We start from the raw sequence: 56,941 nt of genomic DNA, 5'->3' as shown, positions 1-56,941 counted from the left end.
CGCGGCACCGATGCCCGCTTCGACCGCGCTACACACCGCCTCGTTTGACGGAAGCTCTAGCGTGCTTTCCAGATCCTCCAGCCCCAAACCCTGCCGCCCGAGCCACTGCAGAAAACTGTCGCGCGTGCCTGAGCCTGCTTCACGCAGGATCCAAGGAGTGTGCCGCAAGCGTTCGGGCGAAAGATCGCCCCCCGCGGCACCGCTTGGGAACACCAGCCGCAGCGTATCCCCCGCCACCGCCTTAGCGCGGAGTGTGGTGAGCTGGCAGTCCCCCTCGATAATGCCGATGTCAGCTTGCAACGTCTCGACCGCGCGCGCGGCGTCGTCGCTGTTGCCGATCCGCACCGTCAGCGCGATCTCGGGGTGCGCCCCACGGAACCGCGCGATCACCGCGGGCAGCCAGTAGTTCGCGACCGTCTGGCTTGCCGCAAGCCGCAACCTGCCGCGTTTCACCCCCGCCAGATCATCCAGCCGCTGGCTGGCGATGGCGGCGCGGGCCAGAACGGCACGGGCTTCGCCCAGAAAATCGCGCCCCGCATCGGTCAGCACAATCCGCCGCCCGATACGATCAAAAAGGCGCAGGTTATGACGCTCTTCCAGCGCGGCGATGGCAGCGCTGGTCGCACTTTGGGTCTGGTTCAATGCTTCGGCGGCGCGGGTCATGTGTTCACGCTCTGCCACGGCAACGAATATGCGCAACTGGTCCAGTGTCATCAGGCGGCCCCCGTCAGGATGATCAGCGCAAGGCTGACCCCCATGATAAAGACCCAAGCCGCCGCCCCCAGCAAGGCCGGACGCCCCCCCGCCGCGGCAAGTTTGCGCAGATCGGTCTCAAGCCCCATCGCCGCAAGCGCCATCGCCAGCAGGAATTGCGTCACAGCGGTCGCGGGGTCCAGCACCGCCTGCGGTACCCATCCGGTCGAGGCCACGCCGACCATCGCAATGAAACCGAAAACAAACCACGGGATCGGGGCCTTGCCGCCACCGCCTTGCCCCTGACGCCGCCGCGCAGCAAACGCGCCCAGACACAGGATCATCGGGGCAAGCATCATCACCCGCGTGAGCTTGGCAATCGTGCCGAACTGGCCGGCCTCCTCTCCGCGCTGGAAGGCGGCGGCGACGACCTGGGCGACCTCGTGGATCGACGCACCGGTCCAAAGGCCAAAGCCGCGCGGGCCAAGGGTCAACCAGTTTTCGGCCAAGGGCAGCAGGATCATGGAGAGCGAGCCAAAAATCGTCACGCAGGCCACCGCATAGGCGACGTCTTCGTCGCGGCCACGGGTTACGGTATTGGTTGCGATCACGGCAGAGGCCCCGCAGATCGACGTGCCCGCCGCGATCAACTGCGTCAGCTTGGCATCCACCCCCAGCACGCGGCCCAGCCATGTGGTGAACCCGAAGGTCAGCACCAGCGACAGCGCGATCACCGCGACCCCCACCCAGCCGACAGCCGCAACCTGCCCCAGTGTCAGCTGCAACCCCATCAGGATAATCCCCGCCCGCAACACCGGTCGCATGCTGATCGCAAGCCCTGCCTTCGCCACCTCGGGCGTGCCAAGGGTGTTGCGCAGCGCCATGCCCAGAAGGATCGCGAGGATCAACGGGCTCAGCATCCCCACCCCCGGCAGATACCGCAGCGCAAAGGCCAGCGCGGCGATCATGGCGGCGAGCGCCAGACCCGGCCAGATCGATGGCGTGGGTGTATCAGCGTGGACAAGGTCAGAGAGGGTCGTATCAGTCATAGCGTGCCTAAGTATCGTCGTGTCCCCTGCACTATCGGCCATTCCGATACATCAATCCAACGGATTATAATTATCCAAACGATCGCAAAATGTGATTGATTGGATAGGCCGTGGCAGTCGCTTGATGCAGCGTCTCTCTTTACGCTTGGGGTTCTGCGCCCCTATCGTTAAGGGACTGCCGAAACCGGCATCGCTGCGCAGAAAGGGAAACCCATGGTCCCGATCATCTTTGGCCCCCTGCGGACCCGTGAAACGCCGCGCCAGTCGCGTGCGGTGATCCGCGTGCATGTCATCCTGAACGCCACGGCCGCGCTGCTGGCCGAAAACCGGTTGCAAAACCTGACCACCACCGCCATCGCGACCCGTGCCGAGGTGCCTGTCAGCTCTATCTATCGGTATTTTCCCACGCTTGATGACGTGCTGCTTGAGCTCTATTCGCAGACCGCCAATGAATTACGCGCCAAGCTTTTTGCCAGCCTTGATGATGTTCACGCCCATACGACATGGCGGGACCGGTTGCGTGCCGTGCTGGATGTGCAGCGCAGCTATCTGGCGCGGCATCCCTACTACCGCCCGCTGCTGCTGCATTTCGCGACGAAACGCGGGCCGCTCGCGATCGAGGATGACGACCACGATGATCTGGTCCGCTTTCTATGCAACAGATGGGAAAGCGGTGCCGACGGGTTTCAGGGCGGCGATCCCGTGGTGGTGGCCAAAACCACGATCCAGATCTCCCTTGCGATGGAAGATCTGGTCGCGGCGCAGGCGGATCGGCGCAGCTCTCGCCCCTATTCGCAAGAGCTGACCAAAGTGCTTGAGCATTATCTGGCGCAATACCTGTCGGATTAGCGCCTGCGGGTCAGGCGATCGTATCCGCCCGCCCCGCCTGCCGCCCCGAAAAGATGCAGCCGCCCAGAAACGTCCCCTCAAGCGCGTTATACCCGTGATACCCACCGCCGCCAAAACCGGCGACCTCGCCTGCCGCGAACAGCCCCGGGATCGGCGTGCCAGAGGCATCCAGCATCTGGCTGTCAAGATTGGTCTGCAACCCGCCCAGAGTTTTGCGCGTGATGATGTTCAGCTTGACCCCGATCAACGGGCCGTTTTCAGGGTCGAGGATCTTGTGCAGTTTGGCCGTGCGTTGCAGCTTGTCGCCGCGATAGTTCCGCGCCGCATGGATCGCCATGATCTGCGCGTCTTTGGTGAAGTTGTTGTCGACCTGCATGTCGCGGGCCCTGATCTCGGCCTCGATCTTGTCAAGCGACAACAGATCATTCCCCTCCATCCCGTTCATCTTGGCGATGAGCTCGGGCAATGTTTGGGCGACGACGAAATTCTCGCCATGCTCCTTAAAGGCCTCGACGGCGGGGGTCGCGGCCTTGTTCAGGATACGCTGCTGCAAGACTTTGACCCAGCTTTTGTCGGCGAAATCGGGGTTCTGCTCTGACCCTGACAGGGCAAATTCCTTTTTCACGATCTTCTGCGTCGTGATGAACCACGAATAATCAAAGCCCGTATCAAGGATCATCTTCAAAGACCCCAGACTGTCGAACCCCGGCAGCGACGGCGCGGGAAAGCGGTTGCCCTTTGCATCGAACCACATCGACGACGGGCCGGGCAGGATACGGATACCGTGGTTGGGCCAGATCGGGTCCCAGTTCTTCACGCCCTCGGTATAGTGCCACATGCGGTCATTGTTGATCAGCTGGCCGCCCGCCGCCTCGCTGATGGCGATCATGCGACCATCGACGTGGGCGGGTACGCCGGCGATCATCTCTTTCGGGGCGGGCCCAAGACGTGCCGTCGGCCATGACTTGCGCACAAGCTCGAAATCTCCGCCGATCCCGCCAGAGGTAACAACGACAGAGGGCGCGCGCAGTTCGAAATCGCCCACGATATCACGGTTGGTCTTTTGCCCGCGCGATGCCCCGTCCGTCGCCAGCACCTCGCCCGAGACACCGACCGCGGCACCGTTTTCCATGATGATATGCGAACAGCGATGGCGGAATTTAAGCGTGATGCGACCGGCCTGCTGATGTTCCCGCACGCGGCGTTCGAATGGTTCCATTGTTCCGGGCCCAACACCCCAAGTCAGGTGGAAGCGCGGCACCGAATTGCCGTGACCCGACCCAAAGCTGCCCCCGCGTTCGGCCCATCCCACGACGGGAAACCACCGCATTCCCATATCGTACAACCAGCTGCGCATCGGGCCTGCGGCGAAATCGACATAGGCCTCGGCCCATTTGCGCGGCCATGCGTCTTCGGGTCGGTCGAACTGCGCCGATCCCATCCAGTCTTGCAGCGCAAGTTCGCGGCTGTCCTTGATGCCCATCCGGCGCTGTTCGGGGCTGTCGATCAGCATCAGCCCGCCAAGGGACCAGAAGGCCTGCCCGCCCAGAAAGGCTTCGGGTTCCTGATCGATGAGAGTGACCTGTTTACCACGATCAGCCAGTTCGGCTGCGGCGACCAGTCCGGCCAGACCGCCGCCCACGATAATAACGTCAGAGGTGTTCATGCAAAGCTCCTTACGCTGTGCCGATGCGGCGGTATTTCAAAACGACGGGCAGGATGATCAGATACATCAGGATACCGTAAACAGCCGACGGCAGCGCATAGGCGGTGAACCCACCCTCGCCGCCGACAATGATCGCGGCAACGGCGATCCCCAGGGTACTGTTCTGCACCCCCGTCTCGACCGAGATGGTCTTGGCCTCGGTCACCGACCGGCCAAGCAGACGCGGCACGACAAAGCCGATGGTGGTCAGCGCGGCCAGCAAGACCAGCAGCGCGGGCCCGATCACCACGATATTTTCCACAAACAGCGCCCAATTCGCCGCCAGCGCCGCCAGCACGATCACCGCAAACAGGATCGTCGCCACCGCGCTCAGTTTAGGCTCGGCCCGGGTCATCGCGGCAGGGGCCATCGCCCGCGCCCCCAAGCCAAGCGTGACCGGCACCACCGTCAGGGCAAACATGGTGACCGCGGTTTTAGTGATGTCGATCGCGGGCGCCGCATCGCCCATGAAATATCCCATCGACAGGCCCAAAATCAGCGGCACGGTCACCACGCTGGCAAGGCTGATCACCGCCGTCAGCGACACCGACAGCGCCACATCCCCTTTCGCCAGCTTCGAGATCACATTGCTGGTCACCCCACCGGGGCAGGCCGCCAAGATCATGAACCCCACAGCCATTTCCGCGCGGATGCCGAAGCCCAGCACACAGATAAAGGTCACGAGCGGCAGCAGGATGCTTTGGTTCAGCGCCCCGATGAAAAACGCGAGCGGCCGCTGCCCGACACGCGCGAAATCCGCAGGTGTCAGCCCGACACCCAAGGTAAACATGATAAACGCCAAGCCAAGCGGCAAGACGACCGAAATCAGTACATCCACGATTATCCCTCCCAAGACATCTGTGAAAAACAGAATATATTTCCGGTATAGCCGTCAAGTGCCGATTCACCTAAGAGAAATCCGCTCTGCCGTAACGTCGCGCACGGGCCCCCGATGGACCCTTCCCCAAAGTAAGGTTACCTTAGCGTAAGGGAACGAAACAACCTGCGCGCCCGAAGGTGGCGGGCGGGCATTGGCACGATGGGAGTACATCTAATGTCGGATACGGTGATTGCGGATTTTGATCGCAAGCTTGCACGAGAGGCGTTTGAACAGCGCGCGGCGCAGGGCGCTGCGGCGTTGACGCGTCTGGGGGCGGGGGCGGATGTGCCTGTGGCGCTGATCATGCGCAACGATCTTACCCAGCTCGAAGTCATGCGCGCTGCGGCCATGGCCGGCACGGTCATCGTGGCGCAGAACTGGCACGCTGCGGCAGAAGAGGCCGGCGCCATCTGTGACGACAGCGGCGCGCAGTTCGTGATCATCCACCGTGACCTGATCGACGCGCTGCGCCCCGCCCTTGAAGGGCGCACGGTCATCGCGGTCACCCCTGATACCGCGCTGCGTCAAGCTTATGGCATTGATGACGCCGCCGCAAAAACCGACCCCGAGACACCGGAATGGTCCGCGCTGGTAGATGCCGCCGACCCCATCACCCCGCGCGAGATGATGCGCCCGCTGATGCGCTATACCTCGGGCTCGACCGGCAAGCCGAAGGGCGTGCGGCGTTTGGGGGGCGGGCCCAAGCGCGACTTTGAAGAGGTGCTCTCGCGCGTAGGCACCGAGATGTTGCAGCTCAAACCCGGCTCGCGGTTCTTTACGGCAGCGCCCATCTATCACTCGGCACCATCAACGCTGACCTCTGCCGCGCTGGTCACCCCGGGCGTGTCGACCTTTGTCGCGCCCAAGTTCGACCCCGAAAGCTTCCTCGCCACGATCGAGGCTCAGCGCATTACCCATATCTATCTGGTCCCCACCATGATGAGCCGGATGCTAAAGCTCCCCCAAGAGGTGAAGGCGAAATACGACCTGTCCTCGGTGGAATTCTGCGTCTCGACGGGGTCACCGTGGCCACATGACCTGAAAGTAGCGATGATCGACTGGTGGGGGCCTGTGTTCTGGGAAAGCTACGGCGCGACAGAGATCGGGTTCATGACGATGGTATCCTCGGCAGACGCTTTGGCACGGCCCGGCACCGCAGGGCGGATGCAGATGGGCGGCACGTTGATGATCCTTGACCCCGAAGGGAACGAGCTGCCCGCCGGTCAGGTGGGCGAGATTTATGCCCGCATGGATGCCTTCGGCGGGTTCGACTATTCCAACGATCCCGAAAGCCGCGCCTCGGCTGAAAAGCACGGGCATTTCTCTGTCGGGGATCTGGGATCGGTGGATGAGGACGGGTTCCTGTTCATCACGGATCGCAAGAAAGACATGATCATCTCGGGCGGGGCCAATATCTTTCCCGCCGAAATCGAGGCGGTGCTGATGCGCGCGCCTTTCATCCGCGATGTCGCCGTCTTTGGCGCGCCTGACCCCGAATTTGGCGAACAGATCGTCGCGGCGGTTGAACTGGCCGACGGGCATAGCGCCGACAAACAGAAGGTGCTTGATTTCCTTGACGGCAAACTGGCCCGATTCAAAGCGCCACGGATCGTCGATTTCCACGAGGCCCTGCCCCGCGAAGACAGCGGCAAGATCTTCAAACCCCGCCTGCGTGCGCCCTACTGGGACGGGGCGGGCCGGTCGATCTGACCCTGACCTGACGCCCCAACACCAACAGGGACCGGTGCAAAGTGCGCCGGTCTCCTTGTGTTGGGGCGCGGGGATTCCTACATCGCGCCGGTACACACGCCGCCCCGAGGCGGCCAAAAACAGGATGATCACGATGACCAGCACCCTACTAGAGCAGCTGAACTGGCGCTATGCGACCAAGAAGATGGACCCGTCCAAGAAAGTCCCTCAGGAAAAAGTCGACACCATCGTCGAAGCCATCCGCATGACCCCCACCTCAAGCGGCACCCAGCCCTTCGAGCTGCTGGTCGTGACCAACCCCGACAAGCTGGCGCAGATCCAGAAAGCCGCCAGCGACCAGACGCAGATCACCGAAGGGTCACATCTGCTGGTGTTCGCGGCGTGGGATAACTACACCAAAGACCGCATCGACGCGGTCACCGATCTGAATGTCGAAGCCCGTGGCGACCTGCCCTTGCTCAGCGCCTATTACGAGAACCTGAAAAACAACTACCTGCCCCGCGATGCCGAGGTAAACTACGCCCATGCCGCGCGTCAGGCGTATATCGCGCTTGGGGTGGCACTGGTTGCCGCCGCTGAACAAGAGGTCGACAGCACCCCGATGGAGGGTTTCGACCCAGCGAAGGTAGACGAGATTCTGGGCCTTAAAGAGCGCGGCCTGCGGTCGGTGATCCTGCTGCCTCTGGGCTACCGCGATGCGGAATCCGACTGGCTGGCCCCGATGAAAAAGGTACGCAAATCCGCGGAAACGCTGGTCACCCATATCGACTGATTGTTGCGGGGCGAAGGGGCGAACACCCGTCTCGCACCGTCAGAAGCATACCAACGCGGGGCCGGTTCTTTGCGACCGGCCCCGCGGTTTTCGTCAGACCGCCGCCTCGCGGGTCAGACGTTTTGACGCCATCCCCGGCTCTGCCCCCCAAACCGCCACATAGCGGTAGAAGACCGGCGTGAGGAACAGGGTGAAGACGGTAGCAAACCCAAGCCCGCCCACGATCACCCAGCCCACGGCGATGCGCGCTTCGGCCCCCGCGCCCGAGGTCAGGATCAACGGCAAGCCGCCAAAGACGGTCGATACCATCGTCATCATCACCGGGCGGATCCGCAGACGCAGCGCGTCACGGATGGCGCTATCGATATCCTGCCCCGCCTCGCGCAACTGGTTGGCAAACTCGACGATCAGGATACCGTTCTTCGCCATCACCCCGATCAACATCACCAGCCCGATCTGACTGTAGTAGTTCAACGATCCACCGCTGAGCGAGATCGCGAAAAGCGCCGCCGCCAAACCAAAGGGCACGGTCAGCATGATCACGACAGCGCTGGCGATGCTTTCGAACTGCGCGGCCAGCACAAGGAACACCACCACCAACGCGACGCCGAACACCATATACATCTCTGCCTGGCTGTCGCTCAGCGTCGCCGCCTCGCCGGTAAAGATGATCCCCATCCCGTCGGGCAGCACGCTATCGGCAATCGCCGTCAGACGGGTCATCGCGACGCTAAGATCGATACCGTCGTTCAGGTTCGCCTGCGCCGATACCGCCAGCGACCCGCCCTGCCGTTCGAGCGTGGACTGGCTGACCACGGGCACCAGCTCTGCCGCCGCGGACAGGGGCACATAGGCACCGCCCGGCAACTGCAACTGGATGTTATCAAGATCAGACGGGTCATCGATCGGCGGGCCACCGGGCACGACATTCACATCCGTCTCGATCTCGTCCGCAAAGACGGTGACGGCGACCTTGCCTTGGGTCATTGCGCCGATGGTCTGGGTGATCTCGGCCTCTGTCAGGCCAAAGACGCTCGCCATTTCGGGATCAACGCGGACCTCGTATTGCGCCTGCACCGCGTCGTTGGAAAGTTGCGGGTTCAAAAACGCCTCATCCTGCGCCATCGCCGCGACCAAAGCCTCGGTTGCCGTGGTCATGGCCGCGATGTCCTTGCCTGTCACCGCGAATTGCAAGCCCTGCCCGCCGCCGCGGATATTGAGGCTGTTGGTCCCCCGCGCAGAGGCCTGAACGCCGGGCACTCGCGCCAACTTGCCGCTGATCTCGGCGACCAGTGCGGATTGGCTGCGGTCACGATTGCTCCAGTCATCGAGCCGCACGATGATAAAGGCGCTGGTGCCACCGCCGACGCCAACGATGCTTTGAACCGAGGTAACCTCGCCGCTTTCCTGATAGGGGGTCAGGATCTCTTCGATCTGATCAACCTGGGTATCAAGGTAGTCGATCGTGGTATCGGACGCGCCGCGCGCCTGTACCAGAAAGAACCCGCGATCCTCGTCGGGCGTGATGGCAGAGGGCAAAGTGCCCGCCGCCCCCGCCGCCACGATCACAAAGGCCCCCGCCGCCCCCAGCACCACCAACGGCATGCGGATGGCTTTATCCATCACCGTGTCAAACATCCGCCCGGCCCAGCCTTGCGGCTTCGCCGTTGCCTCAAGCGCGGATTTCCCCGGATCAAGAAAGGCCGCCAGAACCGGTGCCAGCGTCAGCGCGGTGATGGACGACAGCGTGACAGCAAAGGCCAGCACAAAGCCGAACTCGCTGAACACCCCACCGGCCTGACCGGGGAGGAAAGAGATCGGGATAAACACCGCCGCCAGCGTCGCGGTGGTAGAGATGACGGCAAAGAACACCTCGTTCGTGCCCGCCGCAGCGGCAGCAAAAGCCCCCATCCCCTGTTTGCGCTTGCGCACGATATTCTCGATCACGACAATCGCGTCATCCACCACCATCCCCGTCGCCAGCACCAGTGCCAGCAGGCTGATGGTATTGACCGAAAACCCCGTCAGCCAGATCGCGGCGACTGTGCCCACCAGCGACACCGGAATGGTCACCGCCGGGATCATCACCGCACGGGGGGAGCGTAGAAAGGCAAAGATCACCACAACCACAATCCCCGTCGCCAAAGCGATGGATTTCATCACCTCGGTCAAGGATCCCCTGATGAATGTCCCGTCGTCAGAGGTCACGAAAAGCCGAACGCCGTCGGGCAGCGCCGATTGCAGATCAGCCACCGCAACGGCCACATCTTCCGAGATCGACAGCGTGTTGCCCACGGATTGCCGCGTGATGTCCATGCCGACGGCGGTCTGCCCGTTCACGCGGGTCAGCACGGCGTCCTCTTCCGGCAGCAGCCGCACGAACGCCACGTCAGAAACGCGCGTATTCGCATCAATCGGGATCTGGCCCACGGTATCAACGGTGACATTCGCGTTGCCGACCCGCAGCGCCAAGGTTTGCGCATCTGAATCCAGCGATCCCAGCGGCGTGTCATCGCGCAGCGCTGCCAGCGCGTCAGAGACATCGAACAGGGTCATCCCCCGACTAAGCAGCGCGGGCATATCCAGCGTCACGCGGAACTCGTTAGGTTGCTCGCCGCGCAGGGTGACCTCTGCAATGCCGTCGATGGTGGACAGTCGGTCATAGACGACGCCCTCGGCCAGCTCGGTCAACGCATCAAGGCTCGCGTCGCCCATCAGCGCCAGCCGAATAATCGCATCCGCGTTGCTGTCGCTTTTGGTCACGGTCGGATCATCCTCGATATCATCGGGCAGGTCGCGCAACGTCGATGAAACGATCTCGCGCGCCTCATTTGCCGCGACATCGACATCGGTGCCTTCGGACAGGTCAATGGTGATCCGACTCGACCCCGTGGTCGAGGTGGATTCCATATAAGATAACCCCTCAAGCGCGCTCAGGGCATCCTCAAGGACCTGCGTCACCTCACGGTCGACGGTTGCGGGCACCGCGCCTTCATAGGTGGTCCGCACGGATAGAACCGGCTGGTCAACGTCGGGCATTTCCCGCACGTCCACAACCACAAGCGCCGCCAGACCTGCGATCAGGATCAGCAGATTGATGACGATCCCGAAAATCGGCCGCGAGACGAATAGATCGGCGAGCCCGCCACGGGGCTTTGCAGGGGTATCGCTCATGACGGTGCCTTTTCAGTCTCGGCACCGACCGCGGTGATTTTCGCCCCGTCCCGCAGTTTTTGCGCGCCTTCGGTTACAACCATCGCGCCATCGGCGATATCGGCCTCGACCCAGACGAATTCGTTTTTACGGTAAAGAATCGTGATCGGCACCCGCACCGCGGTCCCACCGTCATCGACCCAGACCGCAGCACCCATGCGCGACCACGTCACCGCGGTCGATGGCAAGACCGGCAGCGGTTCGCTTTCATGCAGCAGGCGCACCGCAAAGGTCATGCCCGGCCAGAGGATGCGTTCCGCATTGTCGATCTTGGCCTTCACCGTGACCGAGCGCGTGACCGCATCGATCCGGCTGTCGAAAGAAAGGATCTCTCCGGTGATCGACCGACCGACAAAGGCAGAGGTAGAGACCAGCACCTCATGCGCCTGCCCTAGGACACCGATAGCGCGTTCGGGCAGTTCGAATTCGACCACCAGTGTTTCGGTCTGGTCAATCGTTGCAATCACGTCATTCGCGCCAAGGATATCGCCGACCTCAACCTCACTAAGCCCCAGACGCCCCGAGATGGGCGCGCGGATGGTGCGGTCTTCCAGCGCGACTTCGGCCAGACCCACTTCGGCATCGGCCAGTTGCTGCGCCACGCGCGCCTCTGACTGTGCGACATCGGTAATGGTAGAGTTGCCACCGGCCCGCAGCCGGTCATAGCGGTCGACCGTATCGGTCGCCTGCTGCAGATTGGCGCGCGCGATTTCAAGGTTCAGCTCTTGGGTCCGCGCATCCAACCGCACAAGGACCTCGCCCTGTTCAACGTCGCGGTTCGCGGTCAGCCGGGTTTCGACCACTGTACCGGCGGTTTCAGTCACCACATCCGCACTGCGCAAAGAGGATGCTGTGCCCGTCGCGTATAAAGTCACCTCGTAGGGGCGTTGTTCCAGCGCGGTCGTCACCACCGAAGTCGCCCCCCGTGCACGCCCGCCCCCAGGGGGGCCACCTGCAGGGCGCCCGCCCGCCGCGGACTGAGGCTGCGCAGCCTCGCTTGTGGCATCCGTGCCGGGCAGGCCAAAGGTGATGGCATAAGCCCCGAACAAAAGCCCGACGGCCACCAGCAAACTCACAAATTTCCGCATTATTCCAACTATCCAGATCAGGTCATTAAGCCATTTAACGTGGGCCCTGAAAATTCCGTCGCTGAAAACGCGACTAAATGCAGAAAAAATTCCAACGGTCCCGCGGCAGCCTAGTTTTCAGGCTTCACGCTCAGGGTGACCACGCGCCAGGCGTCATCCTCGCCGACCAGCTCTTTGGCGCGCGTCGCATCGGGCAGCAATTCGTCGTCGTCGCCGATCACAACGTGCAGATAGCGTCCGGCCTCGCGCAGCTTGACGACGGGCGCGCCGTCCATGCCTTTCTGAACACGATCCGCCAGATTTTGACGCTCGGCAGAGCCAAGCTTGCGCGGCGCACCGTCCAACAGCTCCGCGACCGAGATACGCAGATTGCGCCCACCGTCTTTCAGCACGTCCAACCCGATCAACCCCGCAGCCACGGCATCGGCCCACCAGAACCCCATCGAGATACCGATGATGCCCAGAATACCCGCAACGCCGGTCTTCCAGTCTGCGGCGTTCATGTCAGCATCCGCATGCAACACCTTGTCCTGAATGTCGGGCGCGATGGCCAGCTTCTTGCGGCCCAAGATCACCGGCGGGATGATCGAATAGACCAATGCCGCCACCATCAACCAGCCCATCCAGACCTCGGTGCCAAACAGTTCGATGCTGCCGATGGTGGGATGTTCCTGCCGCACCAACGTGACCACCGCGTCATACACCAGATAGCCGCCCATCAAGGTCAGCGCCGCCGCCGAGAGGGCAAAGGCCAGGGTGCCGATGCGGTGCAGGCCAAAGGGGTACTTCGGGCTTGGAGGCATCCGTTCAAGCCGCGCGGCGATCAGGAACAGGATCGGCGGCAACAGCGATAGCGTGTCTTCGATCCATGCCGCCTGCATCGCCTGACTTGATCCCATGACCATGAACATCACGAAAATGATCGTGACCAGCCAGAACAGCGTCCACCATTCCAGCCGACGGGCTTTCGCGATTTTGTCGGCGATCTCTTGCGGCAGCGGGGGGTAGCGGTTCATTCCTGCGCCTCCCGCGTCAGCGGACGCAGCGCCATATTGGACCGCATGAGAAACCGGTTCTCGCCGCGCCGCAACAGCAAGACCCGTTCGGGACGGTCGGCCCCGACGGTCACATATCCGATGGGGTTGGTCATGCCCGTATGCTCTGTCAGCGGTGAATCTTTCGGTATCCCGCCCGCCAGCAGATGCAGATCACCCCCCTCAAGCGCGTCAAGCATCTGGTGCGGGTTCTCGCGATGCCATTCGATTTGCGCATCAAGTGCCGCGGCGATCATTGTCACCGCCTGCAGGTCTTGATCCGGCAAAGGATCTTGCAACGCGCCGACTTTCAGCACGGCACCTTGCACGGTATCAGTGGTGTTTTCGGGATCTTTCGGCAACTGGCAGGCAGCCAGAACGACCAAAAGAGTAGCGGCGATGAGGTGGCGGTACATGATCAAAACCCTTCAGGGCGACAACTGCACAGATCATGATTTCGTTCCCGCGGGACCGACACCCGCAGGAACCAGAGGGGGTCACAGCCCCCTTCGACAACAGATCACCCGTTAAATCGGGGCGCCCGTTTTTCGAGGAACGCGGCCACGCCCTCTTTGAAGTCGGGGGTATTCCCCGCTTCTTTCTGCCACTTGCGCTCGTTCGCCAATGCGGTGTCAAAATCAGTGTCGGCAGCGCTCCACGCGGCTTTGCGGATCAAGGCAAGGCTGCGCACCGGCCCGTTCGCCAGTTTGATCGCGATCTCAAGCGCGGTGGCGTCAACCGCGTCATTCTCGACCAGCCGCGTCGCCAGCCCCCAGTCAAACGCCGTCGGCGCGGGAATTTTCTCGGCCAGCAGCATCATCTCCATCGCGCGCACGCGGCCCACGGCGCGTGTCAGCAACCACGTCGCCCCGCCATCGGGGATCAGCCCGATCCGCGCAAAGGCCTCAAGGAAATAGGCATCACGACCGGCGACAATCACATCACAGGCCAGCGCAATCGACGCGCCCACACCCGCGACCGCCCCCTGCACGGCAGAGACCACGGGCACCGGCAGATCGCGAAGCGTCATCATCAACGGGTTATAGGCATTTTCAAGCGCGGCACCCGCGTCGAGCTCTTTGCCGCTTTCGATCGTCCCCTGCTTGAGGTTCGCCCCCGCCGAGAACGCGCGCGGCGACCCCGCCAAGACAATCGCCCGCGCTGTCTGTGCTTCCTGTTGCAGCAGGTCACGCAGCTCTAGCGCCATGGCAGAGGTCAGCGCGTTCATCGTCTCGGCATCATCAAGCCGCAGCACTGTCACCGGCCCGTGCCGTTCGACCTTGATCTTATCCGTCATCCTGCTCTCCTCCCACGCATTCTACGGTCTGTGTCGGGGTATCCCACCACGGGAACAGGGCATGGTAAAGGCGCCATCACCGGAACCCGCAGCGTCGAAGGCTCACTGATCAGGTATCGCCAAACGTCGTGGCGACCCACTCCGGCAAGGTCACCCGCTGCTCGAACACTGTCGATTTCGCCCGCAGCACGTTTTCTTTGGTGTCGCGCACCGGATCCGCGCTGATCGTGGCATAGGCGTGATCGCGCGCGACCTCCCATGTCTCGTCGCGAAATCCCGCCAATCGGGCATAGAACCGTGCCGCCGTCTGTTCCGCCTCTTTCCACGCGGCACCGGGCAAGCCACGCCCCGGCATGTTCCCAACGTCGGTCCGATGCTGGTTTGCCGTCTCTAACGCGTCGATATTGGCGTATTTCAGGTGCATCAAGTAGACACCGCGCGGCAGGTCAAACACCGCCGTTTCAATGCGCTTGGGCCCGACCCATATGCCGTGGCGCCATAGCCCCGTGCCGCGTTTGGTCACCCATGCCTTGCTGTAGTGCCCCGAGAACACCGCCGTGCGCCGATGGCCAAGAGCCATTTGCCCCGCCGCGAGCACATCATCCTCCAAGGTCTCTGCCACATTAAGACCAAGCGCGAACATCGACTTTGCCGATGCCGTCTCTAACACCGCGTGCAGAGACGTATAAAGTGCGGGATCATAGCAGATCAGCTCGTCCGCATCGGTGCGGATCACCCAGTCGAAAGACACAGCCAGCCCATCGGCAAAACTGTTCAGCACTTGCCCGCGTCGCCGGTCGAACCCTTCCAGCGTTTCGCGGGGCACGGTGATCACGGTCGCACGCGGGCAAAGGCTGGCGACCTTGGCGTCGGCCCCGTGGGCGACAATATAGAGGTTATCAAACCCCAGCATGCGCCCATAATGCGCGTACCACTGGGACAGCGCCCAGTAGTCTTTGTAAACCATTGTGATCGCGCAAATATTCATGGTCTCCTTTTACGCGCTTTGCGATTTTCCGAACAGGGTATTTTGTCACGCACCGGCCTGACGCCTCCAAATTCCCTTACGCAAAAGGGTGAACGCCTTGTTCCAGCCATATTTTATGTTGCTTTTTGGCGACACCGTTGCCATTATGTTGCCTAGGCCGGGGGGCGAACATGTCATTGGAAAAGCTGATTGATTTGGCAGGTGCCGCGAAAGCGGGCACGGGCGATGTTGCGTTTTGGGACAGCTGCACCCAAACCTTCGCCGATCTGGGCGTCACCGGCATCGGCTATGGCATCATCCCTTACGCCAGTGATGCGACCGTGCGCGGGTTTACCCAAGCCGGTTTCTTTCGCCACACCTACCCCCAAGACTGGGTCACCGCGGTCGAGGAACAGGCGCTGGTGGATGACGACATCTCGGTCGAGTTGATCGCCAATGGCACGAAAGAGGTGCTGTGGAATGACGCCAGCCTGTTGGACGATGCGACCGAGCCGCAACAGATGCAATCCGAGCTTGAGAATGACATCGGGATGCAGTTCGGTGCGTCTTTCGCGCTGAACCGCACGCCTGCGGGTCAGGCCATCTCCGGCATCGGTCTTTGGGTGAGCGAGACACGCACCGACCGCGAATTCGATGTTTACTGGCAACAGCATCGCAGCGCGTTACGACGTTTGTCCTTTGCGATGGATGAAGGCATCCGCCGCGATCACATGAGCGTGCTGGTCAACCTCACCCCGCGCGAGCGTGACTGCCTCAGCTATCTTGCCATCGGTCTGCGCCCGGCCGAGATCTGCTGGACCCTCAAGATCAGCGAAAAAACCTTCGAGAAACACATCAAGGGCGCGAAAGAAAAGCTGCGGGCCAGCACACGCGATCATGCGGTCGCCAAATCACTGGTTTTAGGGCTAATCCAACCGTAGATGGGGGTTTTCCCCCGCTTGATCTACCCTTGGGTTACTGGCAGGTAGAGCGCATAGAACGGCATCACGATTTTCTCCAAGCAGGCCGGTGAGATAGGGCATATTCACGCTGCCTTTTCTCGTCATACTGGCATTGCTTCGCAAGTAATTCTTAGACCAAAGCGCGGGGTGGCAGTAATGCCGCCCCCATTTTGTATTCACTAGTCGTAAAACGTGAACCATCGCCCCATCCACAACTGACGCGAGAAGGCCGCTACGTCAACTTATCACAAAGCCGTCAAATCCGTTGCCAGATGCGCATACAGCGATAAAAAGACCGCTAGTTTTTTCACGATTTGCGAAACCTTTGCCGACTTCGGACCGTGGTTTCTTGCAGAAATCACGCGGAGCAGACGACAATGGCAGCGATCAACGGCACGACGGGGACAGATACCCTTCAAGGTACAGCAGAAGACGACCGGATCGATGCAGGTGCCGGCAACGACCGCGTGTCCGGCGAAGGCGGCGACGACCGGATCGACGGTGGCGCGGGCGATGACCTGCTATATGGCGACGCAGGCGTCGGAACAGCACCGGGCAACGACGCGTCTCCGATCACGCTGTCTTATGCCAGCCGCCTTTTCAACACGGGCAACTCTGCCGACGAAGGCGACAGCGTCTTTTATGACAACGTGGCAACGTTGGACAATGGCGGCGGCGTTTTCGCGCGGCTGGTGCTGGTCGACACCTCGAATGACGACATGCCCATCGACCTTACCGGTGGCACCGGCTTCGAGATCCTGCTGAACTCCGGTGATGGAAGCAGGAGCAGGTATGCCGGTGAAACCGCGACCTTCCGGCTCGAATTCTACGACCGTCAGCACTACATCGATACGGGCGAGTTCAAGCCGATCGCGCTGAATTCCACCGCGACCTTCAACGATCTGGATCGCAACAACCCCGGCGATCAGGAATCCGTGACGCTGGACACCAACAGCTTCACCTCCTTCGCGACCAGCGATGACACGTCGTTGAATGTCACCAATGCCGATGGCACCGTGACCGCAGCGGGGACCGAGGCGAACTCCCCCGACGATCAGGATGCCTGGTTCTCGGGCCAGTTCGAGAACCGCGAGTTTATCGAATTCACGCTCGAAACCCGTTCCACGCAGTCGGGCTTCACCCTGTCTGGCGACCTGATTGACGACGCCGTTGTGACCCCGATCGAAGCGGGCAATGATACCATTCTGGGCGGCGAGGGCGACGACACGATCTTTGGTCAGGGCGGGAACGACAGCCTGGACGGTGGCGAAGGCGACGATCAGATCGAAGGCGGCGACGGGCAGGATACAATCACCTCGGGTGGCGGCAACGATCGCGCCGAAGGGGGCCAAGGCTCCGACCTGTTCAACTTTACCTCGGGCGGCAATCACACCATCGTGGGTGGCGAAGATGCGGACGGCACAGATGTCGACGTTCTGAACCTCAGCGGGCTGGATCGGTCGCAGTACACGCTGACCAAAACGGGCCCTGAATCCGGCACCATCGAATTCCGCGATGCCGACGGCAACGTGACCGGCACCACAACCTATTCCGAGATCGAAGAGGTCGTGATCTGCTTTACCCCCGGCACCACCATTGCCACGCGACGCGGCGAGATTCCGGTGCAGCAGATCAAGGTCGGCGATCTGGTCGTCACCCGTGACAACGGCCTGCAGCCGGTCCGCTGGGTGGGTCGCCGCAATCTGGGGCGCGACAACCTGCTGCGCACCCCCGGCTTCAACCCCGTTCGGATCAAGGCCGGTGCCTTTGGTGAAGGCGTGCCGCAGCGCGATATGATGGTCAGCCCGAACCACCGCATGCTTGTCGCCTCCGAGACGGCCGAGGTGATGTTCAGCGAACGCGAAGTTCTGGTCGCGGCGAAACATCTGGTCGGGCTCGATGGGGTCGAAACCATCACGCCGGACAAGGTCAGCTACATCCACATGCTGTTTGACAACCACGAAGTCGTGTTTGCGGACGGCACATGGGCCGAAAGCTTCCAGCCGGGGGCACATTCGATGGCCGGCATCCAGTCCGAACAGCGCAGCGAAATCCTGTCGCTGTTCCCCGAACTCGATGCGGCTGACGGCATGTCCAACTTTGTCGCCGCGCGCCGGTCTTTGCGCGCGCATGAGGCGCAACTGCTGGTATCCGCCAGCGCCGCGTAAGGCGCGCCATCCGGTGCTAGTATCGAAAAGGCAGCCCTTTCATGGGCTGCCTTTTTTGTCTCAATAACAGCGCGTTACCAGAAGGCCGAGATATAAGACCGCTCCGCCGCGCCGCCGTGCTCTTTCCACGTCTTGCGCACCTGCGTCGCCATCGCCTTTTGCCCCGCGAACCATAAAAACCCGTCCGCCGCAGATGAAACCGCGTCGCAGGCCGCCTGCCCCATCGTGGGACGCTCGGCTTCGCTGGCGATAACGACCTCCAGACCTGTGTGCTTTGGCAGCGGATAATGCGCGGCATCTACATGCGATGGATACAGCATGATGCGCCCGGTCAGATCGGGGTTCGCCTCCATGATACGGGCAATGGCCGGAAAGGCGGTATCATCGGCAAATCCGAACACCGGCCCCGTGATCGTACAGCCGCCACCGCCCGGTCCGGTGACAAGGATCTGCGTCCCCAGTTCAACGCTGCGCGCCCAATCGGTGGTGCGCCCGCCTTCGTGGATAAAGAGGTCAAACACCAGCAGCCCGTTTTCCCGATCCACCCGCCGCGCGGTATAGACCGGCAGATGCAGCTTGTGTTCACCCTTGGGCCAGACCGTCGCCCCGTTCTCTCCGATGCGGGGCCATTGGGGGGTCTTGCCCGGTTGCGCGATGCCAAGGCGGAAATGGATCGCACTGTCAGAGAACCGCGCCACATCGCCCGCCAGCGTGACCCGCATAAACCCGCAGTCCAACATCTCGCGGTGCTGCACCGTCATCAACCGTGCGTTATCGGGCAACGCACCCTGACGTACCCCATCCGACCAGCGGATCGCCTGCGCCGCATCGGGCATGACGCTGCCGATCTGATCCACCAGACTGTCCTTTAACGTCTGCAGAAAATCGGCGCGCGCGGTCGATATCTCGGCCTTGCAATGGGCACCCGACGGGGCAAAGGCGATCCGCCCGTAATAGGTGCCCAGGACAATGCCCTGTGCGCCATCCTGTTCGACGTGCAGATCATGCTCTGCCGCTTCGGCCAAGGTGGCCTGACGCAGGGCGGCGAAGTTAACGCCGGGCAATTCGGTTTGTGCAGTGTGATCAGACATGGGCCACCCCCTGTTGCGGTGCGCGCTGCCCCGAGACCCGCCAGATCAGCGGCAATGCCGCAAGCGAGACGGCACAGGCCACACCAAAAAAGAAACCGTAACCAAGATGCTCGGCGATAACCCCGGCGACCATGCCCGAAACCATGCTCACCGCCGCATCCATACATTGGAACAAGGTAAAATCGACGCCGCCCTGCCGCGGGTCGGACCAGTTCATGAACTGCCCGTAAAGGGCGACGAAACCAAAGGCCATGACGGCCGCGCTGCTGACCATCGCAATCGGGGCCACCGTCGCCGCGGCGAAAACGCCACCCGCCGCCGACAGACCAACCACCCCGAGGATCAGCGCCTGAAGCGCCACCGCGCCGGCCAGCACCACGCGGGTGCCAAAACGGCGCACCACTGCACCGCCGGTCATCGCCCCCGCAAAGCCCAAGGTCAGGCTGCCGACCCCGCTGAGCAGTCCAAGCTGACCCAGATCATAGCCCGCATCGATAAAGTAAGGCCCGAACATCCCCATCGCGGTTTTCTGCGCCACGACATAAAGCGCCGCGACCAGCAAACCCTGACGCACCTCGGCGCGGGCCAAGGCGGTTCTAAGCCGCGGTTGATGCGGTCGCGCCTGCGCGGTTTTCGCCCGCGCGATGATCGCAAAGGGGACGCAGAGCACAGCAATTACCGCCGCCATCCCCCATGCGCCCGCCAGCCATCCGGCGCGGTCCACGAGGATCAGGAACACGCCCCCGCCGATCGCAGCCCCCAGATAGGCACCGCCCACCTGCGCCGCATTGCCCCAGCCGTATTGCGTGTCCTTCAACGCCGCCACGGCATAGCCGTCGCAGGCAATATCCACCGTGGCCGTCGCAAAGGCTGCCACCATCAGCACCGCCAAAACAGGCAGCACCGGCGACGGGCCGATCAGCCCCACCACGAAAAGCGCCGCGATCACCACCGCAGCGCCGAGTGTTACAATCGTGACCGACCGGTCCCGCCCGCCATCCGGCAGCCGGAACCGTTCAACCCTCGGTGCCCAAAGGAACTTGAGCGCCCAAGGCAGCACCAGCACCGAAATCAACCCGATCTGGTCCAGGGGCAGCTTCTGCGCGCGCAACACCCCCGGCAGCCCCGACCATGTGACGCCCGCAATCACGCTTTGCGCAATATAGATGCCGCCGATCGCGCCGACGACACCCAAAGTTCCCCCGGACCGCGCCATCAGAAGCGGTAGCTGACGCTGGCCGTCGCGGTGCGCCCTTCGTAGCGATAGCAATAGTCCGCGCTGCAGGTCTGGTCGGTGTTGTCAAAGACGTTCTTGACGTTGATCTGCGCGCTCAGCCCGTCATAGCCGACTTCGCCAAAGTCATAGGACATCGACAGGTCGGCAAAGACCTCGGCATCGTTCTTGTAGGTATTTGCATCGTCGCCATAGCTTTCGCCGACATAGCGCAGACCCGCCCCGAAGCCAAAGCCCTTGAACGCCCCGCTTTGCGGCTCGTAGAAGCCCCAGATCGATGCGGTGTGATGCGGTGTGGCCGACAGCTGGTTGCCCACGGTGCCGGTGGACCCTGCCTCGATCTCCATATCCAGATAGGTATAGGCGCTGGTCACGCGCAAACCATTGGCAAAGTTGAACTGGCCTTCAATCTCCAGCCCGCGCGACCGCAGGTCATAGGGCACCTGCACCTGGTTCAAACCATTGAACGTCGCTGGGTCAACCGTCTGGAAGACAACTCCGTCCTCTTGACGGATGTCAAACAGTGACGCGGTGATCAGGCTTTCCGTGCCCGGCAGCTGGTACTTGACGCCCACTTCCTTTTGCAGCCCGCGGGTCGGCTCTGCCGAACGGCCGCTGTTGGGGTCGGTGCTGTCGTCATAGACCAGCCCCGTGGTCGGCACGAAAGAGCTCGACACATTGGCATAGACAGACAGGTCGGTGTTGAACGCATAGCTCAGACCGACGCGGCCCGAGAAACCGTTGTGCGATGTGTCGGTGCCGTTCTGATTGGCATCAAAGGTGGTCATGTCGACCCAGTCGTAGCGACCGCTCAGGAACATCGTCCAAGGGCCGGAGCTCAGCTGGTCGTGCACATAGACGCCATACTGGTACATCTCCTGACCGTTGGAATAGGGCTGATCCACCGCATCCGTGTCGGCGGCAGAGACATAGCCGACACCGCCATAATAGGCGTCATAGGACGACTGGGTATAATCGAAACCGGCCACAACCGTGTGGTCAAACGCACCGGTAGAGAAATGCCCCTCGGCATAGGTATCGACCGAGAAATTCTCGGAGTTCTCGAGGTAATGGCCCCAGTAGCGCCCGAACCCCGTGCCCGCCGCATAGATGCCGCTGAACTCAAGATCCGCATCCACTTCGGAATACCGCAGGTTTTGGCGCAGGGTCACGCCATTGTCCATTTCGTGCTCAAGCTCGTAGCCGACGCGCCATTGTTCGTTCACAAAGTCATTATAATCAGGATCGCCGACATAGATATCAGACGCTTCGCCCTGCGACGGGTTGTAGTAAGACGCCGTACCGCCGCGGGTTGATTCAGAATATTCTGTCAGCACGGTGATCTTGGTCCGGTCCGTCAACTGATAGGTGAAGGACGGGGCCAGCAGCGCCAGATCATCGCTATAGCCCGGCAGCGGCGTATCCGCATCCCGCGCCACACCGGTCAGACGATAGCTGAGCCGTCCGTCGGTGCCGACGGGGCCGGTGAAATCGAACGCCAGCTCTTTGCGGCTGTCGGTGCCAAAGGTCAGCTTCAGCTCGTTATAGGCGTCGTCCTTGGGGCGTTTGGAAATGATATTCACCAGACCGCCTGCGCCGCTGACGCCATACATCGACGACGATGGCCCCTTCAGCACGGAAACCCCTTCGAACGTGTAGGGGTGGTTCTGGAACCACGCCGACGGCCCGTTCACCTGACGCAGGCCATCGCGGAACAACCCGTCATAATAGGCCGAGAAACCGCGCAGATAGACCGCGTCATAGCGCGAGTCGAAACCGAAGTTTGTGACATTCGTCCCCGAGGTATAGCCCAAGGCGTCCAGCAGCGTGCGCGGCTCCTGATCTTCGATCTGGTCCTGCCCGACGGTGCTGATCGCTTGGGGGATGTCACGGATGGGGGTGTCTACGCGCGTGGCCTGACGCCCCGATTCGGCCACATACCCGTTTTGCAGCAGCGTCGCATCGCTTTCCGCCTCAAGCGTGAGCGTCCCCAGATCAAGCGTATCCGCCTCCTGCGCATAGGCGGGGTGTGATGCGGCCAGCGCGGCCACCAAGGCAATCCTTGAAATTTGCATGGAATTCTGTCCCTTACTGTTTTAGTCGGAAATGAACCGCCGCGCAGCTATTGTCAAACTGAAATAGTAAGGTATTCACTTGCCCGAGATCTAAGCAGGTCAGCGCGCCGGGGCAAGCCGCTGCGTCACAAACTTGGCCGCCACAAGCGGCATCCTGCCTACATCCATGTATTTACATAATATTTCCAAATACCCCACTAAAACACTCCCCCTTGTCGGGGCGATACTTATACCCTATAAATAAAGTAAGATATTCAACCGGACAGGCCCGAACCCTGCCCCATGTATGGACTTCTCTTGATATGGCATCTTTGGCGACTCTTCCGATCCTCGACCGCGACGACGCTCCGGCACAGGCTCCCGCCCCCCGTATCACCCCCGAACAACGCGCCGCGCTGACCCATTTGCGGATGTCGGCGATGGCCTGTCGCGTCGCCGCGCGCACGGATCTTTACGAAGCCTGCGCCCTGCTCAGCCTTGATGGCGAGGACGCGAAACGCACATTTGTGGATACGCTGATCAAATGTCTGCCGAATGCGGTGCAGCGCAAGGTCGTCTGGTTCGCGCCGGGCACAGACACGCTATCGTTCGACGAAGCATGGATCCTGCGCTGCCTGACCAGCATCCGCGAGGACGATCCCGCCAGTCTCAATTTCCTGATCAAATCGCGCGTGGCCCCTGCGGACCGACGCTATATCGGCTATCTACTCGGCCAGATTTCCGAGCAGTTTTCTCAAGTTTAGAATAATTCCAAAAAGACCTTGGCAAACCGTTTTTGGTGTCTATGTTGAATGGACAGCAAGCTAGTACCGTGCCAGCCAGTCAGAATTTTAATCACTTGGGGACGAGAAAATGAACCAGACAGCAGCTGCTTTGACAACCGATGCAAAAACAGCAATCGCCGATGCATTGAACCAATGCGTTGCGGAAACCGCCGTGACGACAATGCTGGCGCAAAACTTTCACTGGAACGTAAAAGGCATGGGTTTCGGCCCGCTGCACGACCTGTTCCAGAAGATCTACGAAGACCACTTTGTCGCGCAGGATGATCTGGCAGAGCGTATTCGCGCCCTTGATGTCCATGCCGAAGGGATGCTTGCAGGCATGCTGAAGCGGTCCAAGATCAACGAACATGATGGTCACGCCAACGACAAGGAAATGATCCGCATCATGATGGAAGCGCAGGAAACGCTGGCCTCCACCATCGCGGGCGCGGGCCAATTGGCCGCCGACCACGGCGACACGCTGACAGAAGATCTGTGCATCGCACGCGGGACAGAGCACGAGAAATTCGCGTGGTTCCTGCGCGCACACCTCGCAGGCTAACCAGCCCGCCCGCTGATCCCGTCAGCACCCAAATCAAATCGCGGCTAGAGAAGCTTCTCGGCCGCGATTTTGCGTTTTGCCAGCTTCTTGCGATAGGCCAGATCCCAATGGCTGTATTTGCCCAGACGTTCCTGTTGCGCGGTCAGCATCTGGACAAAGCCCACGCGGTGGCTTTCTTTTTTCAGCGATTTGAACATGGATTTCTGCGCCTTGGTCATCGAACACCCGATGCAATGGCCTTCGCGTTTGAACTTGCACACGTCGATGCAGGGGCTGGGTGTTTTTACCATGGGAAACCTTGCTGATTGATCCGGCGGTTTGCCCCCTGTCCGTGCAGGGTGCCAGCGGTAGCCTATGCCAGCAAAAGCAAGGCCGCGCCAGTGGGGGCGCGGCCTTGGTCGTTCAAATCATCGTTTGCCGAAGGGGGATCAGGCGGGATCAGTACCAAAGACACCGCAGGCAATCCGGTCGCCCGCATCGCCTGAAGGTTGCGAGCTGTAATCATCCTGCCCGCCGTGGATCACAAAGGCAGCGCCGTCGTCATCCATCAGATGCTCTTCGACATTCAGGAACGGCAAGAACACTTCCTGCTCTACCGTGCCATCACTGCCCACCGTGACATTCGGCATATCACCGGGGTGTGGGCCACCGGCGGTCAAAACGCCATGCTCGCGGTCCCCCGCGATATGCCCGCCAGCGGATTTGAACCCGTCGCCGGAACAATCACCGGTTTCATGCAAATGCACCGCGATGCCCCCTGCGGGCAGGTTGGACAGCGACAGTTTTGCCAGCGCCACGCCGGACTCGGTATCCTGGACCGTCACGGTTCCGACCTCTGCCCCTTCGGCATCCATAACCGGCGCAGTCGTCTCGGCGGCGAAAGCGGCGCTTGTCATCAGCCCGCAGGCCACGGCGGTGGTGAGTGCGAATTTCATTGGAATCTCCCTTTTCATGCTTGGGTTTGAACCGGCCAGCTGTGGTCGATTGGTCAAAGACCAACCCGCCGCATTTACCCAAAGTTCCAAGCCCTCTCGTCCGCACGGCCAAACAACACCCATCGGCAGAACTTAGCCGCCCGCCGAAGGACGCGGAACCGCCGCGCCGCCTCTATCGTTTCAACTACAGGTAACCACAACACAGGAGAGTTTCGACATGACTGCGACATCACATTCTAGCCTCGTATCTTCCTCTGACGTGAATGGTACGACTGTTTACAGCCGCGACGGCACGCATATCGGGTCCATTGATCACCTGATGATCGACAAGCAATCCGGCAAGGTCGCCTATGCCGTGATGGGCTTTGGCGGGTTTCTGGGCCTGGGCGAGGATCACCACCCCGTGCCGTGGGGCAAGCTTGAATACGACACCACCAAAGAAGGCTTCGTGACCGACATCACTGAAGAGCAGGTTAAAGGCGCACCAACCCGCAGCGACGGTTGGGTGACAGACCGCGAATGGGAACGCCGGACCCACGAACACTATATGGTGCCGAACTACTGGATCTGATCCACAGAAGTTAACAACCGCAGGCCGTCCCCACATCGGGGGCGGTCTTTTACTGTCACTGCCCTACATCCAGACCAATAGCTTTCAAGATACCGGATTGCCCCCATGCCCAGTTCCACCCCCTGCCCCCCTCTCCCGCACCCGTCTTGCGCGCAGGAGACACGCTGATGTGGGAAGATTTGCTGAACGAATTCTCCCTCGCCCCCAGCCTGCCCCTGTCGGTCGTTGTGGCTCGCACCCTTGCGACGGTGGTATTCTGCGGTCTGATCGGGCTTGAACGCGAAACCTCCAAACGGCCCGCGGGTCTGCGCACGCATATGCTGATCGGCCTCGCGTCGTGCATCTACTGTCTGCTGACCCTCGCCCTGCTCGCCCGCAGCGCCGAATTCGGCGATACCATCCGGATGGACCCCCTGCGTATCATCGAGGCGGTGACCAGCGGAGTCGCTTTCCTTGCCGCGGGGCTGATCGTCTTTTCCCAAGGCAAGGTGCGCGGCCTGACCACGGGGGCCAGCATGTGGGTCGCCGCCGCCGTTGGCGTGGCTTGCGGCTTGGGCGAATGGACGATCGCGGGCATGACCGTGATCCTCGCGCTGATCATCATCGCGCTGGTGCGCAAGCTTGAAAAACGCGCAGGCACCTATGAAGAGCACGACTAGTCGCGGCCATCGGCAGCAATGCAACAGTTTGTGACCCAGAAACACGCGCCCTTGTTTTACAACCTCGGCGAAATACCCTAGCTGCATAGCAAATTCATATGAGGAATATCACGATGAGCGTTCGGGTTTGGATTGCAGGCTGTGCCGTATTGGCGCTGGCTGCTTGTGCGGATGTGCAGACCACCACTGACAAGATGACAACGGACGACGGGTTCTTCAAGGAACTGCCCGAAGGGGTGCGCATGGTGGCTGCCAAGAACCAGGATCTGACCGCGGTTAAGATCGACCCCAGCAACGGGTGCTACGTCTATCGCTACCGCGGGCCAGTCGAAACAACCTTCCTGCCCCTGCGCGCCGACAATGGCCGTCCGATCTGCACCCAAACGATCGCGGCTGCTGCGGCGGGCTAATCGCGCCCCGCGTCGTGACGTAAAAAGGCCGCCCGAAGCATCTCGCTTCGGGCGGCCTTTTCATGTGTACAAAGGTCCGGACTTAGGTCGCAGCCGTCACCAGCTCTTCCGGCGGGTACAGGACCGCGCGCGATCCGGTGTTTACGTTCTCGTACAGATCGTTGATATGCGCCATGATCATCCGCACACAGCCAGAGCTTGCACGCCCCCCGATCGATTGCGGGTTAGGCGACCCGTGGATGCGCAAATAGGTGTCGCGGTTGCCGACGAAAAGATACAGCGCGCGTGACCCCAAGGGGTTCTGCGGGCCTGCGTCCATCCCATCGGCGTGTTGTTCATAAAGCTCTGGATCGCGGCGGATCATGTTCTGCGTCGGCGTCCAGGTTGGCCATTTCGCCTTGCGCTTGATCGAATAGGTGCCGGGCTCGTACAGGTCACCCCGCGCAATCGCCACGCCATAGCGCATGGCGGTGCCATTGTCCTGAATGTGATACAGATACCGCGCGACCGCATCGACGTGGATATCGCCCGGCGTCAAACCGGGGTTCGCCTCTACCAGTCGGGGCAGAAAGCGGGGCGCGACGCCCCAAGGGTTCGTCGTTGCAGGATCGTAGCCCGCAGGCGTTACCTGCGCATCCCATGCGTCCCACATCGACTTGTCTGTTGTCGCAGCGGCGGCGAGACTGGGGGCCAGAGGGGCAGAAAACAACGCGGCAGCGGAGCTGGTGATAAAATGGCGTTTGGTCAGCATGCGTGCACGCTCCTATTTAGTTAGTGCTTGACGATGTAACCCCCAATAGCGCGACCCTGTTCCCAAGAACCAGTCACATGGCTGTGTGAGTTTGTTTCGGCCAGCGCAAACTAGACCGCCCCCGGCAGAAACGCCACGACTAGTTTCGCCAAAATTTTTTGCAAAACGGCGGAACAACTCGTTCACGCGGGCGTTATTTAGACAAATGACCAATCATTTGGGTTTCGTATGCCAACGTATTCCAGACGATCAGTTCTATTCGGCTTCGGTGCCGCAGTCGGCCTTGCGTCCCTGCCGCGCCATGCCTTTGCCGCTCTTGATGGCACCCCGTTCACCTTCCTGACCGATTCCGAGGCCCGAAGCCTCGCACTGCTGTGTGACACGCTGATCCCGCAGGATGATTTCCCCTCGGCCAGTCAGGCCGGCGTGGTCGATTTCATCGACCTGCAACTTGCGGGCGGATACGGGCGCGGGGAACACCTGTATATGGACGGGCCCCACCCCCAAGGCACGCCCGAGCAAGGCTACCAATCCCCCCTACGCCCAGCCGAGCTCTGGCGCGAGGGGCTGGCAGCAATGCAGACCGTCATCGGCCCGCTTGAAGGGCAACCGCAATCCGCGCTCGACCAGCTGATGACCGACCTGTCCAAGGATAGGCCCGCGCTCGCCGGTCGTGTCGGGGCCAAAACATTCTTTACCGAACTCCACGCCCTGACGAACCAGGGCTATTTTGCCGACCCGATCTATGGCGGCAACAAGGGCTATGCCGGTTGGCATATGGTCGGCTTCCCCGGAGCCTTCGGCTATTTCACCGACACGGTCGATGCCCACAATCGCCCCTACCGGCAGCCCCCTATGGGCATCGGGCATCAACCGGGCACAAGCGACTTCAACTGGGAAAGGTAGATCATGGCACGGCGGCTGGCGAAAACAGATGTGGTCATCATCGGGGCCGGTTGGACGGGTCTGACAGCTGCATATGAACTTGCCCATGCTGGCAAACGCTGTGTGGTGCTGGAACGCGGATCATACCGCCACGACGCCGATGATTTCGCCGCCCCCAAGGAACATGACGAACTAAAATATGCGGTGCACCACGCGCATATGATCAACACCCGCAAAGAGACCCTGACTTTCCGCAACAACGCCAGCCAGCAGGCGCTGCCGATGCGCAGGCTCGGGTCATTCCTGCCCGGTGTCGGGCTTGGCGGTGCGGGCATCCACTGGAACGGCCAGCTTTGGCGGCCCCTGCCGTCCGACCTCGAAATGCGCAGCCATTACGAAAACCGCTATGGTGCCGACTTCATTCCCGATGACCTGAATGTGCAGGATTGGGGCGTCACCTATGACGAGCTTGAACCCCATTTCGATTTCTACGAGAGAATCTGCGGTACCTCTGGCACAGCAGGCCAGATGGCAGACGGCCCGCGTGAAGGCGGCAACCCCTTCGAAGGGCCGCGCAGCGCCGATTATCCCAACCCGCCCATGCGCCAGCCCATCGGCCCCACCAAATTCGGCGAGGCGGCGCAAAAGCTCGGCTACCACCCTTTCCCCCTGCCCGCCGCCAACGCCACCAAGGAATACACCAACCCCTACGGAGCCAAGCTGCATCCCTGCACCTATTGCGGCTTTTGCGAACGCTTCGGCTGCGGCTACTACGCCAAGGCCGACCCGATCATCTGCGTTTATGACCAGATCAAATCCCACGAGAATTTCGAGATCCGCTATCAGGCGCAGGTCTTGCGGGTCGAGAAGTCGGAGGACGGCAAGACCGCCACCGGCGTCACCTATCTGACCGACGCGGGCGAAGAGGTGTTCCAGCCCGCCGACATCGTTTGCATGAACGCCTATGGCCTGTGGAACGTGCATCTGATGCTGGTCTCCGGTCTGGGCAAACCCTACGACCCGAAAACCCGCACAGGCACCGTGGGCCGGAACTATGCCTATCAGACGCTGGCAGGCGTGAACGTGTTCTTTGAGGATCAGGTGGTGACCAACCCCTTTATGGGGGCGGGGGCGCTTGGCACGGTGATCGACGACTTCAACGGTGACAACTTTGATCACAGCGATCTGGGGTTTCTGGGCGGCGGCTATATCGCCTGCACGCAGACCAATGGCCGCCCGATCAACTACCAGCCCACGCCCGAAGGCACGCCCGCATGGGGCGCCGACTGGAAACGTGCCGTGCGCGAGAATTACCTGCACCACGCCAGCCTGACCGTCCACGGGTCATCTATGGCGACGCCCGATAACTACCTTGACCTCGATCCAACATGGAAAGACGCGTATGGCCGCCCGCTGCTGCGAATGACCTTCAACTTCCCCGAAAACGACCGGCGCATGGCAGACTATGTGATGGGCAAGGCGCATGAGATCGCGCGCAATATGGAGAACGTGACATCCACCTCCGCCAGCAACCGCGCGGCAGAGGGAAGTGATTATTCCATCGTGCCCTATCAGACCACCCATAACACCGGCGGCACGGTGATGGGCACGGACCCGACCACCAGCGTCGTGAACCGTTTTGGCCAGATGTGGGATCATCACAACGTCTTTGTCTTTGGCGCAGGGCTGTTTCCGCAAAACCTTGGCTACAACCCCACGGGGCCGCTGATGGGCGTCGCCTATTGGACGCTCGATCACATGAAGAACGACTATATCGCCAACCCGCGCCCGCTGATGGACGCCTAAAGCAGAGGAGCCCCCATGAACATCCCGCATCGCCCCCTGCTCTGCCTCGCCCTCGCAGCCCTTTTGCCCGCGCTGGCCACCGCGCAGGCGATCCCTGCGGATCAGCCCTATGGTACGGCGCGCGATCTGTTCAACATGACGGTCGATACGCCGCCCGACGCCGACACGCTGACACGGGGGCAGGCCATCGCCCTGCAGGGCGCGGGCGATGTGCAATCCTGCGTGACCTGCCACAGCGTTGATGGTCAGGGGGACGGGTCGGGCAGCTTCCCACGGCTTACCGGACAACCGGCGTGGTATCTTGACAAGCAGCTGGATGACTATGCCAGCGACGCGCGGCCCGACGACCTGATGACGCCCGTCGCGCAATCCCTCTCTCAAGACGACCGCGCCGCGGTCAGCGCCTATTACGCCTCTCTCGCCGCGCCGCTGCGGGTGGCGCGCGGGCAGGTCTCGGTACAAGATATCCAGAAAGGTGCCGCCATCGCGCGGGCCGGATCGCCTGACAAGGGCCTGCCCGCCTGCACCAACTGCCACGGGCCAGACGGCACGGGCAACCCGCCCTCGGTGCCCTATCTTGCCGGTCAATACGCCAACTACATGGTGCTGCAACTGGACCGCTGGAAACGCGGCCAGCGGGACAATGACGTTGGCGGCATGATGTCCGCCATCGCCCGCAAAATGACCGCCGAGGATATGCGCGCCATCAGTGAATACTACGAGCGTGTGGCCAACCCGCTGACGACGAAAGACCCTGAATGACCCTCAACGCCCCCTCCCCCGCAACGCTACAGAACCGGAGTCCCCATGTTTGACTGGATCACCGGCCTGCTGGATGCCGCAGGCTATCTGGGCGTCGCGTTTCTGATGTTCGCGGAAAACGTCTTTCCACCCATCCCGTCCGAGCTGATCATGCCGCTGGCGGGGTTTCTGGCCTATCAGGACCAGATGAACTTTATCGGCGTGGTGATCGCGGGCAGCATCGGGTCGCTGGCGGGCACCTACCTCTACTACATCATCGCGCGCAAGATCGGGCACGACCGCGTGCGGCACCTTCTGGAAAAGCATGGCCGCTGGCTCACCATGTCCCCCGAGGATCTTGACCGCGCGTCGGACTGGTTCGACCGCCACGGCAATCTGGCCGTGCTCATGGGGCGCATGGTGCCCGCGATCCGCACATTGATCTCGGTGCCCGCGGGGCTGACGCCGATGCATCACCTGCCATTTCTGGCCTTCTCGCTGGCGGGCACGGTGATCTGGAACACATTGCTGACCGGCCTCGGCTACGCGCTCGGGTCGCAATACGATCTGGTCGCGGACTACATGAACCCCGTGTCCAACGTTGTCATCGGCGCCTTGGTGCTGACCTACATCTACCGCGTGATCCGCAAGAAAGGCGGCAGCGCACAAGACGCCACGGGCTAGCCGTCGCTACGGGCGTGAACTGGTGACGGCTGTGATGTCGGGGCCACGCCCCCGGCAAGGGGGGAAGGGAGTGTCCCATGACCAAGGATGTTTCAGCAACGCCGGATCAAGACGGCGAGAAAACCGAACTTAAACGCGTGATGGGGCCCGGCTTGCTGCTGCTGTTCGTGGTGGGCGATGTCTTGGGCACAGGGATCTACGCGCTCACAGGCGAAGTCGCGGCAAAGGTCGGCGGCATCGTCTGGCTGCCGTTCCTCGTGGCCTTTGTCTTGGCCACCGTGACCGCCTGCAGCTACCTTGAACTTGTCACCAAATACCCCAAGGCCGCCGGTGCCGCGCTTTATACGCAAAAGGCCTTTGGCGTGCATTTCCTCACCTTCCTCGTGGCCTTCGCTGTGATGTCCAGCGGGATCACCTCGGCCTCGACCGCCTCGCAGGCTTTTGCCGAGAATTTCGGGAAAAGTTTCGGTCTGGGCGACGGGGCCTTCCTGATCACCGCCATTAGCATCGGCTTTATGGTGCTGCTGGGGCTGATCAACCTGCGCGGTGTCGGCGAAAGCGTGAAGGCAAATGTGGTGCTCACCTGCATCGAACTGACCGGCCTGCTCATCATCATCATGATCGGGGCCGCCGCGCTCATGGGCGGGCAAGGCGATTTCGGGCGCGCGTTCGATTTCAGCAGCGCCGGAGAGCAGGGCCTGTTCTGGCCCGTGATCGCCGCAACCACGCTGGCCTTCTTCGCGATGGTCGGCTTCGAGGATTCCGTGAACATGGCCGAAGAGGCCAAGAACCCCTCGCGCATCTTCCCCAAAGTCCTGCTGGGCGGGCTGCTGATCACCGGCGTGATCTATCTGCTGGTGTCGATCACCGCCATTGCCCTTGTCGACGCAAAGGCCTTGGGCGAAGGGGCCACACCCCTGCTCAAGGTCGTCGAAGCCGGCGCGCCCTGGTTCCCGCTCAGCGTCTTCGGCATCATCACCATGTGCGCCGTGGCAAACTCCGCGCTGATCAACATGCTGATGGCCAGCCGTCTGCTGTATGGGATGGCGCAGGAAAAAGTGCTGCCCACCATTCTGGGCAAGGTGCTGCCCAAGCGGCGCACGCCCTATACGGCCATCGTCTTTACCACCGGGCTGGCGATCGCGCTGATCACCTTTGTCGGCGCGGTGCCTGATCTGGGGGGCACCACGGCGCTGCTGCTGCTTGCGGTGTTCACGCTGGTCAATATCGCCGTGCTGGTGCTGCGCAGCGATACGGTGGATCACGACCATTTCACCAGCCCCCTCGGCCTGCCCTATATCGGCGCGATATCTTGCGCCTTTTTCGTCGGCCCGTGGACCGGGCGCGACAGCGTGCAATACCTGATCGCCGCGGTGCTGATCGGCTTGGGTGTCGTGCTCTGGGGGGCGACCGTGTTCTACATGAAATCAAAGGGGCAAGACCCGCTTGCCTCGGACATGGACAAATTGTCAGAGTGAAAGGAGCCCCCTTGCAACACCCTTGGCGCATCTGTGCAATCGCCCCGGCCGCCCTGCTTCTGGCGGGCTGCGAGGGGCGTCAATCCGTGCTGGCCCCCGCCGGTCAGGACGCGTCGGATGTGCTGAACCTCTTTTGGGTGATGCTGGTCGGCGCGGTGATCCTGTGGGGGCTTGTCGCGCTGCTGTTTGTCTATGTCACACGCATCAACCCCGGTGCCATGCGCCGCCGCACCGCCGAGATGCTGATCGTCGGCGGGGGTATCCTCTTTCCCGTGGTCCTGCTGGGGGGGCTGCTGATGTATTCTCTGCCGCTGATGGGACCGACCCGCGCCGAAGGGGACGGGCTGGTCGTGCGGGTCACCGCGGAACAATGGTGGTGGCGCGTCGAATACCAACAGCAGGGGGAGACCAGAACAGTCGTCTCGGCGAATGAACTCCGCCTGCCCGCCGGTGCCCGGACCGAGCTTGTGCTGAACGCGCATCGGGTGATCCACTCCTTCTGGGTGCCGGCCCTTGGCGGCAAGACCGATATGTTCCCGGGGCGCGAAACCCGCATGACCCTCGCGCCCACCGATCCCGGCATCTACCGTGGCCAATGCGCCGAATTCTGCGGGGCCTCCCATGCGTTGATGGCCTTTGAAACCGTGGTGATGCCCCCCGATGAATTCGACCAATGGCTGAGCGCAGAGGCGCGCGATGCCAAGCCACCCCAAGGCGCGCTGGCCCAAGCCGGCGCGTCCTTGTTCCTTGAGGAAGGCTGCGGCGCCTGCCACAGCATTCGTGGCACCAAAGCCATCGGCAAGACCGGCCCCGACCTGACCCATCTGGCAAATCGCCACTCGCTTGCCGCAGGCACCCTTCCCTTGAACGCGCAGGCCATCGCCACATGGATCGGCCACACCGACACGATCAAACCCGAGGTCAATATGCCCACTTATGACTTCCTGTCCGACGACGATCTCGCGGCGCTCGCCGCCTATCTGGGGGGGCTGGAATGACCCGCAGATACCCCGATGTGCTGCAACCCGAAGGCACCTACCCCCCGACCGAGGATATGCTCGCCGAACCCGTCCCGCAGGAGGTTCAGGAGGCGCAGAAAAAACGCCTGCGTGCAGCTTGGAAAACGCCGCAGGGCTGGCGCTACTGGTCGGCGGTGAACAACACCGAGGTCGGCATCTGGTACACGATGACCGCGTTCTTTTTCATGCTCTGTGCCGGTATTCTGGCGGTGCTCATGCGCACCCAGCTTGCCGTGCCCGAGAATGATTTCCTCGACGCCGACCGCTATAACCAGTTCTTCACCATGCACGGCTCGGCGATGATGTTCCTCTTTGCCGTGCCCATGTTCGAGGCAATCTCGATCCTGCTGCTGCCCGGTATGCTGGGCGCGCGCGACATGCCGTTCCCGCGGCTCAGTGCCTATGGCTACTGGTGTTTCCTGATCGGCGGCATCTTTGTCTTCGGGTCTATCCTGTTCGATTCCGGCCCCAAGGCGGGCTGGTTCATGTACCCCCCGCTCGCCACCAAGGAAGAAGGCATCGGCCCCGATGTCTGGCTTTTGGGCCTCTCGTTTATCGAGGTCGCCTCCATCGCCGCGGCGGTCGAGCTCATCGTCGGCGCGCTCAAATGCCGCCCGCCGGGGATGCGCGTCAACATCATGCCGCTTTACGCTTGGTATGTGATGGTCGTGGGCGGCATGATCCTCTTCGCCTTCCCGCCGCTGATCGCGGGGGATTTCCTGTTCGAACTCGAACGGTCCTTCGATTGGCCGTTCTTCGATCCCGTCCGGGGCGGCGACCCGATGCTCTGGCAGCATCTGTTCTGGATTTTCGGCCATCCAGAGGTCTACATCATCTTCCTGCCCTCTATCGCCATCGCCGCGATGATCGTGCCCACTGTCGCACGCACGCCCATCGTGGGCTATTCGTGGATCGTGCTCAGCGCGGTCGGCACGGGGTTCTTGTCCTTCGGGCTGTGGGTACATCACATGTTCACCACCGGCCTGCCCCAGATCAGTCTGGGGTTCTTCTCTGCCGCGTCCGAGGCCGTGGTGATCCCCACCGGCATCCAGCTTTTCGCCTTTGTCGCGACGCTGATGGTGGGGCGGGTCAAGATGACCCTGCCAATGCTCTGGATCGCGGGGGCGCTGGCGATCTTTGTGGCGGGCGGTCTGACAGGGGTGATGCTGGCCATCGTGCCCTTCAACTGGCAGGCCCATGACAGCTACTTCGTCGTGGCCCACCTGCATTACACGCTGTTTGGCGGCATGGTCTTTCCGGTCATGGCGGGGGTCTATTATTTCTTCCCCTTCTTCCGCAAAAAGCTACTGTCCGAAACCCTTGGCCGTTGGGCCTTCTGGCTGATCTTTGTGGGCTTCAACGTCACCTTCCTGCCGATGCATCTGACGGGGCTCAAGGGGATGCCGCGCCGGATTTTCACCTATCCGGGCAGCGCGGGCTGGGACTGGCTCAATATGATGTCCACCGTCGGGGCCTATATCACCGCCGCAGGCTTTGCCGTCTTCGTCTACGATCTGCTGCGCCCCAAAGCGTACCAAGGCCAGATCAAGCGCAACCCTTGGGGCGGCGGCACGCTGGAATGGGCCCATGACGTGCCCGAAGAGGCATGGGGCAACCGTTCGGTGCCGTATATCACCTCGCGCTATCCGCTGTGGGACCAGCCCAAACTGGTCGAGCGTATGGACGCGGGCCGCTACTATCTGCCCGACGCCCCCGAGGGCAAACGCGAGACGCTGATCACCTCGGTCATCGACGCGAAACCGCTGATGGTGCAGCGCGTCACCGGCCCCGCGTGGATCACCATGCTCGCCGCGTTCTTTACCGGCGGTGCGTTCATCTTCCCCACCTTCCACATCTACGAACCCGCCATCGTCTGCGGTGCCTTCGCCATTGTCTGCGTGCTCTACTGGCTCTGGACCAGCACGGCACAGGTGCCGGATCAGGAGCGTAAGCACGTGGGTCTTGGCCTCAGCCTGCCGACCTACGCCTCGGGGCCGACCTCTGTCGGGTGGTGGGCGGTCTGGATCACGATGCTGGGCGACAGCACCGCCTTCGCCAGCCTCGTCTTCGGGTTCTTCTTCTACTGGACCGCGCGCCCGGACTTTATCACCATCGGAGCGGACCACGCCACGGGCGCCGCCGTCGCGCTCGGGGTTACGCTATTTGTCGTCTCATGGGCCGCGACCGTGCTCGCGCGCGAGGTCAATAAACGCAGCCATATCACGCTGGCACGCCTTGCATTAGCACTGGCCGCAACCTGCACCGTCGGCGGGGCGGGGCTGTTCATCCTGTCGGTCCTCCACCTTGAGCCCACAACCCATGTCTACCCCGCGACCATGTGGGCGCTGATGGTCTGGCTGGTGGCCCATTCGCTGCTGGGGGTCATCATGCAGCTTTACGCGCTGGCAGGGTCGATCTTTGGCAAGGTGACCCCGCAATATGACGCGGACCTGTGCAACGTCACGCTATTTTGGCACTTCATGGTGCTGACCGCGCTGGTCACCGGCTTTATTCTGGGCATGGCCCCAAGGTTGCTGGCATGAACCAGATCTCCACCGAAGAAGAGCAAGAGGAATTCCACGAGGAACAAGACAGCCTTTGGCGGCTCGCCCTCAGCCCCACGCTTTGGGCACTGCATTTCGTGATCTGCTACGGTACCACAACCGTATTCTGCGCCGATCATATCCTCGGCGTGGATTACCTCAGCACGCTGCGCCTTGGCATCGGGCTGCTGACCATAGGCGTTCTGGCGGCGATCGTCTGGCTGGGCTGGGGCGCGTGGCGGCAATGGGATGTGGTGCGTGACCGCGAATGGGAAAACGACGCGGGCAACAACGAGGACCGCCACCAGTTCATGGGCCACGCGGCGTTCCTGCTGTCGCTGATCTCGGCGGTCGGGGTGATCTATGTCTCGCTCCCCGTGCTCCTGATCGCCAGCTGCGCATGACCCGCGCCGCGACATATCTGGGGTTTGCCCTGCTTGCCCTGCTCTGGCTGGTGCCGCTGGAAAGGCTGACCGGCGCCGCCTTCCCCGTCCATATGCTGCGCCATATGGGGCTGGTCGCCGTGGTCGCACCGCTGCTCGCCTTCGGATTGGGCGACCGGCTGCGCTGGCTGATGATCTCTCCGCTGATCGCGACGGTGCTTGAATTCATGGTGGTCTGGGCATGGCACCTGCCGCAGCTGCACGGGATGGCCTATCTGCTGCCCGCGGGCTTTGCGCTGGAACAGGGCAGCTTCCTGATCGTCGGGCTGCTGGTCTGGGTCAGCGCCCTGCGCGCGCACAACGGGCTGGCAGGGGCCGGATCGCTGCTGCTGACCTCGATGCATATGACCCTACTGGGGGCGCTGCTGATCCTCGCCCCCCGCGATGTCTTTGCCGAGATTTGCGGCCGCGCCGCCGACCTTGGCGGGCAACAACTGGGCGGGCTGCTGATGCTGGGCATCGGCACACCGGTCTATCTGATCGCCGGATTGTGGCTGGTGGGCCGTGACCTGCGCAGCACCGACCCCGCACCCCAAACGTAACGGAGCAAACGCAATGAGAACTGTGATCAAAACCCTGATCGTTCTGGCCCTGCTGGGGGCTGTCGGCGCGGTGACCATCGTGGGGCTGGGGCTGTTCAACGTCTCTGCCCGCGCGGGCCATATTCCGGGCGTGTCCTGGGTGCTGCACACCGCCTATCGCCAGTCGGTCAAACTCCGCGCCCCTGACGCCGAACAGGTGCCCGACCTGTCCGACCACGATCTCGTCGCCCTCGGCGCGGGGCATTTCGACAGCGCCTGCAGCTTTTGCCACGCCGCCCCCGACCGGATCCACTCCGCCACCGCCGACGCCATGTCGCCAGAACCGCCCCATATCACCGACGCCGTCGCCGACTGGCAGCCGCAACATCTGTTCACCATCGTCAAGGATGGCGTCAAGATGAGCGGCATGCCCTACTGGCCCGCCGAAAACCGCGAGGACGAGATCTGGGCCATGGTCGCCTTTCTCACCCATGTCCGCGAGATGGAAGGCGCGGGCTTTGACGCGCTGCTGGCGTCAGACGCACCAGCCGACGACACCGCGCTGACCTATTGCGCGTCCTGCCACGGCGCGACGGGCGACAGCAAAGGCAACGACCATATCCCCCGCCTCGATATCCTCGACGAAGGGTACATGCAGGGCGCGATCACCGCCTATCGCACCGGCGCGCGGGACAGCGGCTTTATGGCCCATGCAGCAACGCAGCTTCCCCCCGATGACCTGACCCGCGTGATCCGCCACTATGCCGCATCCGCGCCCGATGGCCCGAGCCCGACAGCCCCCCTACCCCCGGCAGAGCTCGAGCTGATGGAGCAAGGGGCCGGCGTCGCCGCCATCGGCAATATCGACGCGCCGTCTTGCGCGTCCTGCCACGGCCCCGGTCTGGAGCAGACCAAACCCGGCTTCCCGCGCATCAGCGGCCAGCCGCGCCCCTATCTGGCGCAACAGCTGAAGCTTTGGCGCGATGGCACACGCGGCGGCGGCCCCGGCAAAGAACTGATGGAAAAAGCCGCCCGCAATCTGTCAGATGCCGAGATCGACGCGCTGGCGCTCTATTATTCCCAGCTTCCGGCGGAGTAGGCAGAGAGGGTAACCCTAGTCGAGCGCGTCGTAATCGTTGCGCAGAAACATCTTTTTGCGCCGCGACCAATGCAGCCCGACATCGCGGGCCGTCCGCTCCATCCCGCGGTGCAGGGCACGGTGCCGCAGATAGGGCACCCAGCTGCGCAGCTTGATCACATTCGGGTCGCCAAACCCGTCCACGATCAGCGGTTGCCACTTACCCTCCTGCTGTCCCCAGACGATGCTGCGGGAGTTCAACCCCGGGGCCACCACTCCAAGCGCAAAGACCGCACGCGAAAAATCGTTCAACGCCTTCAGCGCCGCCGTATCCAGCAGATCCCGCGCGACGAATTCGTCCAGCGTCATCCCCAGACCGCCGCTTTCCGGCCCGACCCGCTGCATCAACAGCCCCAGCCCCATATCCGTCCGCATCACCCCGTTGGTGAATGCAATCGGCGACGCGATACCCGCGTCATGGCTGCGAATCCGCACTTCGATGTCATGGGTCAACTGGCGCAACAGCATGCGGTGTCGCGTCGTCGGGAAATGTTTGTAAAGAAACGGTCTGACCCGCCCCGTGTCCGCCGCCCGCAGCGCTTTCATCGGTACTTTCACAACAAGATCATCGGGCGCTTTCACAGCAAAGACCGCCCGGCCCTGCTCTTGTTTAAGCAACGTACTGGTTTCCATGTGAAGCAATTCGGCTGACTGTGTCATCTACACTATTTATCTTTAACTGTTGGTACTTACTAAGCAGAGCGTGTCACAGCGCATGCGTAACCTAAAGTTGCGAACACTGTCAAAAATTATCTTAAAAAGGGCGGTCGAACGCCGCAGATGCGCAATATTTCGCACAGCGAAATGCTGAGACCCCGCTTGACATTCCCCTGCGGCACTTTGATTGACATGCGTTAAGAACGATAGAAACCATAGAAAAGGGTGGAATGTGCGTTTTCTCGCTGGAGTAGCATCCCTCATCTGCGCTGTTAATCTGATTATCGGAAAAGTCTTTTCCTGGCTCGCGCTGGCCATTGTCGTCGTCTGCTTTACCGTAGTGGTACAAAGATACCTCTTTGCCACCAGCTACGTCTGGATGCAGGATCTCTATATCTGGCTGAACGGGGCGATGTTCACCGCGGTGGCAGGCTTTGCCCTACTGCGCGACGATCACGTGCGCGTCGATATCTTTTACCGTCCCGCCAAACTGCGCACCCGCGCCATCACCGACCTGATCGGGGTGTTCGTCTTTCTGCTGCCCTTCACATGGATCGTCTACATCTATTCGATGCCCTTCGTGCAGCGCGCATGGGGGTATCACGAAGGCTCTGCCAATGTGGGCGGGATGCCGGGGCTTTATATCCTCAAATCCTTTATCATCGTCTTTGCGGCCCTGATTGCGGCGCAAGGCATTGCCATGGCGATCCGGTCCATTCTGGTGCTTGGCGGCAGGGCTGATCTTGTGCCCGCCGCGATGCAATACAGCCCGGACGCCATCAAACCCGCCACCACCGAGGGAGCCGCCTGATGGACCCGATCATGATTGGCGAGATGCTCGCCGCGCTGATGTTCTTTGGGGTCATCGGCTTTTTGCTTCTGGGCTTCCCCGTGGCCTTCACCCTTGCCGGGACTTCGTTACTATTCTGCGGTGTAGGCATGGCTTTGGGCGTGTTCGACCCGTCCAACTTCGGGTCTTTGCCCAACCGCTATATCGGCTTTATGACGAACGAAGTGCTCGTCGCCGTGCCGCTGTTCATCTTCATGGGCGTGATGCTGGAACGCAGCCAGATCGCGGAACAACTGTTGCTCACCATGGGCAAGATGTTCGGCAATATGCGCGGCGGGCTCGGGATCTCTGTGGTGCTGGTCGGGGCCATGCTCGCGGCCTCTACCGGTGTGGTGGGCGCGACCGTAGTGACGATGGGGCTGATCTCGCTGCCCGCGATGCTACGGGCGGGCTATGACCCGAAACTGGCCACCGGCGTGATCTGCGCCAGCGGCACTTTGGGCCAGATCATCCCCCCCTCTACCGTGTTGATTTTCATGGGCGATATGCTGTCGGGCATCAACTCGCAGGTGCAGATGGCCAAGGGCAACTTTGCCCCCACGCCTGTTTCTGTCGGGGATCTTTTTGCCGGGGCCCTGCTGCCCGGGCTGCTGCTCGTGTCGCTCTACCTCGGGTATGTGCTGTTCAAAGCCGCAACAGACCCTAAATCCTGCCCTGCCACCCCCGTTCCAGCGGATGAGAAATCAAAGCTGCTGCGCGAGGTCTTTGTGGCGCTTGTCCCGCCTCTGGCGCTGATTTTGGCCGTGTTAGGGTCTATTCTGGGCGGCATCGCCACCCCGACGGAGGCCGCATCCGTCGGGGCCGTCGGGGCCATGGTCCTCGCCGCATTGCGCTGGCGTCTGTCCTTTGGCGTGCTTAAGGAAACGATGGTTTCGACGGCAACAATCACCAGCATGGTCTTTGTGATCCTGCTCGGGGCGTCGGTCTTTTCGGTCGTATTCCGCATGATGGGCGGCGACAATCTGGTGCATGAATTCCTCAGCAATCTGCCGGGCGGTACGCTCGCTGCCGTCGCAGTGGTGATGATCATCATGTTCTTCCTGGGCTTCATCCTCGACACCTTCGAGATCATCTTTATCGTGATCCCGATCACCGCACCGGTGCTGCTGATGCTGGATGTCGATCCGATCTGGCTGGGGGTGCTTGTTGGGGTGAACCTGCAAACGTCCTTCCTGACCCCGCCCTTCGGCTTTGCGCTGTTCTACCTGCGCGGCGTCGCCCCGGCGGACCTGCCCACCAGCGCGATCTACAAGGGCATCCTGCCCTTCGTGATGCTGCAAGTGGTGGCGATTGCGATCTTGTTCATGTTCCCGCAGATCGTGACCTGGTTGCCCAAACTGATCGCAGGCTAAGGGGATCGCCCTCCCTGGGGGGCGATCCGCAGATTCAAAAGTGGCAACCCCGGTGCATCAACCGCTGACCGATGCAGATGGCGCGACGTCGCAAAATCGCCCTCCGGGGGGAGGGAGGGCGATGCCCGGTGGCACACCGGGCGGGACGGGGACAAGGCCCCTGCCCCAGCACGAGAAAAGGCCCGGTGTTTCCACCGGGCCTTTTCTGTATCCGACGGGCGGAGCTTAGTATTTCAGGAAGCTCTGACGCGCCTGAATGTAGGGGCTGTCGATCTTCTCTGTCCGGGTGCGGACAAGGTTCAGCGCTTCGACAAAGCTGTCGGCGGTTTTCTTGACCAGCGGGTCGTCGCTGCTGCGCAGTTCCTCGACCACCTCGACCGAGGCTTTTGCACCGGCTTCCATGATGTCGTCGGGGAAGTTGCGGACGGTCACGCCGTGCTCTTCCACCAGCGTTTTCAGCGCGCGTGGATCGTTGGCATAGAAGTCGGCCGCGACCTGATCGTATTCCGCCTGGCTCACATCACGAATGATCGCCTGCAGGTCTTCGGGCAGTTCCTGATACTTCTTCTTGTCGACGACAAGCTCGGTCGCGAGGCCGGATTCAACGAAGGACGGCATGTAGTAATTCTTGGCAACCTGGTGGAAGCCGAGCGCCAGATCGTTGTAGGGGCCGACGAATTCGGCCGCGTCCAGCGTGCCCGATTGTAGCGCCTGAAAGATCTCGCCCGCGGCCATGTTGGTGACCGTGGCGCCCAGTTTCTCCCATACGCGACCACCCAGGCCGGGGGTCCGGAAGCGCACGCCTTTGACATCGTCAAGGCTGGTCAGTTCGTCACGGAACCAACCGCCAGTCTGCGTGCCGGTGTTGCCCGACAGGAAGCCCTGAACGCCGAACTGGTCATAGATCTCGTCCCAGATTTCCTGACCGCCCATATAGCGCATCCAGGCTGTCAGCTCTGGCGTGGTCATGCCGTAGGGCACGCCGGTAAAGAACGACAGCGCGGGCGATTTGTTCTGCCAATAATAGGCGGCACCGTGGCTCATCTCGGCGGAGCCGTCGATCACGGCGTCCAGCGATTGTAGCGGCGGCACCAGCTCACCAGCGGAGTAGACCTGCACGGTCAGACGGCCACCGGAGGCCGCTGTGATACGGTCGGCCAGACGCTGCGCGCCGACACCCAGACCGGGGAAGTTTTTCGGCCAAGTGGTGACCATGCGCCAGGTAATGTTGCCTTGGGCGACGGCGGGTGCGGCCAGCGATGAAGCAACGGCCCCTGCCCCCGCAACGCCTGCGCCACGAATAAATGAACGACGATCCATGATGTTTCTCCCGAGATCAAAAATATGTCGATAAGGTCTTTCTGACATCTGCCAGCCCTCCCCTATGGGCGCACGTTAATCCCGCGTTTCAGGGGATGTCCATGGGTCAACGTCGGGTTCTAGTGCCGATATGGCGGAATCACGGTGAAATCTGCATCTTTCAGCCGCAAAGCTGTTTTGAATCAACGCGTTAAGCCGATATTCGCGCCGAAAACCCCTTGTTTTATTGGGAAATGCGGCAATTGCGCTCTCCGCCCCGTCAACGCACAAAAAAGGGGACGCTTCTGCGCCCCCTTCCCCGCTACCCCCCTCATTTACCCTTGCCGGTTACCCATGGGTAACCCGATGCGCGGTGGTTACCCATGGGTAACCGGGTGGGCAGTGGTTACCCATGGGTAACCGTTTACCGGATGCGCGGCCCGTTGCTGAGCACCTCTTCAAAGGCGCGCACGGCTTCTTCCAATTGCTTCTTGGGCATGGTGGCAAAGTCGATATCGCTCATCAAACGGCATTCGCCGTGGCGGGCGGTGACCTTGGTTTGGCCGACGTAGAACTCGAACTTCTGCTTCGGCTCTGCCTTGGAGGCGGGCTTCTCTGTCGGTTCGTTCGAGGTGGTCAGAAAATCCTTGAGGATTTTATTCTGCTCGTCCGGTGTCGACGCATCCAAGAGTTTTTCCTGCAAGACGCTCGCTTGATCAGGTGTGCGCAGCGCGCGCGCAACATCGACGCCCAGATTGCGCGGCACGGCCTTGGGCCACTGCAAGCTCCCCTCCAAAGCAGAGAGAAGGAAGACGAAGCTTTTGATGTAAGACCGCTTGGTCTTGTGCAGCGCGCTGTAAAGACGGGTCACCAGCTCTGCCGGGTCGATTTCTTCTACCGCGTCGTCCTTGGCGGCGGTGATCGCCACCTGTGCCATCTCGGCAAAGGACAGGTCTTCGCGCACGACGTTCTCTTCGACCATATCCACATAGCGCGAAATGCGGTCATCCTCGCCGACCTCTACCCGTGCGGTGATCGTGCCAAAGCGGTCGTCTTTGGTTTCGGAAAACAACTGAGACAGGGCGGTGAACCGGCGCCAGCCTTTCTTGAGCTGGTAGCGCCCGTTCGGCCCGACATAGACCTCGACGGGTTCGCGCTGCCCGCGTTCGCGGATCGAGGATTTAAGCTCCTCCATCTCGTCGGACTGCGCGACTTCTTCCAGCGCAAGGCGATCGCGCGGCAGATCGTCGGTGAAGATTTCCGACAGGTCGATCTGGTAGAGCACGCGGCCTTCGCCTTGGGCCTGCCGGAAAGTCTTGGCGTCTTCGGCGTTGCGGCGGCGCTGTTCGATTTTGGCTTCGGTTGCTTCTTGCAGGTTTTCGGCCACGTCCCGCACGGCGGCGCCCATGGGGCCCGGCTGGCGGTTGCGGCGGCTGCCGGATGTGGGGGCTTCTACCGGGGCGAAGCCGAATTTGTTTTTACTGCTCATTCTGCCTTCTCCTTACGTTTTCCGTTTTCTTTCCACGCTTCGAGCACGGTTTGCAAAAACTCGTCATAGGCACGGTCGAAACTTTGCCGCGCCCGTTTCCATGTTTCGCGCGTCATCTGGCGATAGTCCTGTTCGTAAACCGACATCTGGAACCGGCCCGACTGTTCGACCGCGCGGGTCATTTCAATCGGGTGGGCGCAGACGTCGGCGCCGAAGACGTTCTTGAACGCGTCGATCATGGCGCTGTGCAGCGGATTGTTGGATTCAAAACGGGTCATAAGTAAACGGATGTCGGAAAACTGTTTAGGAAGCGTAATGCCTGCGTCCGCTGCGAGGCTTGCAAACCCTTCCGAGATATCGGCCATCGCGTCGCCAAGCTGGCCCAGATAGCTGGTTGTACTGTCATACTCCCAGTAGCCCGGGCCCGAGGGGATATAGAGAATATCAGCCGCAAACGCGGCATTTAGGGACTGGTAGCCGATGGCGGGCGGGCAGTCGAAAATGATGATGTCATATTGATCGTCGGGCAGCTCATCGAGGTAGCGCGCGACGCAGCCGAAAAAGCTCCATGCCTTGTGGAGCGCGCGGTATTGGGCCGAGGCGAATTCGACGAAGGCCGCGTTGGCGCAGGACGGGATGATGTCGATCGTGGGCCAGCAGGTGGGCTGGATGAATTCCTGGAACCGCTGCGCGCCGATGGATTGCACGTCTTCGGGCAATTCGTCCGCGGCGGGGTAGGGGCAGTCATCGGGGTCATCATAGCTTTCCATGATCCGGTTGGATTCACGGCAGAGATCGCGGCACATGATGCCCCAGACCGTGTGGCTTTCCTTGACCTCGGTCAGCCCCATCGAATGGGTCAGCGTCGCTTGCGGATCGAAGTCGACGCAGAGCACGCGGTAGCCGTCAAGGGCGGCGGCATGGGCGAGGTGTTGTGCGACAACCGTCTTCCCGACGCCGCCTTTGAAGTTCGACACGGCCACGCGCATGGCACGGCCCCGGGGGCGTTCGGGCAGCAGTTTGCGGCCGCGGAATTTGGCACGGCGGCGCAGTTCGTTGATCTCTTCGAGGCTGAACCAGCGCTGGCGGCCATCCTCTTCGGTGAGCCCCTGGGGCAGGGTCGGGTCGTCCGCCAGCTTCTTGCGCAGGGTGTCGGCGGGGACGTCGAACATGAACTGGCTGATCTCCCAGATCGAGAAGGGGCGCAGGGCCTTGATCTCTCCGGGGGAGAAGGTGGCGCGGCGCACGGCGGCCTGTTGTTCCAAGCTGCGCTCGTTCATGTTAAGAAGGTCGTTGTGATTTCTCATCTATCTACTCGCGTTTTTAAGCCTCGAATTTCGAATAACGCGAATTCGGCAATTTGGCAAAACCTAATTTTCCCGAAATTCGCGCGCTGATCCTGAAGAACGGGTTTATTTCGCTGCGGTTAACGCGGGGCAAAGAGATTTTGGTGACAGGCAAGGGGCATATGACGCTGTTTTGGTGACAGCGATCCCCTGATATGGGGACACTTAGGCGTCCCCCTTAACCTATTAACCTTTACCAAATTGAATTTGGATTAAGGAAAAGGGTAATTCCTGTTTTTCCCAGCGGGTTGACAGAAGACGGGATTTAGAGCTTTGTAGAAAGCATAAACGGAATCGGCTCAAAGAAGCTGACCGATAAAAATAAGACGATACATCGAGTAGGCAAAACCATGAACCCATTGCGGCTGACCGGCCCTGAAGCCGGGGTGATCAAGTACGACCTTTTGACCGCTTTGAGCGTGGCGGGGTTGAATGGATCACCGACCTTGCAGACCTCGTTGATGCGGCTGATCGCGGCGGTGACCTCGCGGTATAATTGGCGCGCCGACGAGCTGAGCGTGGGCCAACGGGATCTGGCGCGGATGTGGTCGGTGAATGAACGCACGGTGAAACGCGAGATCAAACGGCTGACGGATGCCCAGCTGTTGATTTGTACGCGCGGCGGCGTGCGGGGCAGGGTGGCGGCCTATCGGTTGAATTATGCGCAGATCGCGCGGCTGTCGGAGCCGTGTTGGCCGCTGGTCGGGCCGGATTACGATGCGCGGATGAAAGAGCGGTATCGCAGCGAAACGCCGGTCAAGGTGGTGCAACTGGCCGATTACGCGAAACCCGAGGCGTCGGAGTCCGCGCAGGGCGGGCCGGGCACGTGGCAACGTGCGATGGTGAACCTGTCGCGGGAGAACGCGGATCAGTTCAAGGCGTGGTTCTCGCAGCTTGAATATGTGGCGTTCGAAGGGGGCGTGCTTGAGCTGCGCACCCCGAGCAAATTCGCGCAACGCTATATAGAAACACATCTTCTGCGCCCGCTTGTTGCGGCGGTGGAGGCAGAACTGGGGCCGGTGACGCGGATCGAATTTAGGGCCTAGAAACTGCCGCTGATGGCGCGGGCGGCTTCTTGGGCGATGGGGGCCGCGCGGCGGGCAAAGTCTTCGGCGCTCCATTCAGAGAGCGAGCCGGCGATGTGGATGGCCCCCAAGGGACGGCCCTGACGGTTGACGACGGGCACGCCAATGGCAACTTCGCCCAAGACGAATTCATTCTGGACCTGCGCAAATCCGTCTCTACGGGCCTGTTCGAGACTGTTCATGATACTGTCGGGGTCCACGTTGGTGTAAGAGGTATAGCTGTGCAGCGGGAAGCGATTGATGATCTCGCGCGCCTCTTCTGGGGGCAGGGCGCAGAGGGTCGCGCGGCCGCCGGCGGTGCAATAGGTGGGGACGCTATGGCCCACAAGCGTTGCGTAAAACGTTTCGCGTTTGCTTTGCATGCGCAGGGCATAGATCACGCGGGTTTCATCATAGAGGCTGAAGTCGATCCGTTCGGCGATGGATTTGCGCATCTCGAGGATAACGGGGGTGGCGACCTGCACCACGGGGTCCAGACGCAGGGTGTCGTGGGTGTGGTCAAGCAAGCGCAATCCGGGCAGGTAGCCGCGGTCATCGGGGCTGCGCCGGATGTGCCCCAATGTCATGAGCGTATGCACAAGACGTTGCGCGGCAGATCGGTCGATCTCTGCCTTCGTGGCGATGTCTGACAGGCTGAGCGGGCCGTCGGCCTCGTGAAACGCGCTGAGCACGTGGATTGCGCGGGCGGCGGAGCGCACAAAGAGCCTGTCGGCATCTGCCTGAAAATTAGACGCGACAGAGGAATGTGGTCGTTTGGGGTCAGGCATCGAGCGCTCCGGGTTGACGCGAGGATAGGTCAGTGCCTAGCATCGTATGGCAATACAGCCGTATCGCCAAGCAATACATTCAGTTTTGTGAAGCGATACAAGATTTAAAGGTGGGTTCCCCGATGCGCGTCGCCATGGCCGGATTTCTTCATGAAACCAATACCTTTGCGCCCGAGCCTGCGGATATGGCGGCCTTCAAGGCCGGTGGCGGTTATGTCCCTATGGTGGGTGGCCCCGCGATGATCGACGCCTTTCAGGAAGTGAACCTTGGCATGACCGGAGCGTTGAAGGTCGCGGGGGATTCGGGTTGGGATGTGGTGCCTGTTCTTTGGGCGGGGGCTATTCCATCGGCACCTGTGACGCAGGATGCGTTCGACACTATTCTGGGCGAGATTCTGGACGGGCTACGTGCCGCAGGGCCGTTGGATGGTGTGTTTCTGGACTTGCACGGCGCGATGGTGGCAACGCATCACGATGACGGGGAGGGCGAGATTGCCCGTCAGGTGCGGGCTTTGGTGGGGCCGGATGTGCCGATTGCCGCCGCATTGGACCTGCATGGCAATATCTCGGAAGAGTTTGTGAACACGGTGGATGTGCTCGCAGGATTTCGCACCTATCCGCATATCGATATGGCCGATACCGGTGCCGCAGCGGCGCGGTTGCTGGATCATGTGATGCAGACCGGCACGCGCCCGGCCAAAGCGTTCCGCCGCATGTCCTATCTGGTGCCGATCCCGTTTCAGACGACGGATATGCAGCCCGCCAAGGGATTGTACGAAAACCTGACAGAGGTCGAGGCGCAAGGCGCACTATCGGCGTCGCTGTTCATGGGCTTTCCGGCGGCGGATATTGCCGATTGTGGCCCCACTGCGGTGGCCTATGCCAAGACTCAAGCGGCGGCGGATGCCGCAGCAGATGCGGTGGCGGATGCCTATGCCGCTGCCGAATCCGAGTTCGACAATGATACATTTACCCCCGACGCGGCGGTTGCCTATGCGGCCCGCGCGGCAAAAGGGGCAGGGCAGGGGCCTGTGGTGATTGCCGATACCCAAGACAACCCCGGCGCGGGTGGGGTGTCTGCCACGACGGGGATGTTGCGGGCCTTGATCGATGCTGATGCCCAAGACGCGGCGATCGGGCTGATTGTAGACCCGCATTCCGCCGCCCAAGCCCACGAGCTGGGGGAGGGCGCGCGCGCTGTCTTTCGCATTGGCGGACACCCCGGTCTGCCCGACGATAGCCCCGTCGAGGTCGAGGCCGTTGTCGAGATGCTGTCGGAGGGCAAAGTGAAAGCCACCGGCCCATATTACGGTGGGACGATGCTGGATCTGGGGCCCTCGGCCTGTTTGCGCATCGGTGGGGTGCGGGTGGCTGTCACAACGCGGATTGCGCAGATGGCCGACCGCGAGATGTTCCGTTTTGTCGGGATCGCACCAGAGACGCAGAAAATCCTTGTCGTCAAAAGCTCTACCCATTTTCGGGCCGATTTCACCCCGAGTGCGCGCGAGATTATAGTTGCGCGTGCCCCCGGCCCCATGCCGTTCGACCCCGCAGACCTGCCCTTTGCGCGGTTGCGTGAGGGGCTGCGGCTTTCTCCTAACGGTCCCGTTTTCGGGGCCGCGCGTGCGGCTGCTGCACGCCCCGATACCGGCGGATCAACCGGCGGTGTCCAAATAAAACAATGACCACAACCAACATGGGAAATTGATATGCTGACTTTACGACCCACATTGAAACAAAGCCGGGGGCTTGCGGCGTCGCTGATGACCACGGCTGCGCTGCTGGTGCCTGCCGCGAGCTTCGCGCAGGAAGAAACTACGATCACGGCGGTCATGCACTCGGGCTTGCGGGTGCTGGATCCGGTGATCACCACGGCGCACATCACACGTGACCACGCCTATATGATCTATGACGTGCTGACGGCGGTGGACGAGAATTTCACCCCGCAGCCGCAGATGGCCAGCTGGGAAACATCTGACGACGGGCTGGTCTATACGTTCACCCTGCGCGACGGGCTGGTGTTCCACGATGGCGCACCTGTGACCGGCGCCGATGTTGTTGCCTCTCTGACCCGATGGGGCAAGCGCGACAGCGGCGGGCAGTTGATCTTTGACGTGACCGAAAGCCTTGAGGCGACCGATGACAAAACCGTTGTCTGGACGCTGACCAAGCCCTTCGGCCCGCTGATCGACGTGATTTCCAAGCAATCCGCGGTGCCGCCGTTCATCATGCCGGCGCGTGTTGCCGAAACCTCTGCCGATGAGACGATCACGGAATACATCGGCTCCGGTCCGTTTGTGTTCGATCAGGATGCCTATGAGCCCGGCGTGTCGGTCACCTATGAAAAGTTCGACGACTATGTGCCGCGCGACGAACCCGCATCCTGGATGGCGGGCGGCAAGGTCGTGAATGTGGACAAGGTGGTCTGGACCACGATGCCCGATGCGCTGACCGCGCTGAATGCGCTTTCGGCGGGGGAGATCGACTATCTTGAGCAGGTCCAGATCGACCTGATGCCGATCCTGTCGGGCAACGAGGATGTCGTCGTCGAGAAACGCGATGATCTGGGCTATGTCACCATCGGGCGTCCGAACTTCTTGCATGCACCGTTTGACAACAAGCTGGTGCGTCAGGCGGCGATGGCGGCGCTGGATCAGGAATCCATGCTGGCGACGATGCAGGGTGATCCTGAATACTACAAAGTCTGTGGCGCGATCTTTGGCTGCTCGACCCCCTTGGGAGACGAGGCGGGATCAGACTTGCTGACCGGTGGCGCGAATACCGAGCGTGCCAAGGAGCTGCTGGAAGAAGCGGGCTATGACGGGACGCCGATTGTCCTGATGGCCCCGACCGATGTGATCAGCCTGAACAACCAGCCTGTGGTTGCAGCCCAAGCGCTGCGCGAGGCGGGGTTTGAGGTCGATATGCAGTCGATGGACTGGCAGTCGGTCGTGCAACGCCGCGCCCAGCAGTCGCCGGTGGCCGAGGGCGGGTGGAACCTGTTCTTCACCAACTGGATGGTGCCCGAAGTCTCTGACCCGCTGGTCAACGTGATGTTGAACGGTCGTGGCGATGATGGCTGGTTCGGCTGGCCCGATGACCCCGAGATCGAAGCCATGCGGACCGAGTATGTCTCGGCCAGCGACGACGCGACCAAGAAAGAGATCGCGACGCGTATTCAGGAGCATGTGATGGACAACGTGAACTATCTGATGATGGGCGAATACATCATCCCGCAGGCGCGTCGGTCCAATATCGAAGACATGATCCCGTCGCCGGTGCCGGTGTTCTGGAACATGACCAAAGCGGCAGAGTGATCTGCCTTGAGAGGCGCGCTGCGATGCGCGCCTCTCACCCCTACGACCGCAAGGAGCCTTCGGCATGTTTTTCTATATCCTCAAGCGCATATTGGCCACGATACCGGTGATGGTGATCGTTGCGATTTTTGTGTTTCTCTTGCTGCGGCTGACGCCCGGTGATCCTGCCGCGATCCTTGCCGGTGATGCTGCCACTCCTGCGCAGCTTGAACGTATCCGTGACAGTCTGGGGTTGAACGACCCGCTGTTGGTGCAGTTCGGCACATGGATGGGCCAGCTGTTGCGCGGTGATCTGGGCACATCGCTGCTGTCGAATACCTCGGTTGCGGGGATGATCGGTGACCGTTTGGGGCCGACGTTGAATATCGCGCTGATGACGATTGTGATCTCGGTCGCTTTGGCCGTGCCGATGGGGGTGATTGCCGCCTGGCGGCACCGGTCCTGGGTGGATTTCCTTGTGATGTCATTTTCGGTGCTCGGCTTTTCCGTGCCGGTCTTTGTCATCGGCTATATCCTGATCCAGATTTTCGCCATCGACCTGAAATGGGTGCCGGTGCAGGGCTATAAATCGCCAACCGATGGCATCGGACCGTTCTTTAGCCGTGCGATCCTGCCGTCGCTGACGCTGGCCACGATCTATATCGCGCTGATCGCGCGGATGACGCGGGCGTCGATGCTTGAGGTTCTGGGCGAGGATTATATCCGCACCGCCCGTGCCAAGGGGGTGCGCGAGAATGTCGTGCTGTTCCGCCATGCGCTGCGCAATGCGGCGGTGCCGATCCTGACTATTATCGGCACGGGCTTCGCGCTGCTGATCTCGGGCGTGGTGGTGACCGAGAGCGTGTTCAACATCCCCGGGATCGGGCGGCTGACCGTAGATGCCATTCTGGCGCGCGACTATCCGGTTATTCAGGCGATGATCCTGCTGACCGCGGGCATCTATGTGACGGTCAACCTGTTGATCGACATTTCCTATTCATTCTTCGATCCAAGGATCCGGTACTGATATGACGCAGATCCCAAGCTCTCGGCACAGCGCCTTTCAAGTTGTGACCGGTTTATTCTCTGTCCCCAAAGCGATGCGGATCGGTGTCGGTCCGACGATTGCGGCGGTGATCCTTGTGGCGATTGTCCTCGCGGCGGTGCTGGCCCCTTACTATGTGCCCTATAACCCGCTTGAGATGAATGCGATGGCGCGGCTGAAGCCGCCGTCGGATGACTTCTTGCTGGGCACGGACCCTTACGGCCGCGATATCTTTAGCCGCGTCGTGACGGGGGGGCGCGTGTCGCTGCTGATCGGTGTCGGGGCGGCGGTGGTCAGTGTCGCGGTGGGGCTGCTGATTGGTCTGGTCGCGGGGTATTTCCGGCTGGCCGACAGTATCATCATGCGGATCATGGACAGCCTGATGGCGATCCCCGCGATCCTGCTGGCGATTGCGCTGGTCGCCCTGAACGGGCCGAGCGTGACATCGGTGATCATCGCGATCACCGTGCCAGAGGTGCCCCGCGTCGTGCGGCTGGTCCGGTCGGTGGTGCTGACCGCGCGTGAAGAACCCTATGTCGAGGCGGCGATCGCGCTTGGATCGTCCATGCCCAAGGTCTTGTTGCAGCATCTGATGCCCAACACCTTTGCGCCGTTGATCGTGCAAGGCACCTATATCTGCGCCTCTGCCATTCTGATCGAGGCGATCCTGAGCTTTCTGGGGGCGGGCGTGTCGACCGAGATCCCCACATGGGGGAATATCATGGCCGAGGGACGGAGCTATTTCCAGATCAAACCGGGGCTGATCTTCTGGCCGGGGTTGATGCTGTCGTTGTGTATTCTGGCGATCAACCTCTTGGGCGATACGGCGCGCGATATCCTTGATCCACGTATGAAAAAGCGGGAGGTGTGAGATGGAATTCAAGTCCAAAGACTTTACCGATGCCAAACGCGTTCTGAAAATACGCGGGCTGACGGTGGGGCTGGCGGGGCGGCCCAAGGCCGATCCGGTGTTGCGCGGGATCGATCTGGATATCCGCGCGGGCGAGACCCATTGTCTGGTGGGTGAAAGCGGGTCGGGCAAATCTGTCACCTCGCTGACGGCCATGGGGCTGCTGCCCAAGGATGCGCTGGAAATTCAGGGCGGGTCGATTGACTTGGAAGGGATCGAGATCATCCAAGCCAAGCCGGCGCAGATGCGGGCCTTGCGGGCGCGGCGGATCGCGATGATCTTTCAGGAACCGATGACCGCGCTGAACCCTGTTTTGCGGGTGGGCGAGCAGATCGAGGAAGTGCTGAACATGCACAGCGACCTGTCCCGCGCCGAGGCCAAGGCCCGCACCATCGATATGATGGAGCAGGTGCATCTGCCGGATGTGGAACGCATCTATGCCGCTTTCCCGCATCAGCTGTCAGGCGGGCAACGGCAACGGATCATGATCGCGATGGCGTTGATCCTTGACCCTGATCTGTTGATCGCGGACGAGCCGACGACGGCGCTGGATGTGACGACGCAGTTGCAGATCCTCAAGCTGATTTCAGAGATGCAGGAACGCCATGGCACGGCGGTGCTGTTCATCACCCATGACATGGGCGTGGTCGCCGAGATCGCGGATACGGTCAGCGTCATGCAGAAGGGCCGCATTGTTGAAAGCGCGCCGATCCGGCAGCTCTTGACCGCGCCCAAGGAAGACTACACTCGCAAGCTGTTGCAGGCGGTGCCCAACCTTGATCCGCGCGCCCCTCGGGCACCGGCTGAGGCGCGGGATGTGATCACCGTGGACGGGCTAGAGATGACCTATGGCGGGGGCGGTTTCTTTCGCGCCAGCCAAGGGGTGCGGGCGGCGCAGGATGTGAATTTCACCATCCAGCCGGGGCGCACCCTTGGAATCGTGGGCGAAAGCGGGTCGGGGAAATCGACCGTGGCCCGTGCCATCATGCGGCTGATCGACCCTACGGCGGGAAAGGTGACTGTTGCGGGGACCGAGATCGCCAAGTTGTCGCGCCGTCAGTTGCAGCCGCATCGCAAGCATTTCCAGATCGTGTTTCAAGACCCTTACCGGTCGCTGAACCCGCGCTGGACCGTGGCGCGCAGCCTGTGCGAGGGGCCGATCAACTTTGGCACCAGCCGCGCCGATGCGATGGAACACGCCGCCGAGCTGATGGAGCTGGTGGACCTGCCGCGCGATGCGCTGGACCGCTATCCGCATCAATTCTCGGGCGGGCAGCGCCAGCGGATCGCCATCGCCCGCGCTGTCGCAATGAAGCCCGATCTGCTGGTCGCGGACGAGGCCGTGTCGGCGCTGGATGTTAGCGTGCAGGCGCAGGTGCTTGACCTGCTGGATGACGTGCAGGAAAAATTCGGCATCGCCATGCTGTTCATCACCCATGACTTGCGGGTCGCCGCGCAGATTTGCGACGAGGTGCTGGTGATGCAGAAAGGCGTTGTCGTCGAACATGGGCCCGCGGGCGAGGTGCTTGCCGCGCCACGCCATGACTACACCCGCAACCTGATCGAGGCCGCGCCCGGCCGGCATTGGGATTTCGCCAACTTCCGTGCGCTGGACCGCACGACCCCCGTGACAGGAGCCACCCTATGACCACCATTCCGAAGATCGAATCCTTTGCCAGCGATCTGACCGCGATCCGTCAGGATTTCCACGCCCACCCCGAGCTGGGGTTCGAAGAGGTGCGGACCTCGGGCATCGTGGCGGCGCAGCTGCGCGCCTATGGGGTGGACGAGGTACACGAGGGCATCGGCGGCACCGGTGTCGTCGGGCTGATCAAGGGGCAGGGGGGTGGCAACCGCCGCGTGGGGCTGCGCGCTGATATGGACGCGCTGCCGATCGAGGAAACCTCGGGCGTGGCCTATGCCTCGACCAATCCGGGGCGGATGCATGCCTGTGGTCACGACGGTCACACCACGATGCTGCTGGGGGCCGCGCGCTATCTGGCCGAGACGCGGGATTTTGACGGCACCGTGGTGCTGATCTTTCAACCCGCCGAGGAAGGACTGGGCGGTGCGCGCCGCATGATCGCCGAGGGGCTGTTTGAACGCTTCCCCTGTGACGAGATCTACGGGATGCACAACGATCCGAATTCGGAACCCAATGTCGTGTCCGTCACGCCGGGGCCCGCGATGGCGGGGGCGAGCTTTTTCGACATCACGATCAAGGGCACCGGCAGCCACGCCGCCGCGCCGCATCAGTCGAAAGACCCGATCGTTATCGGCTCCGCTTTGGTGCAACAGCTGCAAAGCATCGCCAGCCGCAATATCATCCCCACCAAGCCCATCGTTCTGTCGGTGACCAAGTTCAATGCGGGCTCTGCCTATAACGTGGTGCCCGATACGGCGACGATCGCCGGCACCATCCGCTATTTCCATGACGATGTGTCCCAGCTCGCCGATCAGCGCATCCGCGATATCTGCGCGGGCATGGCGCTGTCTTACGGGGTGGAGATTGACGTGGACCTGCGCAATGTCTTTGACGTGCTGATGAACGATCCCGACCTGACCACCGCCTATGTCGCAGCCGCCGCAGATGTGGTGGGCGCTGACCTGTCGTCAGAATCGACCGAGCAGGCCACGGGATCAGAGGATTTTGCCGATATGCTGAAAGTCGTGCCTGGTGCCTATTGCCGTGTCGGACACGCGGGCAATGTGCCGCTGCATAATCCGGGCTTCGTGCTGGATGACGCGATGCTGCCCGTGGGGGCATCGATCTATGCGCGCATCGTGGAAACACGTCTGCCCAAGGCCTGAAGTTACTCTATCACCAAAAAACGTCTGGCGGTGCCGCAGATCACGGCATCGCAATAGGGAGGAGACCCGACATGACCAATCCGCTTGAGCTGCCGTTTGACACGGAAGAGATGATCGCAGGGCTGCGCCCCTGGATCGAAACCGAAAGCCCGACCTTTGACGCGGGGGCCGTGAACCGGATGATGGATCTGGCGCAGCATGAACTGGCGGCCTTGGGTGCGCGGGTTGAACGGATTCCGGGCCGGATGGGGTTCGGCGACAGCGTGCGCGCCACCATGCCCCACCCCCGCGCGGGCGAGGGGGGTATTCTGCTCTTGGGGCATATGGATACGGTCCACCCTGTAGGCACGTTGCAAAAGCTGCCGTTCCGCCGCGAGGGGGGGCTTTGTTATGGCCCCGGGCTGATGGATATGAAGGGCGGGAACTATGTCTTCCTTGATGCGCTGCGCAAATTGCTGGCCGCCGGGGTCGAAACTCCGCTGCCCGTCACCGTGCTGTTCACGCCGGATGAAGAGGTCGGCACACCGTCGACCCGCGCTCTGATCGAGGCCGAGGCCAAGCGCCATAAATATATCCTTGTGCCCGAACCTGCCTGCCCCGACGGCGGCGCGGTGATCGGGCGCTATGCCATCGCGCGGTTCAACCTGCAAACCCGCGGCAAACCCAGCCACGCGGGATGGGCGCTGAAGGATGGCGTATCGGCGATTGCCGAAATGGCAAAGCATGTCGCCGTGATCGAAGGCATGACCAGCGACGACTGTACCTTCTCGTTGGGGGTGTTCAACGCGGGCCAATGGGTGAACTGCGTCTCTTCGGTCTGCGACGCCGAAGTTCTGTCGATGGCCAAGACCCAGGAACAACTGGATGCGGGCATCGCCAAGATGATGGCGTTGAACGCGGACCAGGGGAATGTGGTGATGGAGGTCACGCGCGGCGTGACCCGCCCCGTGTGGGAACCGGACCAGCCCGGCACGATGGCGATGCTGGGGGTGGCGCAAGAGATCTCGCGCGAGCTGGGGTTCGAGATGACCGGCCAATCGGCAGGCGGCGGATCGGACGGGAACTTTACCGGCTACCTCGGATTGCCCACGCTCGATTCCATCGGGGTCCGGGGGCAGGGGCTCCATACACTGAATGAACATATCGAAGTCGACAGTCTGGTAGAGCGCGCAAAGCTGGCCGCGGGGCTTTACTGCCGGCTTGGGGCATAGGAGCCGGAATGGGGGCACAGCGCCAGCAGCACGCGATATCAGCGCGGTTCCGAATAAAATCGAAAAAAACGAAGTTTTTTGAAAAAAGCTGTTGCAGCCCCCAAATCACAGGTCTATAGAGCGTTC

The 56,941-nt window shown here is 61.6% G+C and carries 51 protein-coding genes (1 of these 51 cut by a window edge); 30 read left to right on the top strand and 21 right to left on the bottom strand.

Annotated elements, in window-relative coordinates; translation table 11 throughout:
* Positions 1 to 714: the 5' portion of a LysR substrate-binding domain-containing protein gene (locus ACTRWK_RS15890; protein WP_289081658.1), read on the bottom strand. Its footprint begins 162 nt before the window's first position; the window shows 714 of its 876 coding nt (coding positions 1-714); its start codon is at positions 712 to 714; its stop codon lies off the left edge, out of view.
* Complete coding sequence (locus ACTRWK_RS15885) at positions 714 to 1,742, bottom strand: YeiH family protein (protein ID WP_289081657.1); 1,029 nt, start codon at positions 1,740 to 1,742, stop codon at positions 714 to 716. The genes ACTRWK_RS15890 and ACTRWK_RS15885 overlap by 1 nt, the downstream gene beginning before the upstream one ends.
* Positions 1,743 to 1,955: 213 nt before the next feature.
* Here ACTRWK_RS15885 and ACTRWK_RS15880 point away from each other — a divergent pair, with 213 nt between their 5' ends.
* Positions 1,956 to 2,591 carry a TetR/AcrR family transcriptional regulator gene (locus tag ACTRWK_RS15880; RefSeq protein ID WP_289081656.1) on the top strand — a complete coding sequence of 212 codons (636 nt, stop codon included), beginning with the start codon at positions 1,956 to 1,958 and terminating at the stop codon, positions 2,589 to 2,591.
* A 10-nt stretch (positions 2,592 to 2,601) separates the two neighbouring features.
* Here ACTRWK_RS15880 and ACTRWK_RS15875 read toward each other — a convergent pair whose 3' ends face one another.
* Together ACTRWK_RS15875 and ACTRWK_RS15870 are read right to left on the bottom strand one after the other, a co-directional pair.
* Positions 2,602 to 4,257: an FAD-binding dehydrogenase gene (locus ACTRWK_RS15875; RefSeq protein ID WP_289081655.1), complete on the bottom strand. Its 1,656-nt coding sequence runs from the start codon at positions 4,255 to 4,257 to the stop codon at positions 2,602 to 2,604.
* 10 nt (positions 4,258 to 4,267) lie between these two features.
* Positions 4,268 to 5,134 (bottom strand): bile acid:sodium symporter family protein, encoded by an 867-nt coding sequence (locus ACTRWK_RS15870; RefSeq protein ID WP_289081654.1) that lies wholly within the window; start codon positions 5,132 to 5,134, stop codon positions 4,268 to 4,270.
* 201 nt (positions 5,135 to 5,335) lie between these two features.
* Between ACTRWK_RS15870 and ACTRWK_RS15865 the strand changes: the two genes are divergently transcribed.
* Positions 5,336 to 6,886 (top strand): AMP-binding protein, encoded by a 1,551-nt coding sequence (locus ACTRWK_RS15865; RefSeq protein WP_289081653.1) that lies wholly within the window; start codon positions 5,336 to 5,338, stop codon positions 6,884 to 6,886.
* Positions 6,887 to 7,010: 124 nt separating this feature from the next.
* A complete protein-coding gene (locus tag ACTRWK_RS15860; protein WP_288960228.1) occupies positions 7,011 to 7,658 on the top strand; it encodes an NAD(P)H-dependent oxidoreductase in 648 nt (215 codons plus the stop codon).
* A gap of 93 nt (positions 7,659 to 7,751) precedes the next feature.
* Here the strand turns inward: ACTRWK_RS15860 and ACTRWK_RS15855 are convergent, their stop codons facing one another.
* From ACTRWK_RS15855 to ACTRWK_RS15830, 6 genes are all read right to left on the bottom strand, one after another.
* The gene (locus ACTRWK_RS15855) at positions 7,752 to 10,832 is read right to left on the bottom strand and encodes an efflux RND transporter permease subunit (protein WP_289081652.1); all 3,081 of its coding nucleotides are present in this window, start codon (positions 10,830 to 10,832) and stop codon (positions 7,752 to 7,754) included.
* Complete coding sequence (locus ACTRWK_RS15850; RefSeq protein WP_005848724.1) at positions 10,829 to 11,959, bottom strand: efflux RND transporter periplasmic adaptor subunit; 1,131 nt, start codon at positions 11,957 to 11,959, stop codon at positions 10,829 to 10,831. Before ACTRWK_RS15850 ends, ACTRWK_RS15855 begins: the two co-directional genes overlap by 4 nt.
* A 110-nt stretch (positions 11,960 to 12,069) precedes the next feature.
* A complete protein-coding gene (locus ACTRWK_RS15845; RefSeq protein WP_278376424.1) occupies positions 12,070 to 12,975 on the bottom strand; it encodes a cation efflux transmembrane domain-containing protein in 906 nt (301 codons plus the stop codon).
* Positions 12,972 to 13,409 carry an enoyl-CoA hydratase gene (locus ACTRWK_RS15840; RefSeq protein WP_289081651.1) on the bottom strand — a complete coding sequence of 146 codons (438 nt, stop codon included), beginning with the start codon at positions 13,407 to 13,409 and terminating at the stop codon, positions 12,972 to 12,974. The genes ACTRWK_RS15845 and ACTRWK_RS15840 overlap by 4 nt, the downstream gene beginning before the upstream one ends.
* A 104-nt stretch (positions 13,410 to 13,513) precedes the next feature.
* Entirely contained in the window at positions 13,514 to 14,290 is a 777-nt protein-coding gene (locus ACTRWK_RS15835) for an enoyl-CoA hydratase-related protein (protein WP_289081650.1), read from the bottom strand.
* A gap of 109 nt (positions 14,291 to 14,399) precedes the next feature.
* On the bottom strand, positions 14,400 to 15,278 hold the full coding sequence (locus tag ACTRWK_RS15830; protein WP_462844048.1) for a glycosyltransferase family 2 protein: 879 nt from the start codon (positions 15,276 to 15,278) through the stop codon (positions 14,400 to 14,402).
* Between the two features lie 170 nt (positions 15,279 to 15,448).
* Between ACTRWK_RS15830 and ACTRWK_RS15825 the strand changes: the two genes are divergently transcribed.
* Positions 15,449 to 16,198, top strand: coding sequence for a helix-turn-helix transcriptional regulator (locus ACTRWK_RS15825; RefSeq protein WP_462844047.1), 750 nt, complete (start codon positions 15,449 to 15,451; stop codon positions 16,196 to 16,198).
* Positions 16,199 to 16,596: 398 nt separating this feature from the next.
* Entirely contained in the window at positions 16,597 to 18,387 is a 1,791-nt protein-coding gene (locus tag ACTRWK_RS15820; protein WP_462844046.1) for a Hint domain-containing protein, read from the top strand.
* Between the two features lie 74 nt (positions 18,388 to 18,461).
* Here the strand turns inward: ACTRWK_RS15820 and ACTRWK_RS15815 are convergent, their stop codons facing one another.
* The 3 genes from ACTRWK_RS15815 to ACTRWK_RS15805 are packed head-to-tail and all read right to left on the bottom strand — an operon-like array spanning position 18,462 to position 22,787.
* Positions 18,462 to 19,478: a siderophore-interacting protein gene (locus tag ACTRWK_RS15815; RefSeq protein ID WP_289082188.1), complete on the bottom strand. Its 1,017-nt coding sequence runs from the start codon at positions 19,476 to 19,478 to the stop codon at positions 18,462 to 18,464.
* Positions 19,471 to 20,694, bottom strand: coding sequence for an MFS transporter (locus tag ACTRWK_RS15810; RefSeq protein ID WP_289082187.1), 1,224 nt, complete (start codon positions 20,692 to 20,694; stop codon positions 19,471 to 19,473). The genes ACTRWK_RS15815 and ACTRWK_RS15810 overlap by 8 nt, the downstream gene beginning before the upstream one ends.
* The gene (locus tag ACTRWK_RS15805; RefSeq protein ID WP_064216576.1) at positions 20,694 to 22,787 is read right to left on the bottom strand and encodes a TonB-dependent siderophore receptor; all 2,094 of its coding nucleotides are present in this window, start codon (positions 22,785 to 22,787) and stop codon (positions 20,694 to 20,696) included. Before ACTRWK_RS15805 ends, ACTRWK_RS15810 begins: the two co-directional genes overlap by 1 nt.
* Before the next feature lie 302 nt (positions 22,788 to 23,089).
* On the opposite strand from ACTRWK_RS15805, the gene ACTRWK_RS15800 reads away from it, so the two are divergent.
* Positions 23,090 to 23,530 (top strand): hypothetical protein, encoded by a 441-nt coding sequence (locus ACTRWK_RS15800; protein ID WP_005848738.1) that lies wholly within the window; start codon positions 23,090 to 23,092, stop codon positions 23,528 to 23,530.
* A gap of 109 nt (positions 23,531 to 23,639) precedes the next feature.
* Entirely contained in the window at positions 23,640 to 24,113 is a 474-nt protein-coding gene (locus ACTRWK_RS15795; RefSeq protein ID WP_005848741.1) for a Dps family protein, read from the top strand.
* Positions 24,114 to 24,157: 44 nt separating this feature from the next.
* Here ACTRWK_RS15795 and ACTRWK_RS15790 read toward each other — a convergent pair whose 3' ends face one another.
* Together ACTRWK_RS15790 and ACTRWK_RS15785 are read right to left on the bottom strand one after the other, a co-directional pair.
* A complete protein-coding gene (locus ACTRWK_RS15790; protein WP_289082186.1) occupies positions 24,158 to 24,403 on the bottom strand; it encodes a DUF1289 domain-containing protein in 246 nt (81 codons plus the stop codon).
* Positions 24,404 to 24,541: 138 nt separating this feature from the next.
* Positions 24,542 to 25,048: a superoxide dismutase family protein gene (locus ACTRWK_RS15785; protein WP_289082185.1), complete on the bottom strand. Its 507-nt coding sequence runs from the start codon at positions 25,046 to 25,048 to the stop codon at positions 24,542 to 24,544.
* Positions 25,049 to 25,265: 217 nt separating this feature from the next.
* Here ACTRWK_RS15785 and ACTRWK_RS15780 point away from each other — a divergent pair, with 217 nt between their 5' ends.
* The 3 genes from ACTRWK_RS15780 to ACTRWK_RS15770 all read left to right on the top strand — a co-directional run bounded on the left by ACTRWK_RS15780 (position 25,266) and on the right by ACTRWK_RS15770 (position 26,688).
* The gene (locus tag ACTRWK_RS15780) at positions 25,266 to 25,619 is read left to right on the top strand and encodes a PRC-barrel domain-containing protein (protein ID WP_174226631.1); all 354 of its coding nucleotides are present in this window, start codon (positions 25,266 to 25,268) and stop codon (positions 25,617 to 25,619) included.
* Between the two features lie 167 nt (positions 25,620 to 25,786).
* A complete protein-coding gene (locus ACTRWK_RS15775) occupies positions 25,787 to 26,278 on the top strand; it encodes an MgtC/SapB family protein (protein WP_037941371.1) in 492 nt (163 codons plus the stop codon).
* 113 nt (positions 26,279 to 26,391) lie between these two features.
* Positions 26,392 to 26,688: a hypothetical protein gene (locus tag ACTRWK_RS15770; RefSeq protein WP_289082184.1), complete on the top strand. Its 297-nt coding sequence runs from the start codon at positions 26,392 to 26,394 to the stop codon at positions 26,686 to 26,688.
* Positions 26,689 to 26,770: 82 nt separating this feature from the next.
* Here the strand turns inward: ACTRWK_RS15770 and ACTRWK_RS15765 are convergent, their stop codons facing one another.
* On the bottom strand, positions 26,771 to 27,439 hold the full coding sequence (locus tag ACTRWK_RS15765) for a L,D-transpeptidase (RefSeq protein WP_005848752.1): 669 nt from the start codon (positions 27,437 to 27,439) through the stop codon (positions 26,771 to 26,773).
* Between the two features lie 228 nt (positions 27,440 to 27,667).
* Between ACTRWK_RS15765 and ACTRWK_RS15760 the strand changes: the two genes are divergently transcribed.
* The 10 genes from ACTRWK_RS15760 (at position 27,668) to ACTRWK_RS15715 (ending at position 38,658) form a co-directional block, all read left to right on the top strand.
* Complete coding sequence (locus ACTRWK_RS15760; protein ID WP_462844045.1) at positions 27,668 to 28,345, top strand: gluconate 2-dehydrogenase subunit 3 family protein; 678 nt, start codon at positions 27,668 to 27,670, stop codon at positions 28,343 to 28,345.
* Between the two features lie 3 nt (positions 28,346 to 28,348).
* On the top strand, positions 28,349 to 30,130 hold the full coding sequence (locus tag ACTRWK_RS15755; protein ID WP_289082183.1) for a GMC family oxidoreductase: 1,782 nt from the start codon (positions 28,349 to 28,351) through the stop codon (positions 30,128 to 30,130).
* 15 nt (positions 30,131 to 30,145) lie between these two features.
* Entirely contained in the window at positions 30,146 to 30,892 is a 747-nt protein-coding gene (locus ACTRWK_RS15750; protein ID WP_289082182.1) for a c-type cytochrome, read from the top strand.
* A gap of 45 nt (positions 30,893 to 30,937) precedes the next feature.
* Entirely contained in the window at positions 30,938 to 31,555 is a 618-nt protein-coding gene (locus ACTRWK_RS15745; RefSeq protein WP_289082181.1) for a DedA family protein, read from the top strand.
* A 77-nt stretch (positions 31,556 to 31,632) separates the two neighbouring features.
* The gene (locus tag ACTRWK_RS15740) at positions 31,633 to 33,033 is read left to right on the top strand and encodes an APC family permease (RefSeq protein ID WP_289082180.1); all 1,401 of its coding nucleotides are present in this window, start codon (positions 31,633 to 31,635) and stop codon (positions 33,031 to 33,033) included.
* Between the two features lie 11 nt (positions 33,034 to 33,044).
* Positions 33,045 to 34,031 (top strand): cytochrome c oxidase subunit II, encoded by a 987-nt coding sequence (gene coxB / locus ACTRWK_RS15735; protein ID WP_289082179.1) that lies wholly within the window; start codon positions 33,045 to 33,047, stop codon positions 34,029 to 34,031.
* Complete coding sequence (ctaD, locus tag ACTRWK_RS15730) at positions 34,028 to 36,595, top strand: cytochrome c oxidase subunit I (protein WP_289082178.1); 2,568 nt, start codon at positions 34,028 to 34,030, stop codon at positions 36,593 to 36,595. The genes coxB and ctaD overlap by 4 nt, the downstream gene beginning before the upstream one ends.
* Complete coding sequence (locus ACTRWK_RS15725) at positions 36,592 to 36,999, top strand: hypothetical protein (RefSeq protein ID WP_289082177.1); 408 nt, start codon at positions 36,592 to 36,594, stop codon at positions 36,997 to 36,999. Before ctaD ends, ACTRWK_RS15725 begins: the two co-directional genes overlap by 4 nt.
* Positions 36,996 to 37,580: a cytochrome c oxidase assembly protein gene (locus tag ACTRWK_RS15720; RefSeq protein ID WP_168592923.1), complete on the top strand. Its 585-nt coding sequence runs from the start codon at positions 36,996 to 36,998 to the stop codon at positions 37,578 to 37,580. The genes ACTRWK_RS15725 and ACTRWK_RS15720 overlap by 4 nt, the downstream gene beginning before the upstream one ends.
* 13 nt (positions 37,581 to 37,593) lie before the next feature.
* Positions 37,594 to 38,658, top strand: coding sequence for a c-type cytochrome (locus ACTRWK_RS15715; protein ID WP_289082176.1), 1,065 nt, complete (start codon positions 37,594 to 37,596; stop codon positions 38,656 to 38,658).
* 15 nt (positions 38,659 to 38,673) lie between these two features.
* Here ACTRWK_RS15715 and ACTRWK_RS15710 read toward each other — a convergent pair whose 3' ends face one another.
* The gene (locus tag ACTRWK_RS15710; RefSeq protein ID WP_289082175.1) at positions 38,674 to 39,357 is read right to left on the bottom strand and encodes a YrbL family protein; all 684 of its coding nucleotides are present in this window, start codon (positions 39,355 to 39,357) and stop codon (positions 38,674 to 38,676) included.
* 229 nt (positions 39,358 to 39,586) lie between these two features.
* Here ACTRWK_RS15710 and ACTRWK_RS15705 point away from each other — a divergent pair, with 229 nt between their 5' ends.
* Complete coding sequence (locus ACTRWK_RS15705; protein ID WP_180829819.1) at positions 39,587 to 40,165, top strand: TRAP transporter small permease subunit; 579 nt, start codon at positions 39,587 to 39,589, stop codon at positions 40,163 to 40,165.
* Positions 40,165 to 41,556 (top strand): TRAP transporter large permease, encoded by a 1,392-nt coding sequence (locus ACTRWK_RS15700; protein WP_289082174.1) that lies wholly within the window; start codon positions 40,165 to 40,167, stop codon positions 41,554 to 41,556. Before ACTRWK_RS15705 ends, ACTRWK_RS15700 begins: the two co-directional genes overlap by 1 nt.
* A gap of 225 nt (positions 41,557 to 41,781) precedes the next feature.
* On the opposite strand, the gene ACTRWK_RS15695 is transcribed toward ACTRWK_RS15700, so the two are convergent.
* The 3 genes from ACTRWK_RS15695 to ACTRWK_RS15685 all read right to left on the bottom strand — a co-directional run bounded on the left by ACTRWK_RS15695 (position 41,782) and on the right by ACTRWK_RS15685 (position 45,651).
* Positions 41,782 to 42,876, bottom strand: a complete 1,095-nt coding sequence (locus tag ACTRWK_RS15695; protein ID WP_005848780.1) for a TRAP transporter substrate-binding protein — start codon at positions 42,874 to 42,876, stop codon at positions 41,782 to 41,784.
* A gap of 403 nt (positions 42,877 to 43,279) precedes the next feature.
* A complete protein-coding gene (locus ACTRWK_RS15690; RefSeq protein ID WP_114865413.1) occupies positions 43,280 to 44,344 on the bottom strand; it encodes a ParB/RepB/Spo0J family partition protein in 1,065 nt (354 codons plus the stop codon).
* A complete protein-coding gene (locus ACTRWK_RS15685) occupies positions 44,341 to 45,651 on the bottom strand; it encodes an AAA family ATPase (RefSeq protein ID WP_107277637.1) in 1,311 nt (436 codons plus the stop codon). Before ACTRWK_RS15685 ends, ACTRWK_RS15690 begins: the two co-directional genes overlap by 4 nt.
* Before the next feature lie 389 nt (positions 45,652 to 46,040).
* Here ACTRWK_RS15685 and ACTRWK_RS15680 point away from each other — a divergent pair, with 389 nt between their 5' ends.
* Positions 46,041 to 46,736: a DnaA N-terminal domain-containing protein gene (locus tag ACTRWK_RS15680; RefSeq protein ID WP_462844044.1), complete on the top strand. Its 696-nt coding sequence runs from the start codon at positions 46,041 to 46,043 to the stop codon at positions 46,734 to 46,736.
* On the opposite strand, the gene ACTRWK_RS15675 is transcribed toward ACTRWK_RS15680, so the two are convergent.
* The gene (locus tag ACTRWK_RS15675; RefSeq protein WP_244269013.1) at positions 46,733 to 47,542 is read right to left on the bottom strand and encodes an IclR family transcriptional regulator; all 810 of its coding nucleotides are present in this window, start codon (positions 47,540 to 47,542) and stop codon (positions 46,733 to 46,735) included. The genes ACTRWK_RS15680 and ACTRWK_RS15675 overlap by 4 nt on opposite strands.
* A 134-nt stretch (positions 47,543 to 47,676) precedes the next feature.
* Between ACTRWK_RS15675 and ACTRWK_RS15670 the strand changes: the two genes are divergently transcribed.
* The 7 genes from ACTRWK_RS15670 (at position 47,677) to ACTRWK_RS15640 (ending at position 56,815) form a co-directional block, all read left to right on the top strand.
* Positions 47,677 to 49,227, top strand: a complete 1,551-nt coding sequence (locus ACTRWK_RS15670) for a M81 family metallopeptidase (protein ID WP_289082215.1) — start codon at positions 47,677 to 47,679, stop codon at positions 49,225 to 49,227.
* A gap of 24 nt (positions 49,228 to 49,251) precedes the next feature.
* Positions 49,252 to 50,859, top strand: coding sequence for an ABC transporter substrate-binding protein (locus tag ACTRWK_RS15665; RefSeq protein WP_037941349.1), 1,608 nt, complete (start codon positions 49,252 to 49,254; stop codon positions 50,857 to 50,859).
* Between the two features lie 64 nt (positions 50,860 to 50,923).
* Positions 50,924 to 51,865, top strand: a complete 942-nt coding sequence (locus tag ACTRWK_RS15660) for an ABC transporter permease (protein ID WP_005848795.1) — start codon at positions 50,924 to 50,926, stop codon at positions 51,863 to 51,865.
* Position 51,866: 1 nt separating this feature from the next.
* The gene (locus ACTRWK_RS15655; protein ID WP_037941346.1) at positions 51,867 to 52,754 is read left to right on the top strand and encodes an ABC transporter permease; all 888 of its coding nucleotides are present in this window, start codon (positions 51,867 to 51,869) and stop codon (positions 52,752 to 52,754) included.
* 1 nt (position 52,755) lies between these two features.
* Entirely contained in the window at positions 52,756 to 54,441 is a 1,686-nt protein-coding gene (locus ACTRWK_RS15650) for an ABC transporter ATP-binding protein (RefSeq protein WP_289082214.1), read from the top strand.
* On the top strand, positions 54,438 to 55,604 hold the full coding sequence (locus ACTRWK_RS15645) for a M20 aminoacylase family protein (protein ID WP_009824267.1): 1,167 nt from the start codon (positions 54,438 to 54,440) through the stop codon (positions 55,602 to 55,604). Before ACTRWK_RS15650 ends, ACTRWK_RS15645 begins: the two co-directional genes overlap by 4 nt.
* A gap of 71 nt (positions 55,605 to 55,675) precedes the next feature.
* Positions 55,676 to 56,815: a M20/M25/M40 family metallo-hydrolase gene (locus tag ACTRWK_RS15640; protein WP_289082213.1), complete on the top strand. Its 1,140-nt coding sequence runs from the start codon at positions 55,676 to 55,678 to the stop codon at positions 56,813 to 56,815.
* The last annotated feature ends 126 nt before the right edge of the window (positions 56,816 to 56,941 follow it).

It is taken from the genome of Sulfitobacter sp. G5_S2_6_S6 (assembly GCF_054968505.1).
This window is presented reverse-complemented; position numbering and strand designations above follow the sequence as displayed.

Excerpts from the sequence above, each read along its gene's own strand:
- ACTRWK_RS15885 (WP_289081657.1), bottom strand. The coding sequence starts at position 1,742 with ATGACTGATACGACCCTCTCTGACCTTGTCCACGCTGATACACCCACG.
- ACTRWK_RS15880 (WP_289081656.1), top strand. The coding sequence starts at position 1,956 with ATGGTCCCGATCATCTTTGGCCCCCTGCGGACCCGTGAAACGCCGCGC.
- ACTRWK_RS15875 (WP_289081655.1), bottom strand. The coding sequence starts at position 4,257 with ATGAACACCTCTGACGTTATTATCGTGGGCGGCGGTCTGGCCGGACTG.
- ACTRWK_RS15865 (WP_289081653.1), top strand. The coding sequence starts at position 5,336 with ATGGGAGTACATCTAATGTCGGATACGGTGATTGCGGATTTTGATCGC.
- ACTRWK_RS15860 (WP_288960228.1), top strand. The coding sequence starts at position 7,011 with ATGATCACGATGACCAGCACCCTACTAGAGCAGCTGAACTGGCGCTAT.
- ACTRWK_RS15855 (WP_289081652.1), bottom strand. The coding sequence starts at position 10,832 with ATGAGCGATACCCCTGCAAAGCCCCGTGGCGGGCTCGCCGATCTATTC.
- ACTRWK_RS15850 (WP_005848724.1), bottom strand. The coding sequence starts at position 11,959 with ATGCGGAAATTTGTGAGTTTGCTGGTGGCCGTCGGGCTTTTGTTCGGG.
- ACTRWK_RS15845 (WP_278376424.1), bottom strand. The coding sequence starts at position 12,975 with ATGAACCGCTACCCCCCGCTGCCGCAAGAGATCGCCGACAAAATCGCG.
- ACTRWK_RS15840 (WP_289081651.1), bottom strand. The coding sequence starts at position 13,409 with ATGTACCGCCACCTCATCGCCGCTACTCTTTTGGTCGTTCTGGCTGCC.
- ACTRWK_RS15835 (WP_289081650.1), bottom strand. The coding sequence starts at position 14,290 with ATGACGGATAAGATCAAGGTCGAACGGCACGGGCCGGTGACAGTGCTG.
- ACTRWK_RS15830 (WP_462844048.1), bottom strand. The coding sequence starts at position 15,278 with ATGAATATTTGCGCGATCACAATGGTTTACAAAGACTACTGGGCGCTG.
- ACTRWK_RS15825 (WP_462844047.1), top strand. The coding sequence starts at position 15,449 with ATGTCATTGGAAAAGCTGATTGATTTGGCAGGTGCCGCGAAAGCGGGC.
- ACTRWK_RS15820 (WP_462844046.1), top strand. The coding sequence starts at position 16,597 with ATGGCAGCGATCAACGGCACGACGGGGACAGATACCCTTCAAGGTACA.
- ACTRWK_RS15815 (WP_289082188.1), bottom strand. The coding sequence starts at position 19,478 with ATGTCTGATCACACTGCACAAACCGAATTGCCCGGCGTTAACTTCGCC.
- ACTRWK_RS15810 (WP_289082187.1), bottom strand. The coding sequence starts at position 20,694 with ATGGCGCGGTCCGGGGGAACTTTGGGTGTCGTCGGCGCGATCGGCGGC.
- ACTRWK_RS15805 (WP_064216576.1), bottom strand. The coding sequence starts at position 22,787 with ATGCAAATTTCAAGGATTGCCTTGGTGGCCGCGCTGGCCGCATCACAC.
- ACTRWK_RS15800 (WP_005848738.1), top strand. The coding sequence starts at position 23,090 with ATGGCATCTTTGGCGACTCTTCCGATCCTCGACCGCGACGACGCTCCG.
- ACTRWK_RS15795 (WP_005848741.1), top strand. The coding sequence starts at position 23,640 with ATGAACCAGACAGCAGCTGCTTTGACAACCGATGCAAAAACAGCAATC.
- ACTRWK_RS15790 (WP_289082186.1), bottom strand. The coding sequence starts at position 24,403 with ATGGTAAAAACACCCAGCCCCTGCATCGACGTGTGCAAGTTCAAACGC.
- ACTRWK_RS15785 (WP_289082185.1), bottom strand. The coding sequence starts at position 25,048 with ATGAAATTCGCACTCACCACCGCCGTGGCCTGCGGGCTGATGACAAGC.
- ACTRWK_RS15780 (WP_174226631.1), top strand. The coding sequence starts at position 25,266 with ATGACTGCGACATCACATTCTAGCCTCGTATCTTCCTCTGACGTGAAT.
- ACTRWK_RS15775 (WP_037941371.1), top strand. The coding sequence starts at position 25,787 with ATGTGGGAAGATTTGCTGAACGAATTCTCCCTCGCCCCCAGCCTGCCC.
- ACTRWK_RS15770 (WP_289082184.1), top strand. The coding sequence starts at position 26,392 with ATGAGCGTTCGGGTTTGGATTGCAGGCTGTGCCGTATTGGCGCTGGCT.
- ACTRWK_RS15765 (WP_005848752.1), bottom strand. The coding sequence starts at position 27,439 with ATGCTGACCAAACGCCATTTTATCACCAGCTCCGCTGCCGCGTTGTTT.
- ACTRWK_RS15760 (WP_462844045.1), top strand. The coding sequence starts at position 27,668 with ATGCCAACGTATTCCAGACGATCAGTTCTATTCGGCTTCGGTGCCGCA.
- ACTRWK_RS15755 (WP_289082183.1), top strand. The coding sequence starts at position 28,349 with ATGGCACGGCGGCTGGCGAAAACAGATGTGGTCATCATCGGGGCCGGT.
- ACTRWK_RS15750 (WP_289082182.1), top strand. The coding sequence starts at position 30,146 with ATGAACATCCCGCATCGCCCCCTGCTCTGCCTCGCCCTCGCAGCCCTT.
- ACTRWK_RS15745 (WP_289082181.1), top strand. The coding sequence starts at position 30,938 with ATGTTTGACTGGATCACCGGCCTGCTGGATGCCGCAGGCTATCTGGGC.
- ACTRWK_RS15740 (WP_289082180.1), top strand. The coding sequence starts at position 31,633 with ATGACCAAGGATGTTTCAGCAACGCCGGATCAAGACGGCGAGAAAACC.
- ctaD (WP_289082178.1), top strand. The coding sequence starts at position 34,028 with ATGACCCGCAGATACCCCGATGTGCTGCAACCCGAAGGCACCTACCCC.
- ACTRWK_RS15725 (WP_289082177.1), top strand. The coding sequence starts at position 36,592 with ATGAACCAGATCTCCACCGAAGAAGAGCAAGAGGAATTCCACGAGGAA.
- ACTRWK_RS15720 (WP_168592923.1), top strand. The coding sequence starts at position 36,996 with ATGACCCGCGCCGCGACATATCTGGGGTTTGCCCTGCTTGCCCTGCTC.
- ACTRWK_RS15715 (WP_289082176.1), top strand. The coding sequence starts at position 37,594 with ATGAGAACTGTGATCAAAACCCTGATCGTTCTGGCCCTGCTGGGGGCT.
- ACTRWK_RS15710 (WP_289082175.1), bottom strand. The coding sequence starts at position 39,357 with ATGACACAGTCAGCCGAATTGCTTCACATGGAAACCAGTACGTTGCTT.
- ACTRWK_RS15700 (WP_289082174.1), top strand. The coding sequence starts at position 40,165 with ATGGACCCGATCATGATTGGCGAGATGCTCGCCGCGCTGATGTTCTTT.
- ACTRWK_RS15695 (WP_005848780.1), bottom strand. The coding sequence starts at position 42,876 with ATGGATCGTCGTTCATTTATTCGTGGCGCAGGCGTTGCGGGGGCAGGG.
- ACTRWK_RS15690 (WP_114865413.1), bottom strand. The coding sequence starts at position 44,344 with ATGAGCAGTAAAAACAAATTCGGCTTCGCCCCGGTAGAAGCCCCCACA.
- ACTRWK_RS15685 (WP_107277637.1), bottom strand. The coding sequence starts at position 45,651 with ATGAGAAATCACAACGACCTTCTTAACATGAACGAGCGCAGCTTGGAA.
- ACTRWK_RS15680 (WP_462844044.1), top strand. The coding sequence starts at position 46,041 with ATGAACCCATTGCGGCTGACCGGCCCTGAAGCCGGGGTGATCAAGTAC.
- ACTRWK_RS15675 (WP_244269013.1), bottom strand. The coding sequence starts at position 47,542 with ATGCCTGACCCCAAACGACCACATTCCTCTGTCGCGTCTAATTTTCAG.
- ACTRWK_RS15670 (WP_289082215.1), top strand. The coding sequence starts at position 47,677 with ATGGCCGGATTTCTTCATGAAACCAATACCTTTGCGCCCGAGCCTGCG.
- ACTRWK_RS15665 (WP_037941349.1), top strand. The coding sequence starts at position 49,252 with ATGCTGACTTTACGACCCACATTGAAACAAAGCCGGGGGCTTGCGGCG.
- ACTRWK_RS15660 (WP_005848795.1), top strand. The coding sequence starts at position 50,924 with ATGTTTTTCTATATCCTCAAGCGCATATTGGCCACGATACCGGTGATG.
- ACTRWK_RS15655 (WP_037941346.1), top strand. The coding sequence starts at position 51,867 with ATGACGCAGATCCCAAGCTCTCGGCACAGCGCCTTTCAAGTTGTGACC.
- ACTRWK_RS15650 (WP_289082214.1), top strand. The coding sequence starts at position 52,756 with ATGGAATTCAAGTCCAAAGACTTTACCGATGCCAAACGCGTTCTGAAA.
- ACTRWK_RS15645 (WP_009824267.1), top strand. The coding sequence starts at position 54,438 with ATGACCACCATTCCGAAGATCGAATCCTTTGCCAGCGATCTGACCGCG.
- ACTRWK_RS15640 (WP_289082213.1), top strand. The coding sequence starts at position 55,676 with ATGACCAATCCGCTTGAGCTGCCGTTTGACACGGAAGAGATGATCGCA.